This is a genomic window from Pseudomonas sp. W15Feb9B (genome assembly GCF_000828175.1).
Classification (GTDB): domain Bacteria; phylum Pseudomonadota; class Gammaproteobacteria; order Pseudomonadales; family Pseudomonadaceae; genus Aquipseudomonas; species Aquipseudomonas parakoreensis.
The window spans coordinates 1-57,671 of record NZ_JTKF01000028.1 but is presented as its reverse complement, the minus strand read 5'-3'; the positions used below and the strand labels follow the sequence as shown (position 1 = coordinate 57,671).

General features: G+C 62.0%; 40 protein-coding genes and 1 pseudogene (1 of these 41 running past the window's edge). 19 read left to right on the top strand and 22 right to left on the bottom strand.

All coding sequences use genetic code 11. From position 1 onward, the window contains the following. Together OC71_RS28755 and OC71_RS28750 are read left to right on the top strand one after the other, a co-directional pair. Positions 1 to 66, top strand: a pseudogene (locus OC71_RS28755) (HAMP domain-containing protein); its annotated part reaches 1,407 nt to the left of the window's first position; the annotation flags it as partial. Positions 67 to 168: 102 nt separating this feature from the next. Beyond that, a complete protein-coding gene (locus OC71_RS28750; protein ID WP_371260414.1) occupies positions 169 to 924 on the top strand; it encodes a methyl-accepting chemotaxis protein in 756 nt (251 codons plus the stop codon). A gap of 79 nt (positions 925 to 1,003) precedes the next feature. On the opposite strand, the gene OC71_RS15470 is transcribed toward OC71_RS28750, so the two are convergent. From OC71_RS15470 to OC71_RS15455, 4 genes are read right to left on the bottom strand one after another with little or no spacing between them, the layout of a single operon-like run. After that, positions 1,004 to 2,317 carry a sensor histidine kinase gene (locus OC71_RS15470; RefSeq protein ID WP_041070848.1) on the bottom strand — a complete coding sequence of 438 codons (1,314 nt, stop codon included), beginning with the start codon at positions 2,315 to 2,317 and terminating at the stop codon, positions 1,004 to 1,006. After that, the gene (locus OC71_RS15465) at positions 2,314 to 2,982 is read right to left on the bottom strand and encodes a response regulator transcription factor (protein WP_041070845.1); all 669 of its coding nucleotides are present in this window, start codon (positions 2,980 to 2,982) and stop codon (positions 2,314 to 2,316) included. Before OC71_RS15465 ends, OC71_RS15470 begins: the two co-directional genes overlap by 4 nt. Positions 2,983 to 2,985: 3 nt before the next feature. After that, positions 2,986 to 3,297, bottom strand: a complete 312-nt coding sequence (locus OC71_RS15460) for a PepSY domain-containing protein (RefSeq protein ID WP_041070842.1) — start codon at positions 3,295 to 3,297, stop codon at positions 2,986 to 2,988. Beyond that, a complete protein-coding gene (locus tag OC71_RS15455) occupies positions 3,297 to 3,605 on the bottom strand; it encodes a PepSY domain-containing protein (protein ID WP_041070839.1) in 309 nt (102 codons plus the stop codon). Before OC71_RS15455 ends, OC71_RS15460 begins: the two co-directional genes overlap by 1 nt. Before the next feature lie 217 nt (positions 3,606 to 3,822). Here OC71_RS15455 and OC71_RS15450 point away from each other — a divergent pair, with 217 nt between their 5' ends. The 4 genes from OC71_RS15450 (at position 3,823) to codA (ending at position 8,311) form a co-directional block, all read left to right on the top strand. Beyond that, the gene (locus OC71_RS15450; protein WP_041070836.1) at positions 3,823 to 4,902 is read left to right on the top strand and encodes a patatin-like phospholipase family protein; all 1,080 of its coding nucleotides are present in this window, start codon (positions 3,823 to 3,825) and stop codon (positions 4,900 to 4,902) included. Positions 4,903 to 4,997: 95 nt separating this feature from the next. Then, positions 4,998 to 5,354: a 6-carboxytetrahydropterin synthase QueD gene (gene queD / locus OC71_RS15445; RefSeq protein ID WP_007915588.1), complete on the top strand. Its 357-nt coding sequence runs from the start codon at positions 4,998 to 5,000 to the stop codon at positions 5,352 to 5,354. Between the two features lie 423 nt (positions 5,355 to 5,777). Continuing rightward, the gene (gene codB, locus OC71_RS15435) at positions 5,778 to 7,049 is read left to right on the top strand and encodes a cytosine permease (RefSeq protein ID WP_041070827.1); all 1,272 of its coding nucleotides are present in this window, start codon (positions 5,778 to 5,780) and stop codon (positions 7,047 to 7,049) included. A 14-nt stretch (positions 7,050 to 7,063) separates the two neighbouring features. Continuing rightward, positions 7,064 to 8,311, top strand: coding sequence for a cytosine deaminase (gene codA / locus OC71_RS15430; protein WP_041070823.1), 1,248 nt, complete (start codon positions 7,064 to 7,066; stop codon positions 8,309 to 8,311). A 166-nt stretch (positions 8,312 to 8,477) separates the two neighbouring features. Here codA and OC71_RS15425 read toward each other — a convergent pair whose 3' ends face one another. Next, a complete protein-coding gene (locus tag OC71_RS15425; RefSeq protein ID WP_041070820.1) occupies positions 8,478 to 9,458 on the bottom strand; it encodes a DeoR family transcriptional regulator in 981 nt (326 codons plus the stop codon). A 372-nt stretch (positions 9,459 to 9,830) separates the two neighbouring features. On the opposite strand from OC71_RS15425, the gene OC71_RS15420 reads away from it, so the two are divergent. Beyond that, entirely contained in the window at positions 9,831 to 10,982 is a 1,152-nt protein-coding gene (locus OC71_RS15420) for an MFS transporter (protein ID WP_041070818.1), read from the top strand. A gap of 117 nt (positions 10,983 to 11,099) precedes the next feature. On the opposite strand, the gene OC71_RS15415 is transcribed toward OC71_RS15420, so the two are convergent. From OC71_RS15415 to OC71_RS15405, 3 genes are all read right to left on the bottom strand, one after another. Next, the gene (locus tag OC71_RS15415; protein ID WP_041070815.1) at positions 11,100 to 13,523 is read right to left on the bottom strand and encodes a TonB-dependent receptor; all 2,424 of its coding nucleotides are present in this window, start codon (positions 13,521 to 13,523) and stop codon (positions 11,100 to 11,102) included. A 98-nt stretch (positions 13,524 to 13,621) separates the two neighbouring features. Then, positions 13,622 to 14,605 carry a FecR family protein gene (locus OC71_RS15410; protein WP_041070812.1) on the bottom strand — a complete coding sequence of 328 codons (984 nt, stop codon included), beginning with the start codon at positions 14,603 to 14,605 and terminating at the stop codon, positions 13,622 to 13,624. 40 nt (positions 14,606 to 14,645) lie between these two features. Then, positions 14,646 to 15,146, bottom strand: coding sequence for a sigma-70 family RNA polymerase sigma factor (locus OC71_RS15405; protein ID WP_041070809.1), 501 nt, complete (start codon positions 15,144 to 15,146; stop codon positions 14,646 to 14,648). A gap of 214 nt (positions 15,147 to 15,360) precedes the next feature. Between OC71_RS15405 and nhaA the strand changes: the two genes are divergently transcribed. Beyond that, on the top strand, positions 15,361 to 16,563 hold the full coding sequence (gene nhaA / locus OC71_RS15400) for a Na+/H+ antiporter NhaA (RefSeq protein WP_041070807.1): 1,203 nt from the start codon (positions 15,361 to 15,363) through the stop codon (positions 16,561 to 16,563). 139 nt (positions 16,564 to 16,702) lie between these two features. On the opposite strand, the gene OC71_RS15395 is transcribed toward nhaA, so the two are convergent. After that, positions 16,703 to 21,172, bottom strand: a complete 4,470-nt coding sequence (locus OC71_RS15395; protein ID WP_041070805.1) for a hemagglutinin repeat-containing protein — start codon at positions 21,170 to 21,172, stop codon at positions 16,703 to 16,705. A gap of 113 nt (positions 21,173 to 21,285) precedes the next feature. Further along, entirely contained in the window at positions 21,286 to 23,013 is a 1,728-nt protein-coding gene (locus OC71_RS15390) for a ShlB/FhaC/HecB family hemolysin secretion/activation protein (protein WP_041070803.1), read from the bottom strand. 342 nt (positions 23,014 to 23,355) lie between these two features. Between OC71_RS15390 and OC71_RS15385 the strand changes: the two genes are divergently transcribed. Then, positions 23,356 to 24,477: an HlyD family secretion protein gene (locus OC71_RS15385; protein ID WP_041070800.1), complete on the top strand. Its 1,122-nt coding sequence runs from the start codon at positions 23,356 to 23,358 to the stop codon at positions 24,475 to 24,477. Further along, a complete protein-coding gene (locus OC71_RS15380) occupies positions 24,474 to 26,066 on the top strand; it encodes a DHA2 family efflux MFS transporter permease subunit (protein ID WP_041070797.1) in 1,593 nt (530 codons plus the stop codon). Before OC71_RS15385 ends, OC71_RS15380 begins: the two co-directional genes overlap by 4 nt. A 108-nt stretch (positions 26,067 to 26,174) precedes the next feature. On the opposite strand, the gene OC71_RS15375 is transcribed toward OC71_RS15380, so the two are convergent. The 3 genes from OC71_RS15375 to OC71_RS15365 form a co-directional block, all read right to left on the bottom strand. After that, positions 26,175 to 26,615: a carboxymuconolactone decarboxylase family protein gene (locus OC71_RS15375; RefSeq protein WP_041070794.1), complete on the bottom strand. Its 441-nt coding sequence runs from the start codon at positions 26,613 to 26,615 to the stop codon at positions 26,175 to 26,177. 97 nt (positions 26,616 to 26,712) lie between these two features. After that, positions 26,713 to 28,155 carry a mechanosensitive ion channel domain-containing protein gene (locus OC71_RS15370; protein ID WP_041070791.1) on the bottom strand — a complete coding sequence of 481 codons (1,443 nt, stop codon included), beginning with the start codon at positions 28,153 to 28,155 and terminating at the stop codon, positions 26,713 to 26,715. 207 nt (positions 28,156 to 28,362) lie between these two features. Beyond that, entirely contained in the window at positions 28,363 to 29,229 is an 867-nt protein-coding gene (locus OC71_RS15365; RefSeq protein ID WP_041070789.1) for a pirin family protein, read from the bottom strand. Positions 29,230 to 29,548: 319 nt separating this feature from the next. Here OC71_RS15365 and dkgB point away from each other — a divergent pair, with 319 nt between their 5' ends. Then, positions 29,549 to 30,352: a 2,5-didehydrogluconate reductase DkgB gene (gene dkgB / locus OC71_RS15360; RefSeq protein ID WP_041070786.1), complete on the top strand. Its 804-nt coding sequence runs from the start codon at positions 29,549 to 29,551 to the stop codon at positions 30,350 to 30,352. Positions 30,353 to 30,356: 4 nt separating this feature from the next. Here dkgB and OC71_RS15355 read toward each other — a convergent pair whose 3' ends face one another. From OC71_RS15355 to OC71_RS15320, 8 genes are all read right to left on the bottom strand, one after another. Then, a complete protein-coding gene (locus OC71_RS15355; protein ID WP_041070783.1) occupies positions 30,357 to 33,575 on the bottom strand; it encodes a transporter substrate-binding domain-containing protein in 3,219 nt (1,072 codons plus the stop codon). An 8-nt stretch (positions 33,576 to 33,583) separates the two neighbouring features. After that, the gene (locus OC71_RS15350; RefSeq protein ID WP_041070780.1) at positions 33,584 to 34,210 is read right to left on the bottom strand and encodes a response regulator transcription factor; all 627 of its coding nucleotides are present in this window, start codon (positions 34,208 to 34,210) and stop codon (positions 33,584 to 33,586) included. A 142-nt stretch (positions 34,211 to 34,352) separates the two neighbouring features. Continuing rightward, complete coding sequence (locus tag OC71_RS15345) at positions 34,353 to 34,787, bottom strand: hypothetical protein (RefSeq protein ID WP_041070777.1); 435 nt, start codon at positions 34,785 to 34,787, stop codon at positions 34,353 to 34,355. An 86-nt stretch (positions 34,788 to 34,873) separates the two neighbouring features. Beyond that, a complete protein-coding gene (locus OC71_RS15340; RefSeq protein ID WP_041070868.1) occupies positions 34,874 to 36,082 on the bottom strand; it encodes an EAL domain-containing protein in 1,209 nt (402 codons plus the stop codon). Positions 36,083 to 36,426: 344 nt separating this feature from the next. After that, positions 36,427 to 37,143 (bottom strand): MgtC/SapB family protein, encoded by a 717-nt coding sequence (locus OC71_RS15335; RefSeq protein ID WP_007968289.1) that lies wholly within the window; start codon positions 37,141 to 37,143, stop codon positions 36,427 to 36,429. A gap of 186 nt (positions 37,144 to 37,329) precedes the next feature. Continuing rightward, positions 37,330 to 40,029, bottom strand: coding sequence for a magnesium-translocating P-type ATPase (gene mgtA / locus OC71_RS15330; RefSeq protein ID WP_041070774.1), 2,700 nt, complete (start codon positions 40,027 to 40,029; stop codon positions 37,330 to 37,332). Between the two features lie 591 nt (positions 40,030 to 40,620). Then, positions 40,621 to 41,955 (bottom strand): lysine N(6)-hydroxylase/L-ornithine N(5)-oxygenase family protein, encoded by a 1,335-nt coding sequence (locus OC71_RS15325; RefSeq protein WP_041070771.1) that lies wholly within the window; start codon positions 41,953 to 41,955, stop codon positions 40,621 to 40,623. Positions 41,956 to 42,089: 134 nt separating this feature from the next. After that, a complete protein-coding gene (locus OC71_RS15320) occupies positions 42,090 to 42,572 on the bottom strand; it encodes a sigma-70 family RNA polymerase sigma factor (RefSeq protein ID WP_041070768.1) in 483 nt (160 codons plus the stop codon). Between the two features lie 322 nt (positions 42,573 to 42,894). Between OC71_RS15320 and OC71_RS15315 the strand changes: the two genes are divergently transcribed. The 3 genes from OC71_RS15315 to OC71_RS15305 are packed head-to-tail and all read left to right on the top strand — an operon-like array spanning position 42,895 to position 47,440. Then, the gene (locus OC71_RS15315; RefSeq protein WP_041070766.1) at positions 42,895 to 44,067 is read left to right on the top strand and encodes an efflux RND transporter periplasmic adaptor subunit; all 1,173 of its coding nucleotides are present in this window, start codon (positions 42,895 to 42,897) and stop codon (positions 44,065 to 44,067) included. Further along, positions 44,068 to 46,041 (top strand): MacB family efflux pump subunit, encoded by a 1,974-nt coding sequence (locus OC71_RS15310; RefSeq protein WP_041070763.1) that lies wholly within the window; start codon positions 44,068 to 44,070, stop codon positions 46,039 to 46,041. It begins immediately after the preceding gene. 7 nt (positions 46,042 to 46,048) lie between these two features. Continuing rightward, on the top strand, positions 46,049 to 47,440 hold the full coding sequence (locus OC71_RS15305) for an efflux transporter outer membrane subunit (RefSeq protein WP_041070760.1): 1,392 nt from the start codon (positions 46,049 to 46,051) through the stop codon (positions 47,438 to 47,440). A gap of 195 nt (positions 47,441 to 47,635) precedes the next feature. Here OC71_RS15305 and OC71_RS15300 read toward each other — a convergent pair whose 3' ends face one another. Further along, complete coding sequence (locus tag OC71_RS15300; protein ID WP_041070757.1) at positions 47,636 to 49,255, bottom strand: hypothetical protein; 1,620 nt, start codon at positions 49,253 to 49,255, stop codon at positions 47,636 to 47,638. A 254-nt stretch (positions 49,256 to 49,509) separates the two neighbouring features. Between OC71_RS15300 and pvdM the strand changes: the two genes are divergently transcribed. From pvdM to OC71_RS15275, 5 genes are all read left to right on the top strand, one after another. Then, complete coding sequence (gene pvdM / locus OC71_RS15295) at positions 49,510 to 50,880, top strand: pyoverdine-tailoring dipeptidase-like protein PvdM (protein ID WP_041070754.1); 1,371 nt, start codon at positions 49,510 to 49,512, stop codon at positions 50,878 to 50,880. Then, complete coding sequence (locus OC71_RS15290; protein WP_041070751.1) at positions 50,877 to 52,157, top strand: aminotransferase class V-fold PLP-dependent enzyme; 1,281 nt, start codon at positions 50,877 to 50,879, stop codon at positions 52,155 to 52,157. Before pvdM ends, OC71_RS15290 begins: the two co-directional genes overlap by 4 nt. Before the next feature lie 38 nt (positions 52,158 to 52,195). Beyond that, positions 52,196 to 53,104: a formylglycine-generating enzyme family protein gene (locus OC71_RS15285; RefSeq protein WP_041070748.1), complete on the top strand. Its 909-nt coding sequence runs from the start codon at positions 52,196 to 52,198 to the stop codon at positions 53,102 to 53,104. A gap of 146 nt (positions 53,105 to 53,250) precedes the next feature. Continuing rightward, positions 53,251 to 54,900 carry a cyclic peptide export ABC transporter gene (locus OC71_RS15280; RefSeq protein WP_041070745.1) on the top strand — a complete coding sequence of 550 codons (1,650 nt, stop codon included), beginning with the start codon at positions 53,251 to 53,253 and terminating at the stop codon, positions 54,898 to 54,900. Positions 54,901 to 55,017: 117 nt separating this feature from the next. After that, positions 55,018 to 57,480 carry a TonB-dependent siderophore receptor gene (locus OC71_RS15275; RefSeq protein WP_041070743.1) on the top strand — a complete coding sequence of 821 codons (2,463 nt, stop codon included), beginning with the start codon at positions 55,018 to 55,020 and terminating at the stop codon, positions 57,478 to 57,480. Positions 57,481 to 57,671: the final 191 nt, after the last annotated feature.

Sequence of the window (57,671 nt, the reverse complement as noted above, 5' to 3'; positions counted from 1 at the left end):
CGCCGTCTGGCCTACGACAAGAAAGATGAACTCGGCCAATTGGCCGGCTGGTTCAACAAGTTCCTCGACAAGTTGCAACCGATCATCGCCGAAGTGAAACGCTCGGTGCAGGACGCGCGCAACACCGCCGACCAGTCCTCGGCCATCGCGACTCAGACCAGCGCCGGCATGGAGCAGCAATACCGCCAGGTCGATCAGGTCGCCACCGCGTCCCACGAAATGAGCGCCACCGCGCAGGATGTTGCGCGCAGTGCTGCGCAAGCCGCCGAAGCGGCCAAAGACGCCGACCGCGCCACCCGTCAGGGCCTGACCGTGATCGACCGCACCACCGCGAGCATCGACACCCTGGCCGCCAACATGAGCGCGGCGATGGTTCAGGTCGAAGGGCTGGCGGCCAATAGCGAGAAGATCGGTACGGTGTTGGAAACCATCCGCGCCATCGCCGAACAGACCAACCTGCTGGCGCTCAACGCGGCAATCGAAGCGGCGCGTGCCGGTGAAGCCGGGCGCGGTTTTGCCGTGGTCGCCGACGAAGTGCGCAACCTCGCCCGCCGCACGCAGGAGTCGGTGGAAGAAACCCGTCAGGTCATCGAGCAATTGCAGACCGGTACCCAGGACGTGGTCGGTTCGATGGGCAACAGCCATCGCCAGGCTCAGGGCAGTGTCGAACAGGTCGGGCAAGCGGTGACCGCACTGCGCCAGATCGGCGATGCGGTGACGGTGATCAGCGACATGAACCTGCAGATCGCCAGCGCGGCGGAAGAACAGAGCGCGGTGGCCGAGGAGATCAACAACAACGTCGCGACCATTCGCGACGTGACCGAATCGCTGTCCGGACAAGCCAATGAGTCGGCGCGGGTGAGCCAGTCGCTGAACAGCCTGGCGAATCAACAGCAGAGCCTGATGGATCAGTTCCGGGTCTGACTCGGACTTGAATCCAACTGGACTTCAATGTGGGAGCGAGCAAGCTCGCTCCCACAGCGGATTTATGGTGTTGGGGAGATCAGCGTTTGGGCAACTCGATCACCACCTTCAAACCGCCCCACTCACTCTCGCCCAACACCAGCACTCCGCCCCACGTCTCGACGATATCCCGCACAATCCCCAGCCCCAGGCCATGCCCGTCAGTCTGCTCGTCGAGCCGCGTGCCACGGCTGAACACCTGAGTGCGTTGCTCCTCAGGAATCCCCGGCCCGTCATCTTCAACGCTCAGGGCGAAGCCGTCCGTTCGTTCGATCACGCTCAGCCGCACCTCGGCATCCGCCCATTTGCAGGCGTTGTCCAACAAGTTGCCGAGCAGCTCCAGCAAGTCCTCGCGATCCCATGGCAATTGCAGCCCCGGCGGCGCGACGTAGCTCAACGCCAGATGCTCGCCGTGGATCATGTTCAACGTCGCCAGCAGCCCCGGCAGTTCCGCCTCACAATCAAACAGTGCGCCGGGCAGTGCATCACCGGATAAACGCGCGCGATTGAGTTCACGATTGAGCCGCTGCTGCACTTGCTCCAGTTGCTCCTTGAGGATCTTGCGCAGCTCCGGATGGGCATCGAGTTTTTCGCTCGACGCAAGACTCAAAAGCACCGCCAACGGCGTCTTCAGCGCATGTCCCAGATTGCCCAGCGCATTGCGCGAGCGCTTGAGGCTGTCTTCGGTGTGCGCCAGCAGATGGTTGATCTGCGCCACCAGCGGCTCGAGCTCGACCGGCACCTGATCGTCCAGTTGCGAGCGCTGGCCCTGCTGCAACTGGGCGATCTGCTCGCGCGCCCGTTCCAGCGGCTTCAACGCGCGACGTACCGTCAACCGTTGCAGCAGCAGAATCAGCAGCAAGCCGGCAAGGCCCAGACCGAGGCCGATCTGGCGCATGCGCTGGAAACTCTCGCGCACCGGGGTGTAATCCTGGGCGACGCTGATCGAGATCGACTGCCCCAAACGCCGATAATCCGAACGCAACACCAGCAACTGCTGACCGTCCGGGCCCAGTTGCAGGTTGCTGTGCAGGCCAGGATGGTCAAGCAGCGGCAAGTCCTGATCCCACAGCGAACGCGAGCGCCAGTGGCTGTCGGCAAAATCGATGCGGAAGTAATGCCCGGAAAACGGTCGCTGATAGGCTGGCGACAGGTGCCGCTCATCCAGTTGCAAACCTTGCGGGCCACGCACCAGCGCGACCAGCAGGCTTTCGCTGTCGTTGCGCAGACCGGCCTCGAGATAACGCTGCAACCCGACCTCGAACAACCACAGGCTGGTTTGCGCCAACACCAGGCCGACGATCACCATCACGCTGATCAACCCCAGGCTCAAGCGGCGCTGGATCGACCTCACGAAGCCTGCCCGCCGAACAGGTAACCCTGGCCCCGCCGGGTTTCGATCACCGATTTGCCGAGCTTTCGCCGCAGGTGGTTGACGTGGACTTCGAGGACGTTGGAGTCACGCTCGGTCTCGCCGTCGTAGAGGTGCTCGGCGAGGTGGGTTTTCGACAGGATCTGTTCCGGGTGCAGCATGAAATAACGCAGCAGGCGGAATTCGGCGGCGGTCAGCTGAATCTCGCTGCCGTCACGAATCACGCACTGGCGACCTTCGTCCAGATGCAGGCCGGCGGCCTTGAGCGTCGGCTGGTTGGCCTGGCCCTTGGAGCGGCGCAGCAACGACTGCACCCGCAGGTGCAGCTCTTCAGGGTGAAACGGTTTGGTCAGGTAATCATCGGCGCCGGCCTTCAGGCCTTCGATGCGCTCGGCCCAGGAATCGCGGGCGGTGAGGATCAGCACCGGGGTCGACAGGCCACCGGCGCGCCATTGCGCCAGCACCTCCAGCCCCGGAACACCGGGCAGACCAAGGTCGAGAATGATCAGGTCATACGGCTCGCTGCTGCCCTGATACACCGCATCGCGTCCGTCCGCCAGCCAGTCCACCGCGTAGCCTTGGCGCTGCAGGCCGGCGATCAGCTCGTCGGCCAGCGGCACGTGGTCTTCCACCAGAAGCAAACGCATCGGTCAATCTTCCTTGTCTTTAACTAATTCGCCAGTATCGGCCTTCAGGTGCAGCTCGCGCGCCACGCCCTCGACGGTCAGCAGCTCGACTTCATACACGTAGACGTCGTGCTTTTCCTCCAGCTCGACTTCCAGCAGTTTCGCGCCGGGGTAGCGATCCAGTGCCTGTTGCAGCACTTGCTCCAGCGGCAGGATCACCCCCTGCTGCCGCAGCCGCAGCGCTTCGTCCTGATCGAGATCGCGGGCCATCGCCGCCGAGCAAACAATCACAAGCGCCAACGCCGTGCGGCTGGTGGCGCGAACATTAACCTTCATTACGTATCCTGATGATCCTTGAGAACCTGCCCAGTCACCGCGTCTAATTCCAGATCCCATTCCAGCCCTTGTGGATCACGCATTTCGACCTGGTAGACGTACTTGCCGTACTGCTCTTCCAGCTCGGTATCGGTGATGGTCGACCCCGGATGTCTGGTCAGCGCCGTGGCGTTGAGCTTCTCGAAGGAGACGATAGTACCAGCGTCGCGCAGGCGCAGGGCTTCGTCGGGGCCAAGATCGCGGGCATGGGCGAGGCTGGCGGTCAGGCCGATGATCGCGGCAATGGACAGGGCAGTCAGGGTTTTCATGGATGTCTCCGTATTTTTATGTGCAGCTACGGTGGGCACCTTAGCGGGATCAACTTAACTGAAACTGAATTGCCATCATTGCCCCTGTAGGAGCTGCCGCAGGCTGCGATCTTTTGATCTTGCCTTTAAAAATCAAAAGATCGCAGCCTGCGGCAGCTCCTACAGAGATCGGTAACATGTGCTTATAATTGTTCGCTTGCTAACGATCGAGACCGGTATGACTGCCATTCACATCAAGTTCCCCGCCCTCACCCTCAAGGCCGGCCCTCGGGCCATGGCGCGCATCCGTGCCCAAGGCCTGAACGCCGCCGACGTCGGCACCCTGCCCGGTGCGGCCGGCGGGCCGAAGGCGCTGGGGATTCAGGGGCTGGATCTGGCGTTGTTCGGCGAATGGCTGCCGAGCGCGCCGCGTGAGCGCTCGCTGATCGGTGCCTCGGTCGGTTCCTGGCGCTTCGCCAGTGCTTGCCTGCCGGACGCTGCCGAAGGCATTCGCCGCCTCGGCCAGTTGTACGCCGAGCAGAATTTCAACAAAGGCGTGACCATGGCCGAGATCAGCGCGAGCTCGCAGCGCATGCTCAATGACCTGCTCGACGGCCGCGACGCCAGCATCCTCAACAACGCCGACTACCGCCTGAACATCATGGTCGTGAAAAGCCACGGACGCCTGGCCGACGATCATCGCGGTCGCCTCGGCCTGGCGCTGGGCTCAGTGATTGCCGATAACCTGCGCGGTCGCGCACGGCTGTCGCGGCACTTCGAACGCCTGATCGTTCACGACCCGCGCCTCGCCCCACCGGTCAATGCATTGAATGACTTTCCGTCGCGCTTTGTCGCGCTCAATACGGGCAATCTGCGCCAGGCGCTGCTGGCGTCCGGTTCGATCCCGATGGTCATGGAAGGCGTGCGCGACCTGCCGGGTGCCGGTGCCGGCACGTTCCGTGACGGCGGGCTGCTCGACTATCACCTCGACCTGCCCTACAGCGGCGATGGCATCGTGCTCTATCCGCACTTCACCGACCGGGTGATCCCGGGCTGGTTCGACAAGACCCTGCCGTGGCGCCGCGCCTCGGTGGAGCGCTTGCAGGACGTGCTGTTGCTGGCGCCGTCGAAGGAATATCTGGCGCGCCTGCCCTACGGCAAACTGCCGGATCGTAACGACTTCAAGCGCTTCATGGGCGATGCGCCGAGCCGGCAGAAATACTGGCACGCGGCGATGGACGAAAGCCGCCGCCTGGGCGACGAGTTTCTCGAACTGGCGGCCAACGGTCGCCTCGCCGAGCGCTTGCTGACCCTTTAGTCAGTGTTTTCCCGCATCGCCAAACACAAGCTGGTAAACTCGCCGCCTGCCCGAATCGCTGCGGCGAACGCCACCTGAACAGAGCCGAAATCACTGTGGAAATCTTCAAAGAGTTTACTTTCGAATCCGCCCACCGCCTGCCGCACGTCCCGGACGGCCACAAGTGCGGACGCCTGCACGGTCACTCGTTCAAGGTGGCGCTTCACCTGAGCGGCGACCTCGATCCGCACACGGGCTGGATCCGCGATTTCTCCGAGATCAAGGCGATCTTCAAGCCGCTGTACGAGCGTCTGGATCACAACTACCTGAACGACATTCCTGGCCTGGAAAACCCGACCAGCGAAGTGCTGGCCAAATTCATCTGGAATGAAATGAAGCCCCTGCTGCCGGAACTCAGCGCGATCCGCATTCACGAGACCTGCACCAGCGGTTGCATTTATCGCGGTGAATGATCCAACACAAATCCCCCTGTGGCAGCTCCTACAGGGAAGAGTGTGTTGTCAGGGAAATAGAGAACAGCCTTCGCGGCTGTTTTTTTATGCCTATGCTTTTTGGCTCAAACCCGCCAAGAGGACACCTCGTCCAGGAAAATGCCCCGGAAGCGATCATCGCCTCCCTGCTCAGATTCCTCTGACCCAACACCCATTCCTGGTGGGAGCGAGCCTGCTCGCGAAAGCGGAATATCAGCCATTGCAGATGTCGCCTGACTCGCTGCCTTCGCGAGCAGGCTCGCTCCCACATTGGGCCTGAGTGCGTTCTGGTGCACTGCTTTCGCGCCGAAATCCCTGACTCGGCTATACATAATCCGCATAACGGTCTTTGGCACGACCACTGCAACCTGCTTCGCGTCCCCCCTCTTCAGCAAGGAACGCCCCATGACGCAGAACGATCCCGGCAACGACTACCCCCTCAGCGAAGTCCCGATGCATGCGCGAAAAGGCCTGGCCTCGACCGCCATGGTGTTACTGGGATTCACATTTTTCACCGCAACCATGTTTGCCGGCGGCAAGCTCGGCGTGGCCTTCAGTTTTGGCGAGATGATGGCGGTGATCATCGTCGGTAACCTGCTGCTCGGGCTGTACGCGGCAGGTCTGGGTTACATCGCCTTCAAAAGCGGCCTTAATTCGGTGTTGATGGGGCGTTTCTGTTTTGGTGAGGTCGGCAGCAAACTCAGTGACCTGATCCTGGGATTTACCCAGATCGGCTGGTACGCCTGGGGCACTGCGACCGCCGCGGTGGTGATTGGCAAATACTTCGCGCTGGAGCAAGGTACGGTGCTGGGCCTGATGGTGCTGTTCGGCCTGGTGTTCTGCGCCACGGCGTATGTCGGTTATCGCGGCCTGGAGATCCTCTCGTACATCGCGGTGCCAGCGATGATGCTGCTGCTGATGCTGTCGATGTGGGTTGCGACCGTAAAAGTCGGTGGCCTCGATGGTTTGCTGGCGGTGGTGCCGAGCGGTTCGCTGGACTGGTCGACCGCGATCACGCTGGTGTTCGGCACCTTCGTCAGCGGCGCGACGCAGGCCACCAACTGGACACGTTTCTCGCGCTCGGCAAGGGTTGCCGTGCTGGCGAGCCTGATCGGTTTTTTCATCGGCAATGGCCTGATGGTGCTGATCGGTGCCTACGGCGCGATCGTCTATCAGCAGCCCGACGTGGTTGAAGTGTTGCTGCTGCAAGGTTTCGCCATGGCCGCAATGGCCATGCTGCTACTGAATATCTGGAGCACCCAGGACAACACCATCTACAACTTTGCCGTCGCCGGCTGCAACCTGCTGCGCACCGGCCGACGCAAAACCGTGACCCTGGCCGGCGCGGTGGCCGGCACCCTGCTCGCGCTGCTGGGCATGTACGACATGCTGGTGCCGTACCTGATTCTGCTGGGCACGGTGATTCCGCCGATTGGCGGGGTGATCATGGCCGACTTTTTCTTCCGCTGGCGCGGGCGCTATCCGCGTCTGGCCGACGCACGGCTGCCGGCGTTCAACTGGCCGGGACTGGGGGCTTACGCGGTCGGCACGCTCACTGCGTTCCACTCGCCCTGGGTCGCGCCGCTGGTAGGGATTGCCGCCGCCGCGCTAACGTATGTCATCGTTACCAGCCTGCTCGGCGCCCGTCGCGCCAGTGCGCCACTACCAGACCTATAAGAAGGATTCGCCTGATGCACATTATCAACGCCCGACTGCGCAACCAGGAAGGTTTGCACGAATTGCACCTGGAAGACGGCCTGATCCGCAGCATCGGCCGCCAGACCGAAGCCCCGACCCTCAACCCCGGCGACCTCGACGCCGGCGGCCATCTGGTGGTGCCGCCCTTCGTCGAGCCGCACATCCACCTCGACGCCACGCTGACTGCTGGCGAACCGCGCTGGAACATGAGCGGCACGCTGTTCGAGGGCATCGAGTGCTGGGGCGAACGCAAGGTCACCATCACCGAAGAAGACACCAAAACCCGCGCCAGGAAGACCCTTCAAGCCTTGGCCGCTCACGGCATTCAGCACGTGCGCACCCACGTCGACGTCACCGACCCGCAGCTCACCGCGCTGAAGGCGATGCTCGAAGTCCGCGAAGAAACCCGCCATCTGATCGATCTGCAAATCGTCGCGTTCCCACAGGAAGGCATTGAGTCGTTCCGCAACGGTCGCGAGCTGATGGAAGAAGCGATTCGCATGGGCGCCGATGTGGTGGGCGGCATTCCGCATTTCGAGTACACCCGTGATCAGGGCGTCAGTTCGGTGAAGTTTCTGATGGACCTGGCCGAACGCACCGGTTGCCTGGTCGATGTGCATTGCGACGAAACCGACGACCCGCATTCGCGCTTTCTTGAGGTACTCGCCGAAGAGGCCCGCAGCCGCGACATGGGCGCGCGGGTCACGGCCAGCCACACCACGGCGATGGGCTCTTACGACAACGCTTACTGCGCGAAATTGTTCCGTTTGCTCGGTCATTCCGGGATCAGTTTCGTCTCGTGCCCGACCGAAAGCATTCACTTGCAGGGACGCTTCGACAACTTCCCGAAACGTCGGGGCGTGACCCGGGTCAACGAGCTGCTGGAGGCCGGGATGAACGTGTGTTTTGGCCAGGATTCAATCGTCGATCCGTGGTACCCGCTGGGCAACGGCAACATCCTGCGCGTGCTTGAGGCGGGGTTGCACATTTGCCATATGCTCGGCTATCGCAACCTGCAGAACGCGCTGGATCTGGTCACCGACAACAGCGCCAAGGCCATGCACTTGGGCGAACGATACGGACTGGAACAGGGGCGTCCGGCGAACTTGCTGATTCTGTCGGCGGACAGCGATTACGAAGTGATCCGTAGCCAGGGCCTGCCGCTGTATTCGATTCGCGGCGGCAAGGTGCTGATGAAGCGGCAGATGCCGGTGGTGGAGTTCAGCAGCCCTCTTAACTGACCGCCATTTCCTGTAGGAGCTGCCGCAGGCTGCGATCTTTGTTTTTGATTCTAAAAACAAGATCAAAAGATCGCAGCCTGCGGCAGCTCCTACAGAATGCTCGCGATCCTGCATGGGTATGCATTTCCCTGTGGGAGCTGGCTTGCCAGCGAAGGCGATTGCCGCTTCAACCGATCAAGCGAGCCGTACCAAACAACCTGACCCGCATCAATTCGCCCCGCTCTTCTTCAAGCAACACCGGCGCCGTCCCGCCCGGCATGACGACGTGCACCTCCCCACTCGCCACCCAACCCACCGCCCATGCGGCACAGGCCACTGCACTGGCGCTGGTACCGGAAGACGCCGTCGGTCCTTCACCACGCTCGAACACTCGGGCGACGATGCGCTGCGCTGACTCAAGCGCGGCCCATTGCAGATTGACGCCCGCCGGGCATGGCTGGCCGGCGCCCGTCGGCATCGCGTAGGCGATTCGGGTCAGGCCTTCGGCCCATGGCGACTGGCGCATTTGTGAGTTGCTCGGCAACTCGGCGATGTCGGTCAACAACGTTACGCAATGCGGATTGCCGATGCGCACGAATTGACTGTGCTGCCACGCGGAATCGAGTTGTGCCAATGGCGCTACGTGGCTCACCTCATGACCATTCAACCCGCGCTGTTCAACCTGCTGCGCACCCACCGCTGAAGGCCCGAAGCCCGGTTGACCAAGGTCCAGCCAGAAACCGTTCACGCCTTCGACTACGGCCGGTTTCACCGAGGTTTCCACGGCATCACCCTTGTCGTGATGCACTCGCAGCGACACCCCTTGCGCCGGCATCAGCCCTTGCTCCAGCAACGACTGGGAAAAAATCGTCAGGCCATTGCCACTGCGCTCGGCCAAGGTGCCGTCGGTGTTGACGATCAGCACGTCGAACGGCGGCGCTGACTGGAACGGGCCGATCAGCAAACCGTCGCTGCGGTGCGCCTTGCTCCCCGCCGGACGCTGGCCCTCGGGCCAGTCGCAGCACAGCGCAATGGCTGCCTGACTCCACGCCGGTCTCGACACCGCACACTGCGCGGCTCCCATCGGCAGATCGATCCCCGCCTCACGAAGTGCCTGCGGCGAAATCACCCCGTAAATATTGCCTCGCGCATCGTAGAACTGCGTCATCACCGATCTCTCTCACCTTGTCGAAGCCATCACTGTAAACCGCGATCCCTTGTAGGAGTGAGCCTGCTCGCGAAAGCGGTTTGTCAGCGGCCATATTCATTGCCTGAACCACCGCAATCGCGGGCAAGCCCGCTCCCACAGGGTTCTGCACAGAACGGGCAATTGTGAACACCGGTCATCCAATGTGGGAGCGAGCTTGCTCGCGAAGGCTGCGTATCAGTCGCCATATTCATTGGCTGATATACCGCATTCGCGAGCAAGCTCGCTCCCACAGGTTAGGATGTCGGCTGCCCCGCCCCGAGACCTGCGATCGAACCTCGCCGCGCGATGACTGTCATTCGGGGGACGCGACGTTTTTTGCCAAGGATCGATATGACCAGCCTCAACCCCCAAGACACCTTCGTCCCCGGACGCCTGCAGCAGATGTCGACGCGCATCGCTTTCTTCATCGCCGGCCTGGGCATTGCCGCGTGGGCGCCATTGGTGCCATACGCCAAGGCTCGCGCCGGGCTCGACGAAGGCACGTTGGGCCTGCTGCTGTTGTGCCTCGGCGTCGGCTCGATTCTCGCAATGCCGCTGGCGGGGATTCTCGCCACGCGCTTCGGCTGCCGCAAAGTCGCCACCGGCGGCACCCTGCTGATCTGCGCGGCGCTGCCGTTGCTGGCGACGGTATCGTCGATTCCGGCGCTGATCGCCACGCTGTTCATGTTCGGTGCCGGTCTGGGCACGGTGGATTCGACCGTCAACCTGCAAGCGGTGATCGTCGAAAGGGCCAGCGGCAAGCACATGATGTCGGGCTTTCATGGCCTGTTCAGCCTCGGCGGGATTGTCGGTGCAGCGGGGGTCAGTGCCCTGCTCGGCCTCGGCCTGACACCGCTGGCAGCGATGCTGGTAGTGGTAGCGGTGTTGGCCGGCGCGCTGTTCAAGTGTGTACCGCACATGTTGCCGTACGGCAGTGAAAGCTCGGGACCTGCCTTCGCCATTCCCCACGGCATTGTGTTGTTCATCGGCGGCATGTGCTTCATCGTGTTCCTCACCGAAGGCGCGGCGCTGGACTGGAGTGCGGTGTTTCTTGCGCAGGAGCGCGGGATCGACACGGCGTACGCGGGATTGGGTTATGCGGCGTTTGCATTGACCATGACGGCCGGACGTTTGATGGGTGACCGGATCGTGCGGACTGTCGGTGCAACGCGGATCATTCTGTTTGGTGGTCTGTTGGCAGCTGCAGGTCTGTTTCTGGCGACATTCGCGCCGAGCTGGGAAGCGGCATTGGTCGGTTACGCACTGGTGGGTGCGGGTTGTTCGAACATCGTGCCCGTGCTGTACACGGCGGTGGGCAAGCAGACGGTGATGCCGGAGAGCATCGCGGTGCCAGCCATTACTACCCTGGGCTACGCAGGGATTCTGGCGGGACCGGCGGTGATCGGCTTTGTCGCGCATGCCAGCAGTCTGAGTTTTGCCTTCGGGTTGATGGCGCTGCTGTTGGTGGCCGTCGCCATCGGCGGCAAAGTCCTCAAGGTCTGAACCCCATCATTGTGGCGAGGAAGCTTGCTCCCGCCGGGTTGCGGAGCGCCCCCAAAAAATCGGGCCTGCTGCGCAGTCCAGCGGGAGCAAGCTCCCTCGCCACAGAATCAGGCGTTATCAGAAACCGACGCTGGCCTGCACGAAGAACGTACGCGGCGCGCCGACATACATCCCCGAATTGTTGTCGCTGGAGCGGGTGAAGTACTGCTTGTCGAAGACGTTTTTCACCCCGGCACCCAGTTTCAGATTCGACACTTGTGGCCCGAAGTCATAACCGCCGCGCACGTTCCAGGTTACGTAACCCGGAATGTCGCCATACTGCCCATCGGCCGTGCCTTCGGTGATGTAATTGCCGTTGAAGCTGCCATCGGCGTTGACCCCGGTACCCGGTGAGCGCTGTTTGGACTGGGCGAAACCGTCGATGTTGTAGGTCCAGCGGTTGATGTCGTAACGCAGCCCCACGGTCGCCACCTGCCGCGAATAGAACGGCAGATCACGGCCCTTGAAGCCCGGAATCTCACCCTCGTAGGTGGCGCGGGTGTAAGTGAGACCGGCGTTGGCGGTCAGCCCGTCAAGGCGTGGATCGAGCGCGGCCATGTCGTAATGCACCGACGCTTCGATGCCCTGATGCTTGGTCGCGCCGAGGTTGGTCCAGCCGACATCGTTGCTGATGTATTGCAGCTCGTCATCGAAGTCGATGTAGAACAGCGTCACTTCCCCGCCCCACACGTCATCGTTGTAGCGCGTGCCGATCTCGTAAGTCTTGGCCTTTTCCGGCTCCAGGCCGTTGGCGGTCTGGTCACCCGAACCGCCCTGGCCGAGCTGGAAATACTGCAGGCTGCCGAACGAGGTTTCGTAGTTGGCGAACAGTTTCCACGCGTCCGACAGGTGATACATCACGCTCAGCGCCGGCAGCGGTTCATTGCTCTCGATGCTGCGGTTTTTCTCCGGCACGCGTTTGCCCGAAGTATCGAGCACGGCGCGGTCATGCCAGTCGGTGCTGATGTGTTCGAAGCGAATGCCCGGGGTGATGGTCCAGTTGCCGACGTCGATCTTGTTGTCGACATACACCGAGTTGGCCTCGGTGCCACCGGTGCGGTCCTGGAACACATGACCGTCGGACGTCGGCGTGACCACCGTCTGATTGTTGACCAGCGCCAGACGACTCGACTGTTCGTGCATCGCCTCTTTCAGGTAGCGATAACCGACGCTGACTTCCTGAGTGGTCGGGCCGACGTCGAAGACCCGCGACACACGCGGCTCGACACCGAGGGTGTAGTAGGAACGCGGGTACGAACTGAGGGTATTCTGGTCACGTGCGGCGATGGTGCTGCCGCGAAAACTGTCGGTGTAATAGGTCAGGATTTCTGCCTGCGTACGCTCGTCGATCTGGCGAATCCACTTGAACGATACGTCCTTGCGCCGACCGCTGAAGTTGTCGTAATCGCGCACCGAGTCGTACGGCTTGTCGTCGTACTGCTTCTGCGTCAGACCGCCCGGCATGTCGGCGCTGGCGTCGTAGTAATGGAAGTTGAGGCTGAAATCGTCCTGATCGGTCGGCGCCCAATGGGTCTTGAGCAGCACATCGTCGATGTCGTTACCGTTGTTGCGCTCGCGGTAACCGTTGCCGTTGACCCCGGAATACAACAACGCCACGCCCATGCCGTTGTCGGCGGTGCCGCCGAGGAACGCCGTGTCGATGTGTTTCCAGCCGCCGTAACGGGAGGTTTCCAAAGTGGTGCCGATTTCCCCGGTGGCTTTTTCCGGGATGGCGCGGGTGACGAAGTTGATCACCCCGCCAACGTTCTGCGGCCCGTAACGCACGGAACCGGCGCCACGCACCACGTCGATGCTGTCGAGGTTGCCGGAAGAGATCGGCGCCATCGACAGTTGCGGCTGGCCGTACGGTGCGAACGCGGCCGGCACGCCGTCGATCAACACCGTGGAGCGTGGCGACAGTCGTGAAGTCAGGCCACGCACGCCAACGTTCAGCGCGATGTCGCTGCCGCCGGTGCCGTTGGAGTCCTGCACCTGCACGCCGGGCACGCGCTTGAGCACATCACTGACGTTCATCGCGCCCTGCTCGACCATGGCTTCGCGGCGGATCACCGTACGCGCACCCGGGTGGTTCTGCACCACCGCGGCATCAGCGTCACCGAGCCAGTCGCCGACCACTTTGATGTCGGTCACGCCCAGTTCCAGCGGGCCATTGTTGGCAGCGGTCGCGGCCGGTGCGAGGGTCACCGAGCCTTCGTTGATCTGATACTCCAGGCCGCTGCCCTGCAACAACTGACGCAGCGCCTGCTCGGGGGAAAGATTGCCGTCGACCGCCGGTGCCTGTTTGCCAGCAACCAGATCCGGGCTGAAGAAAACCTGCAGCGAAGTTTGCTGGCCAAGTTCGCTCAGGGCCTGGCCCAGCGGCTGGGCGCGGATGTGAATGGCTTCAGCGGCGAAGGCCAGCGGCACGGCGGCATTGACCGCCAGCGCGAGAGCCAGCGGCAGCCAAGGGGATTTTTTGTTGTGGGCTGAGGTGTTTTTCACGTCGAACGTAGTCCTGTGGATCGCAAGAGTGTGCGTCTGTTAATGCAAACCAGTTGCAGTTGAACAGGAAGACGATGAACTCGAAAAAAACCTGAATGTTATTTTGAAATTATTTCCTGACTGCCGTCGGCCAGGGTGCGCACGGCCACCGGCAGGATGTTTGGCAGGGCCTTGAGCAAGGCGTCGGTGTTGTCGGATTTGAACACGCTGGTCAAGCGCAGGTTGGCCACCGTCGCGTTGGCAACCTTCAGCGGTTTGTCGCGATAACGCGAAACCTCCGCCACCACTTCGCTGAGGCTGGCGTTGTTGAACACCAGTTTGCCGCTGCGCCAGGCCGTCAGCTCGACGGGGTTGACCGCATAGGCCGCAGCGACTTTGCCCTCGGCGTCGACATGGGTGCCGAGGCCTGCGGTGAGGTTGATGAAAGCATTGTCCGGTGCATTGCGCCCCTGCACCTTGACCGTGCCCTGCTCCACCGAAACCCGGGTTTGCGTGGCATCGCGGCGCACATCGAAACGCGTGCCGGTGACCGTGACCTTGCCGCTGCCAGCCTCAACCACGAACGGGCGCGCGGTGTCGTGCTGAACGCTGAACATCGCTTCGCCTTCACTCAATTCGATCAGTCGTCGATCCTGCTCAAAACGCACCTGCAGACGGCTGCGGCTGTTCAGATCAATCACTGAACCGTCCGGCAACGCCACGTGCTTGCGTTCGCCCAGCGCCGTGGCGAACTCGGCGTGATAGCCGCCCGGATGATTCAAACCACTGAACAGACCGAGCCCGAGCGCCACCGCCAACACGCTGGCGGCCACGGCATAACGCAGTAAAGGACGTCGCTCGCGGCGGGTTGACGGTGTTTCAACAAGCGCCTTGAGGCGTGGCGCCGGTAGCAGATCGGCGGTTGTCCACAGACCTTGCAGCAACTGGAATTCATCACGGTGCTGCGGATGCTGGTTCAGCCAGGCGTCGAAGCGCTGCTGCTCGTCGGCACTGATCAGCGGTTCCTGCAAACGCACAAACCAGCGTGCCGCCTCATCGCGCACCGTTGTTTGCCCGCACGCGCAATCACGGGTATCCATCATGGAATGTCCTGTCGGGCTGGGGATGAAAAGCGGCGGCCGCTCATGACTGCATGCCATCGAGACGGTCGCGCAGATGCCGCAGGGTGCGAATCATATATTTTTCGACCATGTTCCTGGACAGTCCCAGGCGTTCGGCGATCTCTGCCTGGGTCAGCCCTTCGATCTTCTGCCAGACGAAAATCCTCCGGCAATTGAGCGGCAGTTCCTGCAGCGCCCGTTCGATGGAGTCGGCCAACTGGATCGCCTGCATGTAATGCTCCGGGTCGCCGGTGGACGACGCACTGTGATCGATCGCCTGCGACTCCATGGCTTCCCGCCGATCCTCACGCCGATAACCGTCGACCGCGATGTTGCGTGCGGTCTGGTGCAGATACGCCCGTGGCTGCTGCACCGCTGCCGAATCGGATTCGAGCACTCGCACAAAGGTGTCGTGCGCCAGATCCTCGGCCTGCGCGCGATTGCGCAGGCGCCGGGTCCAGGTGCCGATCAACTCTTCGTAATGCTCGAAAAAGCCGGGTCTGCGGGGCAGCATGGGGTTCATGACGGCGTGCTGTGGAAAGGGGCGTGAATAGTAATGCTTCCTATTAAGGCCGGCAATTCATTCCTTGGAAACGCTCGATTCAAGGGTAATCGTCAGTAAAACCGCGCCTTCCCCCACCTATTGTGTAAAATGCCGCCCGGGTGCCACCGCAACAACGCGGCAGGGCAGGTTTAATTCAGCGCAGGTCGGGCCGCCGCGCGGAGTTGCTGTGCCTATGAGCCACGATCCGTCACGCCTGCAGGCTGCCCGTCAGGAGTCGCCTTCTGCCCTGGCCTTTCTCTCGCGATTTTTCGCCGCCGAGTCCGCCGGTGGCCTGATTCTGATGGCCGCTGCCCTGGCCGCGCTGCTGGTCGCCAACTCGCCTTGGGCGGCCACGTATTTCTCGACCTTGCACATCAAGATCGCCGGTCTGTCGATCGAGCATTGGGTGAATGATGGCCTGATGGCGATCTTCTTCATGCTGGTGGGCCTGGAGATTAAGCGCGAAATGCTCGCCGGTCAGTTGTCGACCTGGGGTCAGCGTGCGCTGCCGGGTTTTGCCGCTTTGGGCGGAATGCTGGTGCCAGCGCTTATCTATGTCGCGATCAACTGGGGCAATCCACAAACCCTCAGCGGTTGGGCGATTCCCGCGGCCACCGACATTGCTTTTGCCCTGGGCGTGCTGTCGCTGCTGGGCAAACGGGTGCCTGTGTCGCTGAAAATCTTCCTATCGGCGCTGGCTATCCTCGATGACTTGGGCGCCGTGGTGATCATCGCGATTTTCTACACCAGCGGCCTGTCGATAAGCATGCTGCTGGCCTCGTTGGCGGTGATTGCGCTGCTGGTGATCCTCAACCGCTGCGGGGTCAGAAAGCTGTGGCCGTACCTGATCGCCGGCGCCCTGCTGTGGTTCTTCATGCTGCAATCGGGGATCCACGCGACCCTCGCCGGGGTGATTCTGGCTCTGTGCATTCCGCTGGGCAACCCGGAGGACGAGCACAATTCGCCGCTGCTCTACCTCGAAGAAAAAATGCATCCGTGGGTGGCGTTCGCCGTGGTGCCGATTTTCGGCTTCGCCAACGCCGGGGTGTCGCTGACTGGCATTTCCCCGAGCAACCTGCTTGAGCCGGTGCCACTGGGCGTCGCGTTGGGCCTGTTGTTCGGCAAGCAGATCGGCATCCTCGGCCTCGGCGCCCTGGCGATTCGCAGCGGTCTGGCGCAACTGCCGCAAGGCGCGAGCTGGCTGCAACTGTATGGCGTCGCCCTGCTCTGCGGGATCGGCTTCACCATGAGCCTGTTCATTGGCGCGCTGGCGTTCCCGGGCGCGCCGCATCTGGTCGACTCGGTGAAAGTTGGGGTGTTGCTGGGTTCGATCCTGTCCGCGCTGCTGGCGGTGGTCGTGCTGACGAGTGCGGGTAAGGCGAAGGCTTCGAGCTGACCTCAAGGTCTCATCGAAACAAAAAACAATGTGGGAGCGAACCTGCTCGCGAAGGCGCTGGTTCAGTCAACAGCTTCGCTGACTGAACTGACGCTATCGCGAGCAGGCTCACTCCCACAGTTTTTTACAGCGGTAATGCTCAGCCTTTTTCGTCGATTCCGGCCTGCAGGGTCTGGCTGTTCAGGTGGCCGCTCAGGGTCACCGGACCGACTTTCAGATTGCCGTTATCAAACGACACCTTCGGTGCGTTCTCCTCGGTTTTCTGCGGCAGGTCCAGTCCGGCTTTCACCCCGTAATCACGGTTGACCAGATCGCTGCCAACGACCTTCGAAGCGCCCAGATCGACCTTGCCGTCCGTCGATGAAATCCGCGCGCCGGTCAGCTGCGTGCCACCACCAACGTTCAACTTCACACCCTGATTGCCACCGATGCCGGACGCCTGCGCCACGCTGTCCTTGTGCGCGTATTCGCCCTGCGCTTTCAGCGTTGGTTTGTAGTCGGTGCCGGCGAGTTTTTCCTTGTCACTCGGCGGGTTCTTCTTCGCGGTCAGGCCCAGATCGACATCGACCTTGGCTTGCGCCTTCGAGTCCTGACGGCTGTCGACGGTCAGGTCACCGGCAACCCTGCCACTGACATTTTTCGCGTCGATCCGCGCGCCCGACAGTTGTGCATCGCCTGCGCTGTTGAGGACCACGCTGTCAGCCTTGATCTGGCTGTTCTGCTGGGTGGTGCCTTGCAGGTAATCGACGCCGACCTTGGCCCCGGCGTTGAAGCCGTGGTCGCTGCTGGCCTGTTCATCGGCGGCGGTCGGAGTCTTGCTGCTCAGGTTGCCACCGGCATTCAGCGCGACGTTCCAGTTGTTGCGCGTCTCGGTGGATTGCGCCGACTCCTGAACCAAACCGCCCTTCTGCGCATTGATGCTGATGTTCGGCGCGCTGACTTGCGTGCCTTGCAGGTGCACCGCGTCACCGCTCAAGGCGATTTGGCTCTGGCTGTTGAGCTGTCCACCGGTCAGGGTTTGCGAGTGTTCGTTGACCCGACCGATGTTGAAGTTGCCGCTCAAATTACCGCCCTGATCGCGACTCTTCTCGCTGCTGGATTTGCTGCCGCCGCCCTTCAAACCGCCGCCGAGATTGCTGCCGGTTGCGGTGTGGGTATCAACGGCCGCTTGCAGATCAAGCTTGCCGTCAGCGTGCATATCGATGGCGCCGGCGCTGTCGATCCTGGTGCCTCGCTGAACCTGATTGCCACCGCTGCTCAGTTGCACCGGGCCGTTGCCGCTGATGCTCGCCACGTGAGCCTGGGTGTCATTGGTCTGCTTGCCGGTGTGATCAATCTGGAAGCCAGCGCCGAGGTCGACGTTGGTGCCGTCGGTGCCCGGCAAGGTGCCAACCGTCAGCGAGCCGTTGCCGCGCAGGCTGGAGTCGCTGCTGCTCTGGCGATCATTGGCCTGATTCAGCGCCAGATCGCCGCCGGTCTTGATGTTCACCCCGCCCTGCCCGCCGTCGAAACGGCTGCCAGCAAACTGCGCATCTGCGCCAACGTTGATGTTCACGCCCTGATTGCCGGCATAACCGCCGACCACCGCCGTGCTGCTGTCCTTGCTGGCGTAGCGGTTGCCGCCCGCACCGCTGCCGGCGACGTTCACGTCTTCGCCGGTCTTGGTGTAGACGCGCACGTCGACCTTGGCATCCACTGAGTTATCGGTGCTGCTGTAAGTGTTGCTCGCGGCATCGGCAACCAGTTTGTCGGCGCTGATGTTGACCTGACCGTTGCTCGCGCTGTACTGAGTGCCCTGATCGTGCAGGGTACCGGCGGTTTTCACCTCGACACTGCCGCCGTCGAAACGACTGACTACCGCGTTGCTGCTCTGCTCGGTCTTGTCGGCGCTGCCGTGACCGATTGCCACGTCGAGACCGACGTTCGGCTGGCCAAGATTGCTCAGGCCTTCCTTGTCCGGCACCTTGCCGTTGAGCACATCCTTGACCGCACCGGCAATCGGGCGGGCGATGTCCTTGTACTCGACATTGGCGCCGATGTCCGCCGACCAGTTGCTCTGGTTGTGGCTGCTGCTTTCGGTGTTGCTTGCCGCGCGGTTGTCGATCTCGTTGGCCGCGACGTTCAGACCGTTGCCAGCCTTGACCTGCGCGCCTTCGGTCACCAGCTTGTCGGCGTTGAGGGTCAAGCCGCCGCTGCTCTGCACGTTGGTGGTTTGCGCGGTGGTTTTGCTGCTGCTGTCTTGCGTGGTGCTGTGAGCGAAATCGACGCCACTGCCGGCACGGTCGAGGCCGCCGGTGTAGTAGAAACCACCGCCGGTGCTGGAGGTGTCGGTCGAAGTTTTGTGGCTATCCTGTTCGGCCAGCAACGACACATTTTTGCCGCCCAGCGTGGTGTCGCCGGCGGTGGATTTGACTTCACCGCCCTTGATCGTCAGATCGCCGCCGGCCTTCACTTGCACGCTGCCGCCGCTGAGGCTCGAGCCTTGCTGGGTGACGTCGTTGCGGGTGACGGTCTGCTGCTTGTCTTCGTAGTGCACCCCGGCGCGGTATTGCTCCGACGTTTGCTCTTTGGCGTAGGCATCGAAGCCACGGGTCTCGGTGGTCGAACTGCTGTCGTGGGTGTTCTGCGTGGAATGCACGTTCACATCACCGGCAGCGTCCGCCGTCAGCGCACCGCCGGCCTTGACCGTGGAGCCGGCCACTTCGATGTCCTTGGCGCTCTTGAGCTTGAGGTTGCTGTCGGAAACCAGCTCGCTGCGCAGCGTGGTGCTGTCCCTGGAGTTCTGCCGCGATTCGTCCTTGCTGATGCCGAAGAACTTGCTGTCCTTGTCGTGGTTGTTGCTGTGCGAAGTGTCCTGCACGCCGTCGATCACCAGCGAACCCTGATCGCTGATCACGCTGGCCTCGGTGCCGCCACGGACCTGGCTGCCGCTGATGCGCACGTCATCAGCCTTGACGATCAGTTTGCCGGCCGCATTGATTTTGCTGCCCTGATGCTGGGTCTGGCCCTTGTCGGCGTCACCGGTCTTGCCGAAGAATCCGCCGCCAACCAGGTCGCCTGAGTAGCTGTTGTTATTACTGCGACTGGTGCGCGTGGCGGTGGTGACGTCCACTTGCTTGCCCGCCAGTTTCACATCGCCGGCGCTGTTCAGTTCGGCGCCTTCGGAACGCAACAACGCGGCGGTTTGCAGCGCGATATTGCCACCCTTCAACTGGCTGCCGAGGCTGCGCTGCTCTTCGCTGCTGCTGTTCCAGTCAGCCTTCCACAAATGCTTGCGATGGTTGCCCTGATCGGTCTGAGTGTGGCTTTCGGTGGCCGCAGTCAGGCGCAGATCACCGCCGCTGTGCACATCGAGATTTTTCGCCGCTTCAACTTTGGCTGCTTTGAGTTCGGTGTCTTTGCCGGAGGTTAGCCTGGCGTCGCGGCTGGCGACGATCTGGCTGCCGTGCTGGCGAGTTTCACTGTCGGTCTGGGTGCGGTCGTAGGTTTCCCAGGTGATGCCGATGGTGCTGTTGCTCCAGTTTTCTCGCGTCTGCTGAAGCTTGCGGCTTTCGACGCTGCTCAGGGTCAGATTGCGCTTGGCATTGACGCTGACGTCGCGACCACTGACGTCGGTGGCGGCCAATGTCAGGTCGTTGCCGCTGTGCAGGCCGACATCGCCCTGACTGCTGCGAATGCCGGCACGGCTCGCGTCGAGGCTATTGGAGATCGCTTCACCGCTGACACTCAGGTCGCCAGCCGAACGGATCTGCACGCCGTCACGCCCGGCCACTTGCACCGCACCCACACGCACGCCCGCGCCTTCGGCGGTGCTGACGATGTTGATGCGCCCGGCCTGCATCGCGCCGAACAGGCTGGCGTCGATGCGTTGATCGGCGGTGTTGCCCGCCGGGTCCACGGTTTTTACCTGACCGCTGGCGTAATCCACCTGATTGCGTCCGACCGTGAGGTTCAGTTGATCGCGGGCGTCGATGCGGCCCTGGCTGTCGATACGCGGGGCAATCAGGTTGACCGAACCCTCGGCATTACGCAGGCCGCCACTCTGGATCTGCAACTGACCGCTGGCGTCGCGGGTGTTCAGCGCTTGCAGTTTGCCGTCGTTCAATTCCGGACGACCGACCACGAGATTGGCGTTCGGCGTGTTGATGAAACTGCCGCCGTTCACCGAAATGCCGTTGGGGTTGGCCAGCACATAATCGGCGGCGCGGCCGAAGATTTCCTGGGCGCCATTGATCGCCGAAGGGTTACGGCTGATCACCTCGTTGAGGATCACGCTCGCCGCCTGCCCCTGCAGTTGCGGGTTGGCCGCCAGTTGCCCGGCGAGCTGCGATTGCCCGGCCTGCAAGGCGTTATTCAGCACCAGCCCCTGACGGTCGACGTTGTAGTCGAGGAACTGGTTGTGCGACAGGCCCGAGCCGTTGGGCGCGACGATGTTGACGATGGGCACGCCGCCCTGAGTCTGCAATTGCGCGGTGCCGCCGGGGCCGGGTGCGACCACCACACCGCCGGCGATAGCGGTCGGCAGGTGCACGGCGAAGAACAGGCTGGCGATCGCCCAGCGTAGTTTGCCCCGAGGAGAAAGATGAAATGCAAAGGTGTGTGCTGGCATAAAAACGTCTCCATGTAAGTACGGCATCACGGCGCGCGATTGAGTATTGGCCGTGGCTGTCGCGCTCAGATCCGACGGCTGTTTGTTCACTGCTTGATGAGTCTCGGTGGTGCTCATATCTGCAACCCCACGCGCATCAGCCAGGTCTCTGGCTCGTGCTGCAATCCGTTGGGGGTGTTGAGGGCGCGCTGGTAGTCGACGTCCACTTGCAGATTCTTCCAGCCCAGATTCAGCCCGACGCTGGCGCCGCTCAGGCGTTGGCCCTGGGCACCGTGGTCGGCCTTGAGCCAGCCGTTGTCCAGCGCCACGCGCGGGGTGATCTGCACCGGCCAGTCGTTGCGCAGGGGCAGACGCAGGGTGTTGCGCCAGATCGCGCCGCTGGCAGCGGATGCGCTGTTGACCCGATAGCCGCGCACTGCCGAATCGTCGGTGCCAAGCAACTGTTCGATGGCTGGCAACGGGTCGGGGCTGTATTGCAAATTGAGCTGGCTTTGCCACTGCCACGCTTGCGCGCCGAACTGGCCGTTACGCCACTGGCTGAGGCCGGCGCGGTACTTGTGAAATTGCGCTTTGGGCAGGTTGTTGACCGCGTGATTGGCGTCGTCATCGGCGCCCAGCCAGCGCAGGCCTTGCGAGTAGGTGAAGTCGAGGTTCCACACCGCACGGTCGAGCCAGAACAGATTGAGCCCGGCTTCGGCCACGGTCAGGGTCGGGCTCTGAATGCCCAGGCGAACATTCTCCAGGTAGCTGTCGACGTCCTTGTGTGCCAGTTGCAGGTTGGCGCTGAGCTGGCGGCTCTGGTCGCGCCACAACACGCGGTCGGCGCGCAGGCTCAGTTGATCGGTGATGCCGGTGCTGTACAGGGTCGCGCTGGGCAGTTTGAACGGCGCGCGATACTCGGCGTGGCTGGCGAATGCGCTGTAGGTCCAGTAGCCGTAGGGAATCGCGTAATACAGGCTGGCGTTGCGACTGTAGCGGTCGCCCTGATTCAACGTGTCGCTGGCGCTGAGGCTCAGCAGGTCGTTAAGTTGCAACGGGCTGTCGACGCTCAGGCTGACGCTGTTGCGATCCCGCCCGGTGCTGGCGCTGCCGAGGTTGTCCACGCCCAACCCCAACGCCCAGCGCGACTGTCCGGAAGTGCGCGAGCGCAGGATGATTCGCGACGCGCCAGGCTGGCTGCCGGGGGCGATGTCGGCGGTCAGGTCAAGCGAACGCAAGCGGTTCAGTTGATCCAGGCCCTGCTCCAGATCGCGCAGGTTCAGCGGCTGGCCGAGCATGTGCGGGAACGCGCCACCCAGCGAAACGGGCAGGCTCTGATCGGCCAGTTCGATGGACTCGATGTAGCCTTCGTCCACCATGATGTCCAGCGACTGCCCCGCCGCCGGCGCACTCAACAGGTACGGGCGGCTGGCGATGTAGCCCTGCTCGACGTAGGCGGCGGTGATGGTCGCCAGCAGATGGTTGATCTGGCCGACGCCCATGCACGGCGCCAGCAGCGGTTTGATCCGGGCGTTGAGCTTGGCGCTGTCGATCAGCGTGACACCGCCGATGCGCGTGCCACTTAGCGGCCAGCAACGTTCATCGGGGGCGACTGTCTGCGGGAGCGCTGGTGTGGCCGGCGCCGGGCCGAACGCACCGCGCTCCAGTTGGCGCTTGCGTTGTTCCATCTGCAGTTGTTGCAGATCGCGTTGTTGCTGTTGCTGCTGGCGCAGCACTTCCTGGCCCGGCGCAACAGGGTCGGCCGCTTGAATCGAGGAGGCACACACACTCAACACAAAGGCCGACAACAGCGGGCAAAGCGTGAAGCGACGACGAGAAACAGCGCGAAGCAAATACGGCACGCAACATCCTTGCAAGCATGAAATGGCGTAATGCCACTTCATCAATGCGAGTGATAGTCAGAGCCTTCTTACGCAAATGCAAGACGCTTCCTACAGCGCTTACATTTCTTAAACATTTGATTTTGCTGTGTTCAACGCTAGGCCATCAGGGTTTCCCCGAGGGCTTTCATCGAGTACTCGAAGACCTGCCCCGCATTACCAGGGCTGTCATTCATCGAAACCGCTCCAAACCCCGAGGCCGGGTAAGCAACTGACGACCGGCACAAAAACATAATTGCCACAAAATATTACTTGCGTCATATTGCGACTGTAATAACTACTCGTTCCCGCAGGTATTACGCCATGACCGCCATGTCCACCCTCGAGCCCGACCTGTCAGCCCCGGTCACCCCCGCCAAACCGCCATTGCGCAAGCGCCTGCTGCTGACCGGCTCTGGTCTGATCGCGCTGGTCGTGGTCGGCGTGTACGCCAGTCATTGGTGGAGCACCGGGCGTTTTCTCGAGGAGACTGACGATGCCTACATCGGTGGCGACGTCACGGTGATCGGGCCGAAGATTGCCGGCTACATCGAAGAAGTGCTGGTCAGCGACAACCAGTCGGTCAAGGCCGGCGACGTGCTGATCCGCCTCGACGCGCGCGACTATCGCGCCAACCTCGCCAAAGCCGAAGGCGCAGTAGCCGCCGAAGAGGCGCTGCTGGCCAACCTCGATGCCACTGAACAACTGCAGCAAGCGGTGATCGGCCAGGCCCGCGCCGGCATCGATGCCGCCGGTGCCGAAACCGCCCGCTCGCGGGATGACAATGCGCGCTACAAACGTCTGGTCAGCACCAATGCCGTGTCGGTGGAAAGCGCCCAGCGCGCCGACGCCAGCTTCAAGACCGCCCAGGCCCTGAGTGCCCGCGCCCAGGCCGAATTGCTCGCCGCTCAGCGCCAACTGGCGGTGATCGACACCCAGAAACAACAGGCCCGCGCCGCCCTGCAACAAGCCCGGGCCGAGCGTGATCTGGCGCAGTTGAACCTCGGCTACACCGAACTGCGCGCGCCGGTTGATGGCGTGATCGGCAATCGCCGCGCACGGGTCGGCGCCTATGCCCAGGCCGGGTCGCAACAGTTGTCGGTGGTGCCGGCCAGCGGTCTGTGGGTGGATGCCAATTTCAAGGAAGACCAACTGGCGCGGATGAAACCCGGGCAACGGGTGAGCATCCGCGCCGACGTGCTTTCCGGCCAGGAGTTCCACGGCCGCCTCGACAGCCTCGCCCCTGCCACCGGCGCGCAATTCAGCGTACTACCGCCGGAGAACGCCACCGGCAACTTCACCAAAATCGTCCAGCGGGTACCGGTGCGAATCCTCCTCGATCCGGCTGATGGCGTGCTCGGCCATCTGCGGCCGGGGCTATCGGTGACCGCTGAAGTCGACACCCGCGCGCAAGCCGAAACCAGCGCCGTGGCCGTCGCACCATGAGCACCGCCCTCACCGCCCCGGCGCAACCGTTCAACGCCGCCGACATGGCCACCGCGACCAAAGTGTTCGCCTTCGCCACGATGTGCATCGGCATGTTCATCGCGCTGCTAGACATCCAGATCGTCTCGGCCTCGCTGCGCGACATCGGCGGCGGGCTCTCGGCCGGCACCGATGAAACCGCGTGGGTGCAGACCAGTTACCTGATCGCCGAAATCATCGTGATCCCGCTGTCAGGCTGGCTGTCGCGGGTGTTCTCCACCCGCTGGCTATTCTGTGCTTCGGCGGTCGGCTTCACCCTGGCCAGTTTGCTTTGCGGTGTGGCCTGGAACATCCAGAGCATGATCGCCTTTCGGGCGCTGCAGGGCTTTCTCGGCGGCTCGATGATTCCGTTGGTGTTCACCACCGCGTTCTTTTTCTTCACCGGCAAACAACGGGTGATCGCCGCCGCGACCATCGGTGCGGTGGCTTCGCTGGCGCCGACCTTGGGTCCGGTAATCGGCGGCTGGATTACCGACATTTCCTCATGGCACTGGCTGTTCTACATCAACCTGGTGCCGGGGATTTTCGTCGCCGTCGCAGTACCAATGCTGGTAAAGATCGACCAGCCGGAACTGGCGCTGCTCAAGGGCGCGGACTACCTGAGTATGGTGTGTCTCGCGCTGTTTCTCGGCTGCCTGGAATACACCCTCGAAGAAGGTCCGCGCTGGAACTGGTTCAGCGATCAAACGATTCTGACCACGGCGTGGATCAGCGGTCTGGCGGGTCTGGCCTTTATCGGGCGCACCTTGCACGTGGCCAATCCGATCGTCGATCTGCGCGCACTCAAGGATCGCAATTTCGCCCTCGGCTGCTTCTTTTCCTTCGTCACCGGGATTGGTCTGTTCGCGACGATTTACCTGACGCCGCTGTTTCTCGGCCGGGTGCGTGGCTACAGCGCGCTGGACATTGGTCTGGCGGTTTTTTCCACCGGGGTGTTCCAGATCATGGCGATTCCGTTGTACGCCTTTCTCGCCAATCGCATGGATTTGCGCTGGATCATGATGCTTGGGTTGGGCTTGTTTGCCGTATCGATGTGGGAGTTCAGTCCAATCACCCACGACTGGGGCGCCGGCCAGTTGATGCTACCGCAAGCGCTGCGCGGGATCGCCCAGCAACTGGCGGTGCCGCCGGCAGTGACACTGACTCTGGGAGGTTTGGCACCGGCGCGCTTGAAGCACGCTTCGGGGCTGTTCAACCTGATGCGCAATCTGGGCGGGGCCATCGGCATTGCCGCCTGCGCGACCATTCTCAATGACCGCACCAACCTGCACTTCACCCGCCTGGCCGAGCATTTGAACAGCAGCAACGAGGCGCTGAATCAGTGGTTGTCGCAGGTCAGTGGCAACCTGGCGACATTGGGCCAGAGCGGTGATGTCGGGACCACCGCCGGCCTGCGTCAACTGTGGTTGCTGACTTACCGCGAGGCGCAGACCCAGACCTACAGCGATACCTTTTTGATGATCATGCTGTGCTTCATCATCGCCACGGCGATGGTGCCCTTGATGCGCAAGGTACAACCACCGTCTGCGCCGAGCGCGGATGCGCATTGATGCCTCGCCCGTGTAGGAGCTGCCGCAGGCTGCGATCTTTTGATCTTGTCTTTAACAGATCGCAGCCTCGTTTCACTCGACAGCGCCTACAGGGTTATGTATTGCGGCTCAGAGCTGCGGGGTTTTGCGGAAGCCCACGGCCAGACGGTTCCAGCTGTTGATGGTGCTGATCGCCACGCTCAGGTCGACCATTTCCTTGGGCGTGAATTGCGCGGCGACCATGTCATAGTCTTCGTCCGGCGCGTGAGTCAGGCTCAGTTGAGTCAGCGACTCGGTCCACAGCAGCGCCGCACGTTCGCGCTCGGTGAAGAATGGCGCCTCACGCCACGCGGTCACCGCGAACAGCCGGCGCGGGGTCTCACCGCCCTTGATTGCATCGGCGGTGTGCATGTCGATGCAGAAGGCGCAGCCGTTGATCTGCGAAGCGCGCAGCTTGACCAGTTCAATCAGGGTCTTTTCCAGCGGCAGTTTCGAGACCGCAGTTTCCAGGGCCATCATCGCTTTCAGGGCGTCTGGGGAGGCGGTGTAGAAATCGGTACGAGCTTTCATGGTGGAGTTTCCGGGGCCAGTGAATGTGTGACTAAGGTAGTCCCGCCACTGCCCCGGACAAATAGCCAATCTCCCGGAAGACGAGTAGACCACCGCGTCACACGCGCTGACGCAACCAGTGCAGGAACCCGGTTTTCGCCACCACAGTCGGCACGTCCTGGGTCAGGGTCTGAGCCTTGTGCAGGCGATAATCGAGCAAGGCTTTCATCGCCTCGTTGATGTCGTGGCGGGCATCCAGGCACGGCTTCAGATAGGTCTTCTCGATGCGGTACAGCGCACAGAAGGTTTTCGCCGCGAAGGTCGCCGGCACCGACGAATCGGAGAGGATGCCGGCCTCGCCGATCACCTCCCCCGGCCCCATGCGTCCGGATTCGAACGGGCTGCCATGGCGAGTCAAGGTCACGCTGACCACGCCCGATTCGATAATGAACAAATGATCGCTGACCTCCCCGGCTTCGAGGATCGTCTCGCCGGCACGGAAGGTTTGCAGGGTCATGTTCTGGCTGAAGGTGTCTTTCTCTTCCTGGCGCAGCGTGGAGAAAATCGGTGAGCTGTCGAGCAGCGCCCGCGGCCGCGAAAGATTGCCGGTGACGATCGGTTCGACACTCGACAACAGATTGACCCCGGACGCCTGCAGATGCCGGTAAGCCAGATCGAACAGCTGATTGCGCACCGGACGTTTCTGGTCCATAGACGACACAAAGCCGCTGATTTCGTATTCGACACCGGTACTGCTGGCGCTTTTCAGTGCGACGCTCGGCGCGGGATTGTCCAGCAGCGGACGGCAGCCCTGCATCGCCCGTTCCAGCGCATCGATCACCGTATTGGGCCGGGCATGCGGGCTGACCTGGACACTGACGGCCAGGCCGAACATGTTGCTCGGCCGGCTGAAGTTGATGATCTTGGCCTTGGCCGCCAGCGAGTTGGGAATCACCGCCATGCTGCCCTGGCTGGTCTGCAGACGCGTAGCGCGCCAATCGATGTCGATGACCCGGCCTTCGGTGCCGTCGATGGAGATCCAGTCATCGATCTGATACGGCTTGGTGGTGTTGAGCACGATCCCGGAAAACACATCACTGAGGGTGCTCTGCAACGCCAGACCGACAATGATCGCCAAGGCCCCGGACGTCGCCAGCACACCTTTGACCGGCAGATCCAGCACGTAGGCCAGGGCCGCGATAATCGCGATCAGGAAAATCACCGCACCGAGCAGATCCTGCAACAGCCGTCCGGTGTGCCCGACCCGCTGCATCATCACCGCGCCGATCAGCACGGTCAGGGTGCGCGCACCGAACAGCCACCAGCCGATCTGCAACCCGGTCGCCGCCAGATGCAACGGCACGTTGTCCGCCCACGGCGCAGGCTCCATCGGGTTGAGGCCTTCGTTGAACAGCACCGCGCTGAACAGGCTGAAAATCAGCACCCGCACCAACAGCTTCCACGCGCTGCCACGGGAACTGATCAGGCGCCACAGGCCCAGATCGAGCAGGATCAGGATCAACGCGCAAAACAACGGATGTTCGGTCAAGAAAGACAGCATCAAACCACTCCGATACGGGCCAATCGCGAGAAGATCGCACAGATTGGCTCAGTGTAGGAGCAATTGATTTCAGAGGCAGAACGCCCGCGCAAAAACACCAAAAACCCCTGTGGGAGCGAGCCTGCTCGCGAAGGCGGTGGATCAGTCAGACACGCATTGACTGGCACTGCGCTTTCGCAAGCAAGCCCGCTCCCACAGGGGTGAAATTTACCCGTGCATTTGGCCAAAACGCCCGGACTGGAAGTCGGCGAATGCCTGATGAATTTCCTGCTCGGTGTTCATCACGAACGGACCATGGCCGACAATCGGTTCGTCGATCGGCTCGCCGCTGAGCAGCAGCACTACCGCGTCTTCACTGGCCTCAAGGGTCAACTGACGACCGTCGCGCTCGAACAGCACCAACTGCCCGACACCCGCAGTTTCCACACCGTTTATCTTGACCGAACCTTTCAACAGCACCAGCGCAGTGTTGCGCCCTTCGTGCAGATCCAGGCTCAACAACTTGCCGGCATTGAGCCGCAGGTCCCAGACGTCGATCGGCGTGAACGTGCGCGATGGGCCTGTATACCCATCGAACTCACCGGCAATCAGCCGCAGGCTGCCGGCGTCGTCCTTCAGCGCGATATTCGGAATATCGCCGTCGAGAATGGTCTGGTAGCCGGGCGCGGCCATTTTGTCCTTGGCCGGCAGGTTGACCCACAGCTGCACCATTTCGAGCTTGCCGCCGGTTCTGGCGAAATCATCCGAATGAAACTCTTCATGCAGGATCCCGGACGCAGCCGTCATCCACTGCACGTCGCCCGGGCCGATGGTGCCGCCGCTGCCGGTGGAGTCACGGTGTTGTACCTCACCGTCGTAGACGATGGTCACGGTTTCAAAACCACGATGCGGATGCTGGCCAACACCGCGGCGCTCGGTGGTCGGGGTGAATTGCGCAGGTCCTGCGTGATCGAGTAGCAGGAACGGGCTGATGTGCTTGCCCAGATTGTCGTAGGAAAACAGAGTGCGAACCGGGAAGCCATCGCCGACCCAATGGCCGCGAGGGCTGGTGTAGATACCGATGATGTTTTTCATGGTTGCCTCCAGAAAAGTGGGTGACGCAATGAATTAAGCTTAAATCCATGACGGTTGAAGGACTAGACGGCAAAAACCAGTCTTAGCGTCCCACTCATAGAACAGTCCTCATCCAAAAGCGTCCCCGCCTCGCCCTGTAGGAGCTGCGGCACGCTGCGATCTTTTGATTTTAATAACAGGATCAAAAGATCGCGGCGTGCCGCAGCGCCCGCAAGATTCGTGACTTGTGCTCAACAGTGCTTTGTCCCACCAGCGGTTTTTCTCAAGAACGCAGACGCGGATACTCCCGCCCATTCTCACTGCAACCCTGGAGTCATCAATGTCTGTTCCCGCTTTTGGTCTGGGTACGTTTCGCCTGCAAGGCCAGGTGGTGATCGATTCGGTGCGTAATGCGCTGGATCTCGGTTACCGCGTCATCGACACCGCGCAGATCTACGAGAACGAAGCCGAGGTCGGTCAAGCCATCGCCGCCAGCGGCATTGCTCGCCAAGAGCTGTTCATCACCAGCAAGATCTGGATCGCCAACTTCGCCAAGGATCGCTTGATCGACAGCCTCAAGGAAAGCCTGCGCAAGCTGCAGACCGACTACCTCGACCTGACGCTGATCCACTGGCCATCGCCGGAAGATCAAGTGCCCGTCGCCGAGTTCATGGGCGCGCTGCTCGAAGCCAAACGTCTGGGCCTGACCCGGCAGATCGGCGTTTCCAACTTCACCATCGAGCTGATGCAACAGGCAATTGCAGCGGTCGGCGCAGAAAACATCGCCACCAACCAGATCGAACTGCACCCGTACCTGCAAAACCGCAAAGTGGTCGAGTTCGCGCAAAGCCAAGGCATCCAGATTACCTCGTACATGACCCTCGCCTATGGCGAAGTGCTCAAGGACCCGCTGATCCAGCAGATTGCCGCACGCCTGCAAGCAACCCCGGCGCAAGTCACTCTGGCCTGGGCAATGCAACAGGGCTACGCGGTGATTCCATCGTCGACCCGACGCGCCAATCTGCAGAGCAACCTCGGTGCTGCGGCGCTGACCCTGAGCGACGCCGACATGGCGTTGATCGCCACGCTGGAGCGCGGCCAGCGCCTGACCAGCCCGAAAGGCATTGCTCCGCTGTGGGACTGATCGTTCAGCTCTGAAGGCGCTGCGCGAGACTGAGCATGGCCTGGCGCAGCACCTCGACCGAGCGCTCGACCACTTGGATTTCGGCGTCTCGGCAGGCCTGCTCGAGATCCGCACAGGCTGCCACCACTCGCGCGGCACCGACCATCTGCGCGCCGCCCTTGATGTGATGCGCCAGCGTGCGCAATTCACTCGGATTGAGGGGCCGGCGTGCGACGTCCAGCCGTTGCAGGTCGTCCTGCAGGCTGCACAAGACTTGCTCTCGCAATCGTTGCATCAGCGCATGATCGTCACCGGCCATTTGCTCCAGCGCACTCAGGTCGAGTTCGGTCAAGGGCCGTGGCTGCTTCGGCTCGCCCGCATTTTCGCTGTGCCTGGCGCCCTGCAACGCCAGCGCCAGATCAGCCAGGCGGATCGGTTTGAACAGGCAATCATCCATACCGGCCTCAAGACACCGTGCCTTTTCCTCGATCTGCGCATTGGCGGTAAAGCCGAGAATCAGACACCGTGCCCGGCCGCTCGCCGCCTCTTCGCCACGGATCGCCCGCGCGAGTTCGTAGCCGTTGCGCCGGGGCATATTGCAATCGGTGATCAGCACGTCAAACGCTTGTGCCCGCCAGCGTTGCAGCCCCTGTTCCCCGTCCTCCATATCAACGGTGCGGTGGCCGAGTTCACTCAACTGCCAACAGAGCAGCAGCCGGTTGACCGGATGGTCATCCACCACCAGCACGCTCAGTGAGCGCGCCGGCGTGTCCGCCACCGCGGTGCTTGCAGCCTCGGTGGCAAGCGCGGCCAACGATTGCAATTGCAGACTGACCTCGACCCGTGTTCCATGTCCCGGCTCGCTGACAAGGCGTAGCGTACCGCCCATCATTTCGCAGAGCTCACGGCTGATCACCAACCCCAGCCCCGAGCCGCTGCGCGCGGACTGCCCGGGGTTGCCGGCCTGAACAAACGGGCTGAACAGGCGCTGGCGGTCATGCTCGCTGATGCCGATGCCACTGTCTTCGATCACCACCGTCACGCCCACGCTTGCGAGCGGCATCGCGTGCACTGATAGCCGCAAGCTGACCTCGCCTTGCTCGGTGAACTTGATCGCGTTGCTCAACAGGTTCGACAGCACTTGCTTGAAGCGCACCGGATCAATCAATACGTCAACGTCACTGCCCGCCCCCAGCTCGATGTGCCATGACAGGCACTTTTGTCGCGCCAGCCCTTCGAATACCCGGCACACCGAGGCCACCAGTTCGCGCAGGTTGGCCCGCTGCGGCGCGAGGGACAACTGCCCGGATTCGATGCGCGCGATATCGAGAATATCGCCAATCAGCGCGAGCAGTTGCTGACCGGCGCCCGACGCAACCTGAATCGCCAACCGGTCAGTGACACCCTCCTCGGCACGCTTGAGCGCCAGTTCGAGCATGCCGATCAACGCGTTCATCGGCGTGCGGATTTCATGGCTCATGGTCGCCAGGAAAGTCGTCTTGGCGCGGTTGGCATCGTCAGCCGCCTCCTTGGCCTGCTGCAACTGATGCAACCATTGCTGACGCTGACGTAACTGCCAGCGCTGAAAACCGATCCAGGCCAGCGCCAGCACCAGCAACCCCGCCGCGGCGGCAAACCCGAGGACAATCTCGCGGCGGTGGCGCACCCAATAGCTCTCCTCCACCACCACATCATGGCTCCAGCGCTCGACCAACTCGTCCATCTGCTGCGGCGCGATGCTCAGCAGTGCCTTGTTCAGCATTGTGTGCAGCGCCGTGGCTTGCGGTGCAGTCGCCAATGCAATGCGTGCCGGTTGATCGCCGACGGTGTTGGTGATGCGCAAACGCTCGCGGTACTGGCGGGCAAGCAGAAAGCGCGCCACCAGCAGTGAACTGACGGTCGCATCGGCCTGGTCCTTGACGATCAGTTCCATGCCCTCGGCGGGACTGCGCACCTCCACCAGTCGGACTCGTGGCACGCGCCGCACCAGGTAGTCGCGCAACGGATGCCCGCGATAAATCGCCAGGCGCTTGTCCTGTAAATCGTCGAGGCTGCGCGGGCTGCCGGCCGTTGTCGCACTGATCAGCACAAACGGGTTGTTCAGATAGGCGCGGGTGAACTGCAGCTCGGCTTCACGCTCGCTGCTGGGCGTCACCACCGGCAACACGTCGAGTTCACCGGCCTTGAGCTGTTCGATCTGGCGGTCCAGCGAACGCCCCCGAACCACGTCGAATTGCAAACCGGTGCGCTGGCTGATCAGGTTGAGCAGCTGTGCCGACAGACCACTGAAACGGCCCTCGGCATCAAAAAAACTCAGTGGCGCGAAGTCCTCGATCACCCCCACCCGCACCACCGGGTGCTGCGCCAACCAGTCCTGCTCGCTGGCACTCAGGTGTACCCGCGACTGTGCGGCCATCTGCGCGCGTCCTGCGCTCCAGCGTTGCTCGATAAGCTGACGACGCTCCATGGGAATTGCCGCCAGCGCCTTGTCGATGATGCGTTTGAGGCGTACTTCACTGCGCCGCAGGGCGAAACCGAAGGCGTTGGCATCCAGCCCGGACGGCCCGGCCAATTGCAGGTCATTGCGATAATTGGTGTTGATCAGGTAATTGGCGCTGATCAGATCGCCGAGATAGCCATCATCGACACCGAAAGCCACCGCCCCCAGTGCGTCCATCGCCGAGGGATAGCGCAGCACCTGCGCCTCGGGATAGAACGCCTGCACACTGGCCAGCGGCAGATAATCCTCGACCATGGCGATGCGTTTGCCTGCCAGATCCACCGACAACGTTTCGTCAAACCGGGTCACCAGCATCGGCTGATCGTCGGCGTAGGGTCGCGACAGGACGAAATCAGGGTCGGCGAGTTCAAAGCTGTTGGAGGTGCCGAGCAGGTCGAGTTCACCATGTTTCAGCGCAGCCATGACTTGCTCGCGATTGGCGAAACGCTGCACATCGATGCGCACCCCGAGCAGTTGCGCCAGCAGCTCGGCGTAATCGGCGGTGAGCCCTTCCAGCTCTTGTTGATTGCGGGTGATTTCGAACGGCGGATAGTCCGCACCGGAAATGCCCATGCGCAAGACCGGATGCTGGCGTAACCACTGACGGTCACGCCCATCGAGCGCAACATGGACATTGTCCAGTTCGGCCTGGGGCAACAGTTGCAGGTGCTGCGCCGGGTCACTGGCCCAAGAGGTGGCCGTGATGCTCAACCACAGGACACAGCACCAGCCTTGCCGATTCATCAGGTCACTCAGAGCAAATGATTGCGTTTGGCGAATTCGCGCAAGTGCACCGTCGAGTTGATCCCGAGTTTTTTCATCAAACGGGTTTTGTAGGTGCTGACGGTTTTATGGCTCAGGTGCATGTGTTCGGCGATCAGTTTGTTGGCTTTGCCCTGGGCCAATTGCTCAAGGATATTTAGCTCACGATTGGACAGGTCGTCGATCATCTGCTTTTCGCTGCGGTGCAAAGGGGTCGACGTATAGTCCTTGTCAGACGGCGCCGCAAAGTAGGAATAGCCTGACATCAACGCCTGAATTGCCTTGTGCAATTGCAGTAACTGGTTGGTTTTGGCCACGAAGCCCAAGGCACCGGCACGCAGGCAGCGGTCCTGATAATACTGCGGGTCCTGAGAGGTGAAGATCAGCACCTTGCATTTGGGGTCGATGGCCTTCAGCCGTTCCAGCACCTCCAGGCCACCGATCCCCGGTAACTTGAGGTCGAGTATCACCAGTTTGGGTTTGTGCTCACGATTCAGGGCCAGGGCCTCGCTGGCGCTCGCGGCCTCGTGAATCTCCTTGAATCGCTCGGTTTGGAGTACGAGTCTCACGGCTGCGCGCACCACCGGATGATCGTCGACGATCAGCGCTGACTTCATGACGGCTCCCCGTGCAACCACATGACAAAGGTGCCACGACGTCGGATGCTGCGGACGCCGCTGCTGTGCAAAGACTGTTACACGGGAACCCTGCAGGATCTACCTGTCAGATCTGACAGTTGCAGCAAACGCCAAACCGTGCTCAAGCCCGGCGCTGCAGGGCCGATGCCGGGTTCCGGGCATTCGCTGCGCACTGCGGCGGGCCCTCAACCCGATCCATCAGGTGCTTGATCGCAGCCTGGTCGGGCAGTGCGACATGGCTGATCTGCATGTTTTCCTGAGCAAAACCTGCTGGGGTCTGCACCGGGGCCGAAGGTTCGTTGTAGATCAGAACATGACGGACATGCGGGTTGTTCAGGAAAAAGTCCGACAGGTCCAGCGACCCGGCCGTCAGTTCGGCATTGATGACTAAGGCATCGAAGGGTTCGCAGCCGTATTCCACCAGCGTCAGCAACTCCAGCAGACTCTGCACCGGAGCGATGCGGAAGTATTCGAGATGGTTGAACAGCCGCTCGATTTTCATTCGGTGAAAATGCTGCGGATCGGCAATCAGTATGCGCAGGGTTTTATTGATCATGCTCGATGTCCCGAAGCTCGGAGGTGGCGCGCCAAGACTACGCACCTCGCCGGAACAGCTCTGTAGGACCTTTCCTAAAAATCCGCTCATTCGTCTGTTCCTTTGCCGTGGTTGCGCCGTTGCAGCCAGTTCAACAGATCGGCCCCGGCCATCGGCCGTGCGTACCAGTAGCCCTGCCCTTGCGTGCAGCCCAGCGCCAGCAGTTCACGACGTTGCGCAGCGGTTTCGATGCCTTCGATGACCACGCTCATGCCCAAGGCTTCGCCCAACGCCAGGGTGCTGCTGATGGCCGCGCGGCAACGGGGTTCATGCGCAAGGTTGCGAATGAAATCGGCGTCGAGCTTGATCTCGTTGAAGGGCAACTGACACAGGCGTTGCAACGAAGAGAATCCGGCGCCGAAGTCATCGATCGACAAGCGACAGCCCATCATCCGCAACCGCACCAGTGTCTCCAGGCTGGTGGCGGGTGCTTCGAGCAGGCCGCTTTCGGTCAGCTCGAAGGTCAGGCTCGAGCCGCTGCTTGTATGTTCGGCCAACAGGCTTTTCAACGTCGATGTCAGTTGCGCATTGGCCAGTTGCACGGTTTGCAGGTTGAACGCCAGGTTCAGGACAAAACCTTGCGCCCGGGCGCTGCGCTGCACGTGCAAGGCCTGGTCGATCTGCGCCAACAGCATCTCGTCGAGCAGCCCGCAACGCTCGAGTACCGGCAAGAACATTGCTGGCGAAATCAGCCCGCGTGTCGGGTGCTGCCAGCGGCACAGCACTTCGACGCCTCGAACCTCACCGTTCTGCAGGTCGAACTTGGGTTGATACCAGGCCTGCAATTGGCCCTCGGCCAGCGCATGGCGGACCGTCGTTTCACTGGCCAGCGTCATCGCGCGCAGCGGCTGCGGCGGGTTGATCTGCCGGTTGACGAATGTGTCGAGTAACTCGGCCAGTCCCTCAACGTGCAGCGGTTTGCCGACATCACCGAGCAGGTCCAGCCCAAGCAGTGCGACCATCTGATGCACCGCGCGCCGCAGGTCCGCCGACAGCGCACTGCAGATGATCACCGACCTGACCTGCCCCGAGGCGCCGACCCGTTGCAGAAACGCCAGCCCGTCCATGCCCTCCATCTGCAAGTCGCACAGGGCGATGTCCACCGCGCCGACTTCATCGAGCAACGCCAGCGCCTGCGCACCATCGCTGGCCTCCAGCACCTGCTGACAACCCAGCCCTTGCAGGAGGTTCACCGCCACGGAGCGCTGAAAAGCGTGGTCTTCCAGCACCAGGATACGAAGCGGCAGGTTGGGCATGAGGGTCGGCTCGCTGTGGGTGAAGTGCGGATGAGTGTTGAGCTCGCGAGGGAGCGTCTGCATTTGCTTGACCATCGAGATGTACCAGCACGGTGCCAGGGCCCTGGCGATTCCGCGTCGCAGAGCGTGTAGGACTTAGAGTTTGACGGCGTAAGAAAATGTGCTGAGCACGCTATACAGAACTCACCAGAAACACTGTAGGAAACGTCCTGAAAAACAGCTGGAAATCTCTTGAAAGCAGGCAACATGCCGCACAGGCATTGGCCGATGCGGCGATGTTCATGACAGCACCGGCGACTGTGTACGCTGAGAGCCACGCCCAATGGCGGTGCAATGTGGTTGCCTTATTCGGTGGTACTCGGACTCCAGAACGCCTGCACCACCAGCGCTGAAGTCGAAATCCGCGCCACCAGCGCATCGAGTTCATCGCCGTCGACCGAAGTCGTCGCCAGCGTGGCTTCGATCTCGATTTCGTCGGCACCGAAGGCGTGTACATCGACGTCGCTGGCCGGGTAATTGCTGCGTTCCAGCTCGGCTTCGAGCAGGGCGAACACGGCTTTCTGCTGCGAGCGCCGGGCGATCACGTAAACAATGTTGGTGACTTCCGCCGAAACCACGTCCAGTGGCTGGCGGTTGATGTTGTTGACGATCGGCCGCAGCAAGGTGTTGGCGGCGAGGATGAACAGCGTGCCGAGCACCGCCTCGGCCAACAGGTCGGCCCCGGCGCAAGCGCCGACGGCGGCGGAAGTCCACAAGGTCGCGGCGGTGTTGAGGCCACGGACGTTACCTTCCTCGCGCATGATCACGCCCGCGCCGAGAAAGCCAATCCCGGAAACCACGTACGCGACCACCCGCACCGCGCCTTCTGCGCCGCCGAGACGGTTGGCCATGTCGACGAAAATCGCCGCACCGACCGCCACCAGCACGTTGGTGCGCAGGCCGGCGGTGCGTTGCCGGTACTGGCGCTCGAACCCGATCAGGCCACCGAGGATGAACGCCGCGCTGAGGCTGACGAGGGTGTCGAGCAGCGAGGTGAGGTTGAGGTTGTTGATGGCTTGCATGATGAAGCTCCTTGAATAGTCCACAGTCCCTTTGTTGGGCTTGCTGCCAATTCACTTGAACTACCCGTTCCCTGTAGGAGCTGCCGCAGGCTGCGATCTGTTGATCTTGTCTTTTAAAAACAAAATCGACAGATCGCAGCCTGCGGCAGCTCCTACAGGTTGGCAGGTGAAGATTGCAGCCTGCTGTTATTGCCAGCCGAACCGGCGGATGTAGAAACCTTTCACCGCCTGGGTCAGCGCCATGTACGCCAGCAGGATCATCGGCAGGAACACGAAGTACAGCGACGGCAGTGCCTGCAGTTTGAAGTAGTTGGCCAGCGGCCCCATCGGCAGGAAGATCCCGACCGCCATGATGATCCCGGTCATCACCAGCAGCGGCATGGCTGCACGGCTTTGCAGGAACGGAATCTTCGGCGTGCGGATCATGTGCACGATCAGCGTCTGGGTCAGCAGCCCTACCACGAACCAGCCGGACTGGAACAGTGTCTGGTGATCCGGGGTGTTGGCATCGAACACGTACCACATCAAGGCGAACGTGGTGATGTCAAAGATCGAACTGATCGGCCCGAAGAACAGCATGAAGCGACCGACATCCGCCGGCTGCCAGCGCTGTGGCTTTTTCAGCATCTCGTCATCGACGTTGTCGAACGGAATGGCGATCTGCGAAATGTCGTAGAGCAGGTTCTGTACCAGCAGGTGCATCGGCAGCATCGGCAGGAACGGAATGAACGCACTGGCGACCAGCACCGAGAACACGTTGCCGAAGTTGGAGCTGGCCGTCATCTTGATGTACTTGAGCATGTTGGCGAAGGTCCGACGCCCTTCGAGCACGCCCTCCTCCAGCACCATCAGGCTCTTTTCCAGGAGGATGATGTCGGCGGCTTCCTTGGCGATGTCCACCGCACTGTCCACCGAAATACCGATGTCGGCGGTACGCAGCGCCGGCGCATCGTTGATACCATCGCCCATGAAACCGACCACATGGCCGTTGCCTTTGAGGATGCGCACGATGCGCTCCTTGTGCGACGGCGTGAGCTTGGCGAAGACGTTGGTTTTCTCTACCGCCACGGCCAGTTCGGCATCGCTCATGCGCTCGATGTCGTTGCCCATCAGCAAGCCCTGTTGCGCGAGGCCGACTTCGCGGCAAATCTTCGCGGTCACCAGTTCGTTGTCACCGGTCAGCACTTTGACCGCGACGCCGTGCTCGGCCAGCGCCTTGAGCGCTGGCGCAGTGCTTTCCTTCGGTGGATCAAGGAACGCCACGTAACCGATCAGCGTCAGTTCCTGTTCATCCGCCAGGCTGTAAGTGTCGCGACCTTCCGGCATCGAACGGGCAGCCACCGCCACCACGCGCAAGCCTTCAGCGTTGAATGCTGCGGTGACCTGACGAATCCGGGTCAGCAATTCATCGCTCAAGGCTTCTTCGACTTCGCCGTGCTGCACACGGGTGCACACCGCCAACACTTCTTCCACCGCACCTTTGCAGATCAGTTGATGTGGCTGACCACGCCCTTCGACCACCACCGACATGCGCCGGCGATTGAAGTCGAACGGAATCTCGTCGACCTTGCGAAACGCCGTGCCAACCTTCAATTCGCGATGGATTTCCACGTGCTCCAGCACCGCCACATCGAGCAGGTTTTTCAGCCCGGTCTGGTAGTAACTGTTGAGGTAAGCCATTTCCAGCACATCGTCGGAGTCTTCACCCCAGACGTCGACATTGCGTGCGAGAAAGATCTTGTCCTGGGTCAGGGTGCCGGTCTTGTCGGTGCACAGCACGTCCATCGCGCCGAAGTTCTGGATCGCATCCAGCCGCTTGACGATGACCTTCTTGCGCGACAGGAACACCGCGCCTTTGGCCAGGGTCGAGGTGACGATCATCGGCAGCATTTCCGGGGTCAGGCCCACGGCAATCGACAGCGCGAACAGCAGCGCTTCGGTCCAGTCGCCCTTGGTGAAACCGTTGATGAACAGCACCAGCGGCGCCATGACGAACATGAAGCGGATCAGCAGCCAGCTGACTTTGTTCACGCCCAGCTGGAACGAGGTCACCGCGCGGTCAGTTGCGCCCACACGCTGTGCCAACGCGCCGAAATAGGTGCTGTTGCCCGTGGTGAGAATCACCGCCACCGCCGTGCCGGACACCACGTTGGTGCCCATGAATAGAATGTTCTCCAGCTCCAGCGGATTGCGCGTGTCGCGGTCGGCCTGACGGGCAAACTTTTCCACCGGCATCGATTCGCCGGTCATCGCCGCCTGGCTGACGAACAGGTCCTTGGCGCTGAGCACCCGGCAGTCAGCGGGAATCATGTCGCCGGCCGACAGCACGATCAGGTCGCCCGGCACCAGTTGCTTGATCGGCAGCTCGATGCGTGGCTCGTCGCGGCGCATCACCGTGGCGGTGTTGCTGACCATCGCCTTGAGCGAGTCGGCGGCCCGGTTGGATTTGCTTTCCTGCCAGAAGCGCAGCAGCGTCGACAGCACCACCATGGAGAAAATCACCGTGGCGGCTTTCAGGTCTTCGGTCAGCCAGGAGATCACCGCCAACAGGGTCAGCAGCAGGTTGAACGGGTTTTTATAGCAGTGCCACAGGTGAGTCCACCATGGCAGCGGCTGCTCGTGTTCGACTTCGTTGAGGCCGTACTGCGCGCGCAGTGCGTCGACTTCAAAATCGGTCAGGCCGTCGGTGTGAGTACCCAGCGACGAGAGCAGTTCACCGCTGTCGCGATGGGCCGCATCGACCAGGGTGTTGGCCAGCGTGGGCGGGACTTCACGGCTGACCGTGGTGTCGTTGATCGATTCCAGCAGCGCCAGACGGCGGAAGTGCCGGGCGATGTGGCGTGTGCGCAGGAAGCCTGCGAAAAATTCCTTGAGCGTAAGTTTCATGGCTGTTGCCCCTATGGTCAGCCGGGAAACCGTCGAGCAGGTACGACCACGCCTCGTTCACCGGAAAATCCGGCACGGCAAGGCTTGGCGCGCCGGTCAGAAAAGACAGGCGTGTCGATAGGTTTGCGATCACGACCACACGGTCGAAATCACATACTTTCAGTGTCGATGAGAAGGACGTCGGGACATGGTCTCAACTGACCATGATCGGGATGCCGCTGCTCGCTTTACGGCGAGACAACGGCAGAGAAAGGCTGCGCGTTATCTTGCCGAGAATCTGCCGGTTACCGAGACCGGCCGACAACTGTCACTCGAACAAGTACCCACTGTGGGTCTCCGCTATTGATGAAAACGCGCGAAGCTTACGCCTCGATGATTGGAGAGTAAACCCGCAAAAGGAAGTGTGTCGGGGAATATCGGGGGATGTTCAGGAAGGGTTCAGGAATGGTTTTTTGCGGTGATCCTTGAGGCCCCTTCGCGAGCAAGCTCGCTCCCACATTGGATCTTCATCTGACACAAAATCTGTGTTCACTGAAAATCCCTTGTGGGAGCGAGCTTGCTCGCGAAGGCGGTCGATCAGGCAAAGCAGATTCAGCTGGCAGTCGCCAACAACAGATCCGCCATCGAACGATGCCCACGGTTCTTGCCATGCTCATACAACGACCCGGCAATCTCGTCGGCACGCACCGGCAACACCGACAGCAAGGTGTCGCTCAGACCATGGCTGGCCTGGCAGAAGCCCTGCATGTACAGGCCGGCCTTGCAGCGTTCGTCGGTGATCAGTTTGTAGTTGCGATCGACCTCGAAATCACCGAGGTACTCTTCCAGTGGCGCCAGTAATTTGCGGTGCATCTGCCGCTCGTAACCGGTGGCCAGGACCACGGCGTCATAGAGGCGCACGGTGACTTCACCGTTGGCGTTGTTGCGCACCGCCAGTTCGATGCCGCGCTCGGTGGCGGTGGCGCTTTCCACAGTGGTCAGGGTGCGGAACGCATGACGGGCGATGCCCGAGACTTTCTGCCGATAGAAGATGCCGTAGATGCGTTCGATCAGGTCGATGTCCACCACCGAATAGTTGGTGTTGTGGTACTCGTTGACCAGCCGCTCACGCTCGGCGCTGTTTTGCTGGAACACCAGATCGGTGAACTCCGGCGAGAACACTTCGTTGACGAACGGGCTGTCGTCCGCAGGCTTGAGAGCCGAGCCGCGCAGGATCATGTCGACCTGCACCGACGGGAACGAATCGTTCAGATCGATGAAGGCTTCCGCCGCGCTCTGCCCGCCGCCGATGATCGCGATGCTCATCGGTTGATTGTTCACACAAGGCTGCTTGGCCATCTGCGACAGATACTGCGAGTGATGGAACACACGGCTGTCGCCCTTCAACGCCTTGAACGCCTCCGGAATACGCGGCGTACCACCGGCACTGACCACCACCGAACGCGCGGTGCGCACAAACTGCTGGCCTTCGCTGTCGCGGGAGATCACGCGCAACGCTTCAACCTGGTGGTTGTGCAGCACCGGTTCGATGGTCAGCACTTCTTCGCCATAGCGGCTCTGCTCGGTGAACTGCCCGGCGACCCAGCGCAGGTAGTCGTTGTACTCCATGCGGCACGGGTAGAAGGTGCCGAGGTTGATGAAGTCCACCAGGCGGCCGTGAGCCTTCAGGTAATTGACGAACGAGTACGGGCTGGTCGGGTTGCGCAGGGTCACCAGATCCTTGAGGAAGGAAATCTGCAATTCGCTTTGGGTCGACAGGGTGTTGCCGTGCCAGCTGTAGTTGGCCTGCTTGTCGAGGAACAGCACATCCAGCTCGCCGTGGGTCGGGCCGCGCTCTTGCAGAGCGATGGCCAGCGCCAGGTTCGAAGGGCCGAAACCGACGCCGATCAGGTCGTGAACGATGGGCGATGCAATTGCCTGAGTCATTTCCAGTGTCCTCTGGATGAACCCCTCAACAAGGGGAAAGGAGAGCCTAAGTGACCCGACTGGCCTTGAGCAGGACAGCAGGTCGTCTGTTGAGTAGGAACGAGGACAGTGAAATAAAATTTAGCGATGGCGGCTCAATGGGCATCCCATTGCTTGATGCGCAGGCGGCAATGCTTCATCGCATTGACAATGTGTTTTTCCACCAGTGCCTTGGAAATGCCCAGGTGTTCGGCGATCTGCGGGTGCGACAGGCCTTCGATCTTGCGCAGCAGAAAACTGTCGCGGCACAGCGGCGGCAATTCTGCCAGGGCGCGCTGGAGCATCTCCAGACGCTGGCCGTGATCGAGGGTGCCGTGGGGCGACGGGGTGAAATAACGCTCTTCGCTGTCGAGCACTTCCAGCGGCTCGACCTGACGCAAGGCGTTGCGCCGATGATCATCGATCACCAGATTCAGCGCAGTGCGATAGAGAAACGCCCGGGGCTGCTCGATGGGCGTGTCGCTGGAGCGTTCCAGTACGCGCACATAAGCGTCATGCACCACATCTTCGGCGACCTGACGGTTGCCGAGCTTGGCGTTCAGGAAACACACCAGCTCGCGATAGTAGTTTTCCAACATGACTCCCGGCCGCTTCGATGCGGATTCGATCCTTGAGCACACTGATCGACGGCCCCGCAAACACGGGTAGCAAGATAGTGGCAACTTGAGGTGCGTAATTTATAGTAATTCTCATATAGATTTAAAGTGGCGTTTGTCGTTGCCCGCCAAATAGTGCCGTTCTATACCTGTAACATCCTGTGTCTTCGCTTAAATTCCCCTGCGCATTCCTCGTTTACAGGACAGCTCCCCGTGTCTGTCGTGCCCTGCGACAGCGTTCAGCGGCTGCGCGCTGTGCCGCGCAGCCGGACGACGGGCCGAATTCCACTGGCCGGAACCCTGCATGAAACGTCCCCGCCCCGCCCGACGCGCCCTGCTCGCAACCCTCTGTCTGATTCCCGTTGTTGCCTTCGCCGCGTGGCAAATCATGCCGCCGGGCCGCGAGCGCTTCGCCACCGTGCAAGTCAGCCGCGGCGACATCGAAAGCAGCGTCACCGCGCTGGGCACTCTGCAACCGCGCCGTTATGTCGATGTTGGCGCGCAAGCCTCCGGACAGATCCAGAAAATCCACGTCGAAGTCGGTGACGTGGTCAAGGAGGGTCAACTGCTGGTGGAAATCGATCCGTCCACGCAGAAGGCCAAACTCGACGCCGGGCGCTTCTCGATCGAAAACCTCAAGGCGCAATTGCAGGAGCAACTCGCCCAGCATGAGCTGGCGCGGCAGAAGTATCAGCGGCAGCAGCATCTCGCGGCCGGCGGCGCCACCCGTGAAGAAGACGTGCAGACCGCCCGCGCCGAACTGAAAGCCACTCAGGCCCGCGTCGACATGTTCCAGGCACAGATCCGCCAGGCCGAAGCCAGCCTGCGCAGCGATCAGGCTGAACTCGGCTACACGCGGATCTACGCGCCGATGGCCGGCACCGTGGTCGCCCTCGACGCCCGCGAGGGCCAGACCCTCAACGCACAACAGCAGACACCGCTGATCCTGCGCATCGCCAAACTGTCACCGATGACCGTGTGGGCCGAGGTTTCCGAGGCTGACATCGGCCACGTCAAACCGGGCATGACCGCCTACTTCACCACCCTCAGCGGCGGCCAGCGGCGCTGGAGCAGCACCGTGCGGCAGATTCTGCCGGTGCCGCCCAAGCCGCTGGATCAGACCAGCCAGGGCGGCGGCAGCCCGGCCAGCAGCAGTAAAAGCGGCAGCGCCCGCGTTGTGCTGTACACGGTTTTGCTCGACGTCGATAACGCCGACAACGCCTTGATGGCCGAGATGACCACCCAGGTGTTTTTCGTCGCCAACCAGGCCAAAGGCGTGCTCACCGCGCCGGTCGCCGCGTTGCAGGGCAGCACCACGGCCAACCTGCAAACCGCGCAGGTGGTGGCGGCCAACGGCGACATTCAGCAACGCGAGGTACGCACCGGCATCAGCGACCGACTCAACGTGCAGATTGTCGACGGCCTCAACGAAGGTGATCACCTGTTGATCGGCCCGGTCGACGGCAGCGGAGGCTGAATGCAAACGCCTCTGATTGACCTGCAGGACATTCGCAAATCCTACGGCGGCGGTGACGCTCCGGAGGTTCACGTGCTGCGCGGCATCGACCTGTCGATCCATGCCGGTGAATTCGTGGCGATTGTCGGCGCATCCGGTTCCGGCAAATCGACCCTGATGAATATCCTCGGCTGCCTCGACCGCCCGACCTCCGGCGAGTACCGCTTCGCCGGGGAAAACGTCGCCGGCCTCGACAGTGACGAGCTGGCCTGGCTGCGCCGCGAAGCCTTTGGATTTGTGTTCCAGGGCTATCACCTGATCCCGTCCGGCTCGGCCCAGGAAAACGTCGAGATGCCGGCGATCTATGCCGGCACCCCGGCTGCCGAGCGTCACGCCCGCGCCGCCGCCCTGCTCGACCGCCTCGGCCTGGCCTCGCGCACCGGCAATCGTCCGCATCAGTTGTCCGGCGGCCAACAGCAACGGGTGTCGATTGCCCGGGCGTTGATGAACGGTGGCCACATCATCCTCGCCGACGAACCCACCGGCGCACTCGACAGCCACAGCGGCAAAGAGGTGATGGCGCTGCTCGATGAACTGGCGAGCCAGGGCCACGTGGTAATCCTCATCACCCACGACCGCGAAGTCGCAGCCCGGGCCAAACGCATCATCGAAATCCGCGACGGCCTGATCATCAGCGACAGCGCCCGCGACAACCCGGAAGCCCAGACCAGCGCCAACCCCGGCGCCCTGCAAGCGGTGGATCTGCGCCAGCGTCTAGCCGTGGGCGCGGACGCCACCGGCGCCTGGAAAGGTGAACTGGTTGATGCCCTGCACGCGGCGTGGCGAGTGATGTGGATCAACCGCTTTCGCACCGCGCTGACCCTGCTCGGGATCATCATCGGCGTGGCGTCGGTGGTGGTGATGCTGGCGGTCGGCGAAGGCAGCAAACGCCAGGTGATGGCGCAGATGGGCGCCTTCGGGTCGAACATCATTTACCTGAGCGGCTCGGCGCCCAACCCGCGCACGCCGCCGGGGATCATCACCCTCGACGAGGTGCACGCGCTGGCCAGCCTGCCGCAAGTGCAGCGGATCATGCCGGTCAACGGCGCCGAGGCCGGCGTACGTTACGGCAATGCCGACCACCTGAGTTACGTCGGCGGCAACGACACCAACTTCCCGGCGATCTTCAACTGGCCGGTGGTGCAAGGCAGTTACTTCACCGAGGCCGATGAGCAGAACGCTGCAGCCGTCGCGGTGATCGGCCACAAAGTCCGCAGCAAACTGCTCAAGGACGTGCCGAACCCGATCGGCCAATTCATCCTGATCGAGAATGTGCCGTTCCAGGTGGTCGGCGTGCTCGCGGAAAAAGGCGCCAGCTCTGGCGACTCCGACAGTGACAATCGCATCGCCATCCCCTATTCGGCGGCCAGCGTCCGGCTGTTCGGTACACGCAACCCGGAGTACGTGGCCATCGCCGCCGCCGACGCGCGCAAGGTCAAGGACACCGAGCACGCCATCGAGCAACTGATGCTGCGCCTGCACAACGGCAAGAAGGATTTCGAACTGACCAACAACGCCGCGATGATCCAGGCCGAGGCGCGCACCCAGAACACCCTGTCGCTGATGCTCGGCTCGATTGCCGCGATCTCGCTGCTGGTTGGCGGTATCGGCGTGATGAACATCATGCTCATGACAGTGCGCGAACGAACCCGCGAGATCGGCATTCGCATGGCCACCGGCGCCCGCCAGCGCGACATCCTCCGCCAGTTTCTCACCGAAGCGGTGATGCTCTCGGTGGTCGGCGGCATTGCCGGCATTGCCCTGGCGCTGATCGTCGGCGGCGTGCTGATCCTCAGCGAAGTGGCCGTGGCTTTTTCCTTGATGGCGGTACTCGGCGCCTTCGGCTGCGCCCTGGTCACCGGTGTTGTCTTCGGCTTCATGCCTGCCCGCAAAGCTGCCCGGCTCGACCCGGTCACAGCCCTTACCAGTGAATGATCGATTTATGAAACCGCGTCTCAGCCTGTTGACCGTGTGCCTGTTGCTCAGCGCCTGCGGCAGTCCCGTCCAGCGCCCGGACAGTGGCGTGCAAACGCCAGCTGCCTGGCAGTCGCCCCATAGCGCCAGCGTTGCCCGCAACAACCCGCAATGGTGGACGCAATTTGGCAGCCCGGAACTGGATCGTCTGATCGAGCAGGCGCGCGTCGGCAGTTTCGACCTCGCGGCTGCCGTTGCTCGCGTGCGTCAGGCGCAGGCGGGCACCGTCATCGCTGGCGGCTCACAGCTGCCGGAGGTCAAGGCCGGACTGAATGCCAATCGGCAGAAACTGCTGCGCGGCAATGGCTACAGCCAACTCGATGCCAACAGCAGCAACAAGGCGGTGGACTATTTCGATACCAACCTGAGCGCCACCTACGAAATCGATTTCTGGGGCGGCAAACGCGCCTCGCGCGACAGTGCGCAGTTCGCTCTGCAGGCCAGCGAATTCGACCGGGCGACGGTCGAACTGACATTGCTCAGCGGCGTTGCCAGCACGTATGCGCAAACCTTGTCGCTACGCGAGCAGAGCCGCATCGCCGAACTCAATCTGGCCAACGCACAAAGCGTGCTGAAACTGGTGCAGACGCGGTTTGATTCAGGCTCAGCCACCGCGCTGGAACTGGCGCAACAGAAGAGCCTGGTCGCCGCCCAGCAATGGCAATTGCCGCGCGTGCAACAGCAAGCCCAGGACGCGCTGATCAGCCTCGCCGCCCTGCTTGGCCGACCGGTGCAGCAACTGTCGGCGACAGAGTCCTTCGAGCACCTGCAATGGCCAGACATCGCCGCCGGCGTGCCCAGCGAGTTGCTCGCCCAGCGTCCGGACATCGCCCGCGCCGAAGCCCAACTGGCCGCCGCCGAAGCTGACGTCAAAGTCGCTCGCGCGGCCATGTTGCCGGCACTGACCCTGACCGCCCAACTCGGCTCGGGCGCCAATCAGTTCGACGATTTGATCCGCAGCCCTTTCTACAACCTGACCGCCGGACTGGTCGCACCGATTTTCAATAACGGTCGCCTCGGCGCTGAACGCGACAAGGCCTCGGCGCGCCAGCAAGAGCTGCTGGAAACTTACCGTGGGGCGATCATCAACGGTTTCGCCGATGTGGAAAAAGCGCTCAATAGCATTCACCGCCTGGATGAGCAGCGGTTGTGGCAGAACGAAGAACTGAATCAGGCACAGACCGCGTTCGACATCGCGCAGAGCCGTTACCAGGCCGGCGCTGAAGACTTGCTGACCGTGTTGGAAACCCAGCGCACGCTGTACGCGGCCCAGGATCAGCATGCACAACTACGGCTGTCACGAGTGCAGGCGAGCATTGCGCTGTACAAGGCGCTTGGTGGCGGGTGGCAGACGCTGTAATCGAATCAACACAACAACCCTGTGGGAGCTGGCTTGCCAGCGATGAGGCCAGCACTCCCAACATCAACGTTGCCTGACCCGATGCTATCGCTGGCAAGCCAGCTCCCACATTGATTGACGATGTTGCCGCTCTCTCGGCCTGACACCTGAACCTGTGGGAGCGAGCCTGCTCGCGAATGATCGATGACGCAGCCCTCAAGTCGGGCTGGTTTTAGCCTTCAGATTGCGCGCATACCATGGCCGTTGCGGCACGCGGCGGAACAGGCCGGCGAGTTTTTCCTCGTCGCTGATGAAGGTGATGCGCAGCGCCAGCTTCATGGTTTCCGGATCCATCTCCACCGACTTGCCCACCTGCAATCCCGGCGTGGTACTGCAACCATGGGTGATCGGTCCGAGCCACGGATCATCGACTTCCACCCAGCGCCCCGGGGCAAACCATGGCACGCCATTGACCTGCAGCCGCGCGACTTCGCCCGGGTGGAAACGCTCGTGAGCGCGGAACCAGTCCTCGATGCGATCATCGATCCAGCCATGGAAATGCCAGAACGTCGGGTTGACGTGGGAAGAAAACGGATCGCCGAGGAAGTCGTTTTCGGCGTTGTACCAGCGGGCCGCGAAGTCCGCCGGATCGCGGGCAAACGGCACCGGCTGACCGTTGGACGGATCGCGCGGCACGGAGGCCCAGCGCATATGCAACCAGTCATGCAGGCCCAGCTCGACTTCGGAGCCGAACTGGCCGAGGGTGAGCCGGGCCAGATACGCCGGATCGCGGTATTGCGACTCCCAGACCTGGAAGTTGCTTTCGTAGGTCTCGGCGGTCTTGATGTCGCTGACCCACTGACTGAATTCGTCATCGCCCGCCGCCGTCCAGGTGGGCGGCAAGGCTGAGCCGTCGTGGTTGTCGAAATAGCGGGCGAAGCCGACACGGTCGCGGATCAGCTCCGGCTGCGGCAGCGGGAAAAACGCCCACGACGGCAGATCCTGCATCGAGCGCGCCGTCCCGAGCATGTGCCGGTGCATGAAGAAAAAGTCCACGCCCGAGCCATTGCGGTCCTTGCGCGGGCCACGGGCATCGCGCTCCTTGTCACGCGGGCCGGGCTGCCAGCCGATGCCGCGCAAGGCTTCGCGTTTGTCCTCGGGCAGCTTGTGCCACTTGTCCCGGGTCGCATGCCACAACTGGTGAAACAGGCGATGCTCGGGCGAGATCAGCCACGCCAGCAATGTCGGGTTGAGCGGCGTGCGCTCGCGCGCTTCGGGAAACAGCCGTTTGACGGCGACGAAGCGGTTGTCCTGCGCCGGCAAGGCCAGCGAGCGATCCAGGCGCAAGGCCTTGCCGCTGAGGGTGCCACTGCCGGCATTGCCGAAGTCGGCCCAGACCTCATCGAGGATCATCTCCAGCTCATAGCTGATCTGACCGTCAGCGCCGATCAGGCGCCAGCTCAGCTTCGCCGCATCGGCTTTCGCGAGGTCGCCCAGAATTCGATAACGCGGTGTTTCAGCGGAACGCAGGCGCTCGGGCGTGTCGAGAAAACCGCACACGCCGCGACCCTTCTGGCCGATGTCGAGAAACACTTGCAGGCCTTTGAGCGGCAAGCCTTCGAGGCCGGCATCGGCACCTTCGAAACGGATATCCCACACCCCGCGCAACGCATTCGCCAGGCGCTGCCCGGCCATGTCGGCGACGTCGAAAGACGCTTCACCCGGGGTGATCGTCGGGTCCGGCTTCGTCCATTCACGATGCCCGAAATACGCCGCAGGCACGGCAGCGCCGGTCAGCGCCAGGCCCGCCATGAACCATCGTCGAGAAATCTTCATTGCCCTACCTGTGTCAGCCATGAAGCAGGCTTTATCCAAGCTAGAACGTTTGCTCCATGCACAAATTTATGGGGGTACCTGAAAAGATCGCAGCCTTCGGCAGCTCCTACAGTCATCGCGTTCCAATGTAGGAGCTGCCGCAGGCTGCGATCTTTTAACCTGGCAACCTAAATTCCACGGCCATCCACTCGTTCTTCCCAGATAGCGAAGGCCCCCGCGCCTGCACCTCGATGGCGAACCTGACTGAGATGGCAATGACAAAACCACGTTCGAAAAAGGCTCTATTCATCGGCCTGCCGTTGGCCCTGGCGATCAGTGCCGGCGCAGGCTTTGCCGTGTGGCACCACTGGTTCAAGGACGACCTCGGCTACCCGGCCAAAGTCATGAAGCAGGCCGATGAGCTGCACGAACGCATGCTGTCTTTCGACAGCCATGTCAGCCTGACGCAAAATTTCGGCACCGACGGCCACGAGGCCGACAAGGACGGCGACGGCCAGTTCGACCTGGCCAAGGCCAGCCGTGGACGCCTGTCCGGCGCCGCACTGACCATCTTCGGCTGGCCGGAAATGTGGAACGGCTCGAACGCCCCGCACAAGCCGACCCCTGGCTTCGTCGACGAGGCGCGCAACCAGCAGGAAATCCGCTTCAAGATCATCTCCGGCATGGTTCGCGACTACCCCAATCAGGTCGCCATTGCCTATACCCCCGACGACTTCCGGCGCTTGCACGGCGAAGGCAAGTTCGCGATTTTCATCAGCATGCTCAACGCCTATCCGCTGGGCCACGACCTCAACCTGCTGGACCTGTGGACGGCGCGCGGCATGCGCATGTTCGGTTTCAGCTACATCGGCAACAACGACTGGGCGGATTCGTCGCGGCCGCTGCCATTTCTCAATGATTCGCCGGACGCCCTCGACGGTCTATCGGATCTGGGCAAGCAAGCGGTCAAGCGCCTCAACGATCTGGGCGTGATCATCGACGTCTCGCAAATGTCGACCAAGGCCCTCGAACAAGTTGCGCAACTGAGCCGCACGCCTTTGGTGGCCTCGCATTCGGCGCCGCGTGCGATGGTCGATATTCCGCGCAACCTCAGCGACAAGGAAATGCAGCTGATCAAAAACAGCGGCGGCGTGGTGCAGATCGTCGCGTTCTCGCAATACCTGCGTCCGCTCACCCAGCAAACCCAGGACAAGCTCAACGAGATGCGCAAGGACTTCGACCTGCCGCCGCTGCCGAACCTGGCGATGGCGTTGATGCCGGGCGACCCGATCATTGCCGCGTGGTCCGAGGAGAAGTTTGGCCAGTACGCCAGCCGCCTCTACGGCATCCTCGAAGAAGAGCCGAAAGCCAGCCTCAAGGATCTGGGCGATGCAATCGATTACGCGGTGCGCAAGATCGGCATCGACCATGTCGGCATCAGCTCCGACTTCAACGAAGGTGGCGGCGTCAAAGGCTTCGAGAACGTCGGCGAAATTCGCAACGTCACCGCCGAGCTGATCTCGCGTGGTTATTCCGAAGCGGACATCGCCAAGCTCTGGGGCGGCAACTTCCTGCGGGTCTGGGATCAGGTCGAGAAAGCCGCGAAACCGGCACTGGCCGCCGCGCCGGGAACTGTCAAGCCATGAGCAATCGTCGTGAGTTCTTGAAGCAGGCGGGGATTCTCGCGGCGGCGCTGCCACTGGGCGCGAGCCTGCCGAATGTCGCCGGCGCCGCGAACGCCGCGCCCGCGACCGGCAACAAGTGGACGCGGTTGCAGCAGCTGTTCGACCAGGATCCGGCGTATCTGCACTTCTCCAACTTCCTGATCACCTCGCACCCGAAACCGGTGCGCGAGGCGATTGAACGACACCGCGCCGCCCTCGACAACAATCCCGGCCTGGCCATGGATTGGGACCTCGGCGTGATCGAACAGCGCGAAGAGAACGTGCGAGTCTGGGCCGGTCGCTATCTGCAAGCCGACGCCAAACAGATCGCCCTGACCGGCAGCACCACCGAAGGTCTCGCGACGATCTACGGCGGCGTACACGTGCGCCCCGATCAGGAAATCCTCACCACCGAACACGAGCACTACGCGACCCACACCATCCTCGCCCTGCGTAGCGAACGCGACGGCACCCGGGTGCGCAAGATTCGCCTGTTCAAGGATCCGTACAACGCGAGCAAAGCAGAAATCCTTGCTGCCATCGACGGCGCCATCCGCCCCGAAACCCGGGTGCTGGGCATGTGCTGGGTGCATTCGGGCAGCGGCATGAAACTGCCCATCGGTGAAATCGGCGCCATCGTCGACCGGCACAACCGTGGTCGCAGCGACGCTGACCGCATTGTTTACGTGGTCGACGGGGTGCATGGCTTCGGCGTGGACAACCTGAACTTTGCGCAAATGAACTGCGACTTCTTCATCGCCGGCACCCACAAGTGGATGTTCGGCCCACGTGGCACCGGCATCGTCTGCAGCCGCTTCGCCGAAGTCAGGTACGTCACCCCGATCATTCCGACGTTCTCCGAAGCCACGGCGTTTTCCACCACCATGACGCCCGGCGGCTATCACTCGTTCGAGCACCGCTGGGCGCTGGACGAAGCGTTCAAATTGCATCTTGAGCTGGGCAAGGCCGAGGTCGAGGCGCGCATTCACGCGCTCAACAGCTACCTGAAACAACGCCTGCAGCAACGTCCGCAGATCGAACTGGTCACGCCGCTGAGCCCTGAGCTGTCCGCCGGTTTCACCTTCTTCCGGGTCAAGGGCAAGGACAGCGACAAGATCGCCGCGCACCTGATGGCCAACCGCGTGGTGGCCGATGCCGTACACCGCGACGTCGGCCCGGTGATTCGCACCGCGCCGGGGCTGCTCAACGACGAAGAGCAAATCGACCGCTTGCTGGCCGTGCTCGACCAGGCCCTGTGAATCCGGGCGATCCCCTTTTCCTTTTAGCGAGACTCGCAATGAACAGTGAACTGCGTCGATTTTCCTTGAAGGCGCTGCCGGCGCTGATGCTCACCGCCCTCGCCGTCGGCCTGCTGCCGGGCGCCGCACAGGCCGCCACCCCACCTGCGCCGGGCAAGGTGTTCAAGGACTGCAAGGACTGCCCGGAAATGGTCGTGCTGCCCACCGGCACGTTCACCATGGGCACCCCGGAAGATGAGGTCGGCCGCGAGCCGGATGAAGGACCGCTGCACCCGGTGACGTTTGCGAAACCGCTGGCGATCAGCCGTTTCCAGATTCTGCGCGGCGAGTGGGACGCCTACCTCAAGGACAGCGGCTACAAGATGCCCGACGGCGATACGCGCCCCGGTCGCGCGTGCAAGGCCGGGATCCCGGATTATCAGGGCAGCGACCCGCGCAAGCAGTACACCGACAAGCACCCGGCGGTGTGCATGGATTTCCCGGAGGTCGAAGCTTACGTGGCCTGGCTGTCGAAGAAGACCGGCCAGCAATACCGGCTGGTCAGCGAGTCGCTGCGTGAATACGCCGCACGCGCCGGCAGCACGGGACCGTTCCCCTTCCCGTTCGACGAGGGCAAGGAATACAGCATCGCCAAACACGCCAACACCTATGGCGCCGCCGATGGCTACAACTTCACCGCGCCGGCCGGCAGCTTCCCGGCCAACGCCTTCGGCGTCTACGACATGCACGGCAATATTTATGAGTGGACCGCCGATTGCTACAACGAGAACTACGTCGGCGCGCCTAGCGATGGCAGCGCCTGGTTGAGCGGCAAGTGCGAAGTGCGGCGCATCCGTGGCAACGACTGGGGCGAGGCACCGGTGTTTTCGCGTTCGGGCAACCGCAACGCCACCTACACCGACACCCGTGGCGACTGGATCGGCTTCCGGGTCGCCCGTGATCTGTAACGCCATCGCCCGGCTAAATTAGCCGTCCTGCCAGTCGTTCTAAAAGTGGGCGCGATCCTCCATGGCGCGCCCACTGCCCTCTACGTCATCCAGGCGAACCCACGCGCAGTGCCGGTGTTCGCCGCTCCTTCAAGCAGGGAACCTCCATGAGCAAACCAACACGCGGGGTGATCAATGAATTGTTCGCCCTGCTCAAACCCTTTCGACTGATCGTCAGCGTGTCGATCCTGCTCGGCATGGTCGGTGGCCTGAGCGTCACCGCGCTGCTGGCGACCATCAACAACGTGCTGCACGCCGAGGGCGCACTGACCAGCACCATGGTCGCGGTGTTCGCCGGCCTGTGCCTGCTGGCGCTGACCAGCTCGATCTTTTCCGACATCGGCACCAATTTCGTCGGCCAGCACATCATCGCCACATTGCGCAAAGAGCTCGGCGAGAAAGTCCTCTCGGCGCCGATCGAGCAGATCGAGCGCTACCGCAGCCATCGGCTGATTCCGGTGCTGACCCACGATGTCGACACTATCAGCGACTTCGCTTTCGCCTTTGCGCCGCTGGCGATTTCCCTGACCGTGACCCTCGGTTGCATGGGCTACCTGGCGATGCTGTCGTGGCCGATGTTCCTGATGATGGCGGTGGCGATCCTGATCGGCACGGTCATTCAGTACATCGCGCGCGGGCGCGGCATGCAGGGTTTCCTCAAGGCCCGCGACTACGAAGACGAGTTGCAGAAGCACTATCACGCCGTCGCCGAGGGTGCCAAGGAACTGCGCATCCACCGCCCGCGCCGGCATCGCATGTTCGTTTCGGGGATCGAAGGCACGGCCGACAAGATCTGCGCAACGCAGGTGCGCTCGGTAAACATTTTCGTGGTCGCCAAGACCTTGGGTTCGATGCTGTTCTTCGTGGTGATCGGCCTGGCGCTGGGCCTGCAATCGCTGTGGCCGAGTGCTGACAAAGCAGTCATGAGCGGCTTCGTGCTGGTGCTGCTGTACATGAAAGGGCCGCTGGAACACATCATTGGCACCTTGCCGATCGTCAGTCGCGCGCAAATCGCGTTCCGCCGGATTGCCGATCTCTCCGAGCAGTTTTCCTCGCCCGAACCGCACCTGTTGCTCAGCGATCAGGGCCACCAAAAGACCCCGGTGCACAGCCTGGAACTGACCGATGTCTCGTACAGTTTCCCGACGGTAGAAGGCGCCAAGCCGTTCCGGCTGGGGCCGGTGAACCTGAAAATCGAACAGGGCGACATCATTTTCATCGTCGGCGAAAACGGCTGCGGCAAGACCACGCTGATCAAGTTGCTGCTGGGCCTGTACGCGCCACAGCAAGGCGAAATCCACCTCAATCAGCAGCTCGTCGACGCCAGCAACCGCGACGATTACCGCCAGTTGTTCACCACGATCTTCGCCGACTATTACCTGTTCGACGACGTGGTCCAGGGCGACACGCATATCCCGGAAGACGCCAACAAATACCTGGAGCGTCTGGAAATTGCGCACAAGGTCAGCGTGCGTGACGGCTCGTTCACCACCACCGACCTGTCCACCGGCCAGCGCAAGCGTCTGGCCCTGATCAACGCCTGGCTGGAGGAGCGTCCGGTGCTGGTGTTCGACGAGTGGGCCGCCGATCAGGACCCGACCTTCCGGCGGATTTTCTACACCGAGCTGCTGCCGGACCTGAAGCGTCTGGGCAAGACCATCATCGTCATTTCCCACGACGATCGTTACTTCGATGTCGCCGACCAACTGGTGCGCATGAGCGCCGGCAAAGTGGTCACTGAGCTGCAACCCGCCTGACTGTGAAAAATTTGTAAAAAAAATGGCGTTGAGCTTTCCGGTTTTCGGAAGGCTCAACGTCTTACTAACAGTTAATAGAAATAGTTCTCAGTCAACACTTTGAAGAGTAGAAGAACAATGCCCGCACCGCACGGACTCCACCCGCTCGCCAAGGCCCTGCTGATCCGCCGCTCCTTCCGTTGCACCTTGCCCGCGTTCTGCGCCATGGCCCTGACCGTGCCGATGGCCGGCCAGGCCCAGGCCGCCGCCGTGGCGATCAATATTCCTGCACAGTCGCTGGGGAGCGCCTTGCAGGAATTCGGTCGCCAGACCAACCTCCAAGTGCTGTACAGCCCGGATGAAGTCAGCGGTCTGCGCAGCAGCACGGTCAGTGGCAACCTGGAACCGACCGCCGCCATCGCGCAACTGCTGCAAGGCACCAACATCGCCTACAGCGTCGAGGGCAACAACGTCGCCTTGCGTTCGCGCAGCAGCGGTGGCGCCAGCCTCGATCTGGCCCCGACCAGCATTTCCGCCACTGCCGAATCGGCCTGGGGCCCGGTCGACGGGATCGTCGCCAAGCGCAGCGCCACCGGTTCGAAAACCGATTCGTCGCTCAAGGAAATCCCGCAGACCATCAACGTCGTCACTCAAGACGAAATCAAGATGCGCGGCTCGAAGACCGTCACCGAAGCCCTGCAATACACGCCGGGCATGACCGGCGGCGGTTTCTCGGACCGGGTGAAGATCTTCGACGAACCGACCTCCCGTGGCTTCTCCCCTACTCCGCTGTACCTCGACGGCCTGCACATGCCTTACGGCGGCGGCAGCACCGGCGGTTCGCTGCAGATCGACCCGTACACTCTGGAGCGCGTCGAAGTGCTCAAGGGCCCGGCCTCGGTGCTGTACGGCCAGAACCAGCCGGGCGGTATCGTCAACATGGTCAGCAAGCGTCCGACCGCGACCCCGCTGCACGAAGTGAAGCTCGGTGGCGGCAGCTATGACCGCAAATACGGCGCCTTCGACCTCGGCGGCCCGATCGACGATCAGGGCGAATTCCTCTATCGCCTGACCGGCGTGGTCAACGACAGCGGCTCGGCCATCGACTACGCCAGCCAGAACCGCATGCTGCTGGCGCCAAGCCTGACCTGGCTGCCTAACGATCAGACCACCATCACCGTGTTCGGTCAGTACCAGAAAGACCACGACGTACCGGAAGCCCAGGGCCTGCCGGCCAACGGCACCGTGCATCGCAGCCAGGCCGGGCGCATCAGCCGCAGCCTGTTCCTCGGCGAGCCGGACGTGAACAAATACCACCGCGAGCAGTTCGTGGTCGGTTACGAGATTGCCCACGAACTCAACGACGTCTGGACCCTGAAGCAGAACGCGCGTTACGCCGACATCAATGACCAGTACGTGGCGCCGCTGCACGGTTATTCGTTCCCGACCAACCCGGTCACCGGCCTCAACGATGGCAGCTACCAGAGCCGTTATGCGGTGGACTGGTCGCAGCACAACAAGGTCTACGGCATCGATAACATCGCCCAGGCCAAGTTCAACACCGCCGATGTCGAACACACCGTGCTACTGGGTGTGGACTACTACCACTACAATTCGAAATTCCTCGGCCTGTACGACCGCACCGCTCCAGGTCTGGACCTGTACAACCCGGTGTATGGCAGCCAGATCAATTTCCGCCAGCCGTACAAGTGGGACAACACCATCACCCAGACCGGCCTGTACGCTCAGGATCAACTGCGCTGGAACCAGTGGTTCCTGACCCTCGGCGGTCGTTATGACTTCGCTGAAACCGACAACAAGCAACCGCTGAGCGGCGGCCACAGCAACCAGAAGGACGAGAAGTTCACCGGTCGTGCCGGCCTCGGCTACGAGTTCGACAACGGCATCACACCGTACGTCAGCTACGCCGAATCGTTCCTGCCGCAAACCGGTACCGACATGAGCGGCAGCGCCTTCGAACCGACCACCGGCAAGCAGTACGAAGTCGGCGTCAAGTACGAGCCGAAGTCGATCGACGGCTTCATTCAGCTGTCGGCGTACCAGATCGACCAGGACAATATGCTCACCACCGACCTCAACAACCCGGGCTTCAGCACCCAGAGCGGCTCCGTGCGTTCGCGCGGTATCGAGCTGGAAGGCAAGGTCAACGTCACCCGCAACCTGCGCGTGCTGGCGGCGGTGTCGCGTAACCAGACCAAGTGGGAGAAAGACAACGACGGTCGCGAAGGTCGCACCCTGGCCATGCGTCCACCACTGACCGCCTCCGCGTGGGTCAACTACGACTTCGACATCTCCACCGCCCTCGCCGGTTTCGGCATGGGCCTGGGCGCCCGCTACGTGCGCAGCAGCTACGGTTCGGATTACGAGTCGGACTCGTTCCAGATTCCGTCCTACACCGTGTATGACGCCATGGTCTCTTACGACCTGGAGAAATCGCCGCTGCATGTCAAAGGCGTGAAACTGCAAGCCAACCTCCAGAACCTCACCGACGAGAAATACGTGGCCGCGTGCAACGGTACCCTCGATTGCTATTACGGCGAAGGCCGGACCATGACTGCTGACGTGACCTATAACTGGTAATACGTTTAGCGCTCACTGAAACGCCGGCATTTGCTGGCGTTTTTTTTGGGGGGCTGATTGGGGCTTGGCGGCCTTTGGGCCGACCAGGCTCTTGGGGGTTTGGGGGGATATCCGTTGCTGCGGGTGTTGCTGCTGGCGGTTTCGCTCTTACAGCGAGTCACCTTTTCCAGACGCCGAAAAGGTAACCCAAA

Bases quoted from the DNA above. Each gene is read 5' to 3' on its own strand.
- OC71_RS28750 (WP_371260414.1), top strand. From the start codon at position 169: ATGGAGCAGCAATACCGCCAGGTCGATCAGGTCGCCACCGCGTCCCAC.
- OC71_RS15465 (WP_041070845.1), bottom strand. From the start codon at position 2,982: ATGCGTTTGCTTCTGGTGGAAGACCACGTGCCGCTGGCCGACGAGCTG.
- OC71_RS15460 (WP_041070842.1), bottom strand. From the start codon at position 3,297: ATGAAGGTTAATGTTCGCGCCACCAGCCGCACGGCGTTGGCGCTTGTG.
- OC71_RS15455 (WP_041070839.1), bottom strand. From the start codon at position 3,605: ATGAAAACCCTGACTGCCCTGTCCATTGCCGCGATCATCGGCCTGACC.
- OC71_RS15450 (WP_041070836.1), top strand. From the start codon at position 3,823: ATGACTGCCATTCACATCAAGTTCCCCGCCCTCACCCTCAAGGCCGGC.
- codB (WP_041070827.1), top strand. From the start codon at position 5,778: ATGACGCAGAACGATCCCGGCAACGACTACCCCCTCAGCGAAGTCCCG.
- codA (WP_041070823.1), top strand. From the start codon at position 7,064: ATGCACATTATCAACGCCCGACTGCGCAACCAGGAAGGTTTGCACGAA.
- OC71_RS15425 (WP_041070820.1), bottom strand. From the start codon at position 9,458: ATGACGCAGTTCTACGATGCGCGAGGCAATATTTACGGGGTGATTTCG.
- OC71_RS15420 (WP_041070818.1), top strand. From the start codon at position 9,831: ATGACCAGCCTCAACCCCCAAGACACCTTCGTCCCCGGACGCCTGCAG.
- OC71_RS15410 (WP_041070812.1), bottom strand. From the start codon at position 14,605: ATGATGGATACCCGTGATTGCGCGTGCGGGCAAACAACGGTGCGCGAT.
- OC71_RS15405 (WP_041070809.1), bottom strand. From the start codon at position 15,146: ATGAACCCCATGCTGCCCCGCAGACCCGGCTTTTTCGAGCATTACGAA.
- nhaA (WP_041070807.1), top strand. From the start codon at position 15,361: ATGAGCCACGATCCGTCACGCCTGCAGGCTGCCCGTCAGGAGTCGCCT.
- OC71_RS15395 (WP_041070805.1), bottom strand. From the start codon at position 21,172: ATGCCAGCACACACCTTTGCATTTCATCTTTCTCCTCGGGGCAAACTA.
- OC71_RS15385 (WP_041070800.1), top strand. From the start codon at position 23,356: ATGACCGCCATGTCCACCCTCGAGCCCGACCTGTCAGCCCCGGTCACC.
- OC71_RS15380 (WP_041070797.1), top strand. From the start codon at position 24,474: ATGAGCACCGCCCTCACCGCCCCGGCGCAACCGTTCAACGCCGCCGAC.
- OC71_RS15375 (WP_041070794.1), bottom strand. From the start codon at position 26,615: ATGAAAGCTCGTACCGATTTCTACACCGCCTCCCCAGACGCCCTGAAA.
- OC71_RS15370 (WP_041070791.1), bottom strand. From the start codon at position 28,155: ATGCTGTCTTTCTTGACCGAACATCCGTTGTTTTGCGCGTTGATCCTG.
- OC71_RS15365 (WP_041070789.1), bottom strand. From the start codon at position 29,229: ATGAAAAACATCATCGGTATCTACACCAGCCCTCGCGGCCATTGGGTC.
- dkgB (WP_041070786.1), top strand. From the start codon at position 29,549: ATGTCTGTTCCCGCTTTTGGTCTGGGTACGTTTCGCCTGCAAGGCCAG.
- OC71_RS15355 (WP_041070783.1), bottom strand. From the start codon at position 33,575: ATGAATCGGCAAGGCTGGTGCTGTGTCCTGTGGTTGAGCATCACGGCC.
- OC71_RS15350 (WP_041070780.1), bottom strand. From the start codon at position 34,210: ATGAAGTCAGCGCTGATCGTCGACGATCATCCGGTGGTGCGCGCAGCC.
- OC71_RS15345 (WP_041070777.1), bottom strand. From the start codon at position 34,787: ATGATCAATAAAACCCTGCGCATACTGATTGCCGATCCGCAGCATTTT.
- OC71_RS15340 (WP_041070868.1), bottom strand. From the start codon at position 36,082: ATGCCCAACCTGCCGCTTCGTATCCTGGTGCTGGAAGACCACGCTTTT.
- OC71_RS15335 (WP_007968289.1), bottom strand. From the start codon at position 37,143: ATGCAAGCCATCAACAACCTCAACCTCACCTCGCTGCTCGACACCCTC.
- mgtA (WP_041070774.1), bottom strand. From the start codon at position 40,029: ATGAAACTTACGCTCAAGGAATTTTTCGCAGGCTTCCTGCGCACACGC.
- OC71_RS15325 (WP_041070771.1), bottom strand. From the start codon at position 41,955: ATGACTCAGGCAATTGCATCGCCCATCGTTCACGACCTGATCGGCGTC.
- OC71_RS15320 (WP_041070768.1), bottom strand. From the start codon at position 42,572: ATGTTGGAAAACTACTATCGCGAGCTGGTGTGTTTCCTGAACGCCAAG.
- OC71_RS15315 (WP_041070766.1), top strand. From the start codon at position 42,895: ATGAAACGTCCCCGCCCCGCCCGACGCGCCCTGCTCGCAACCCTCTGT.
- OC71_RS15310 (WP_041070763.1), top strand. From the start codon at position 44,068: ATGCAAACGCCTCTGATTGACCTGCAGGACATTCGCAAATCCTACGGC.
- OC71_RS15305 (WP_041070760.1), top strand. From the start codon at position 46,049: ATGAAACCGCGTCTCAGCCTGTTGACCGTGTGCCTGTTGCTCAGCGCC.
- OC71_RS15300 (WP_041070757.1), bottom strand. From the start codon at position 49,255: ATGAAGATTTCTCGACGATGGTTCATGGCGGGCCTGGCGCTGACCGGC.
- pvdM (WP_041070754.1), top strand. From the start codon at position 49,510: ATGACAAAACCACGTTCGAAAAAGGCTCTATTCATCGGCCTGCCGTTG.
- OC71_RS15290 (WP_041070751.1), top strand. From the start codon at position 50,877: ATGAGCAATCGTCGTGAGTTCTTGAAGCAGGCGGGGATTCTCGCGGCG.
- OC71_RS15285 (WP_041070748.1), top strand. From the start codon at position 52,196: ATGAACAGTGAACTGCGTCGATTTTCCTTGAAGGCGCTGCCGGCGCTG.
- OC71_RS15280 (WP_041070745.1), top strand. From the start codon at position 53,251: ATGAGCAAACCAACACGCGGGGTGATCAATGAATTGTTCGCCCTGCTC.
- OC71_RS15275 (WP_041070743.1), top strand. From the start codon at position 55,018: ATGCCCGCACCGCACGGACTCCACCCGCTCGCCAAGGCCCTGCTGATC.